Raw genomic sequence first — 56,929 nt, 5'->3', positions numbered from 1 at the left:
TCTCCGACGCGGTTCGACGCAGCCGGGCCGGGGTCGCCGACCCCAACCGGCCGACCGGATCGTTCCTGTTCCTCGGCCCCACCGGCGTGGGCAAGACCGAGCTGGCCAAGGCCCTGGCGGACTTCCTGTTCGACGACGAACGGGCGATGGTGCGCATCGACATGAGCGAATACGGCGAGAAGCACTCGGTCGCGCGGCTGGTCGGAGCGCCCCCCGGCTACATCGGCTACGACCAGGGCGGTCAGCTGACCGAGGCGGTGCGCCGCCGGCCCTACACCGTGGTGCTCTTCGACGAGGTGGAGAAGGCGCACCCGGACGTGTTCGACGTGCTGCTGCAGGTGCTCGACGAGGGCCGGCTCACCGACGGCCAGGGCCGCACCGTCGACTTCCGCAACACCATCCTGATCCTGACCTCCAACCTGGGATCGGGGGGCAGCGACGAGCAGGTGATGGCCGCGGTGCGTGCCGCGTTCAAGCCCGAGTTCATCAACCGGCTCGACGACGTGCTGATCTTCGAGGGCCTCAACCCCGAGGAACTGGTGTCGATCGTCGACATCCAGCTCGAGCAGCTGTCCAAGCGGCTGGCGCAGCGCCGGCTGCAACTGGAGGTCTCCCTGGAGGCCAAGAAGTGGCTAGCGCACCGTGGGTTCGACCCGATCTATGGAGCGCGTCCGCTGCGCCGGCTGATCCAGCAGGCCATCGGCGACCAGCTGGCCAAGATGCTGCTGGCCGGGGAGGTGCACGACGGCGACGTCGTACCGGTCAATGTCGGCGTGGATGGCGAGTCGCTGATCCTGGGCTGACGTTCCCCCGAGAGTGAGAGGTCCCCCGCTGCCCGGCGGGGGACCTCTTCCTTGCCCCTCTGCTGGCGGATGCGATGACGAAGCTGATCGGTTAATCTAACGATGCTGAGAAAGTCCGGGGTTTTACAATTTCGTCGTTAATTCGGAGGGGCACGCTATGTCAGGTCGTCGTCATCGCCTGGTCGGCGCCGTCAGTGCGGCAGGGGCCTTCCTGGCACTGAGCGCGCCCGCGCCGGCGGCCCACGCCGACTGGGACGACCTGTTCCAGCCCATCCTCGACGCCTTCAGCAGCGTCGACCCCGGCATCGCGGCCGACACCGACCCGGGCTCCGCTCTGGCGTCGTTGGACGCGCTGTTCGAGGGCTGGTACCAGGACCTCGTCTACACCCCGCTGCACGGCGTCGCGCCGTGGCTGTTCGGTGCGGATCTGCCCGGCAGTGCGGTCGCGTACGACGAGGACAGCACCAACCTCCCGGACAGCTTCACGGTTCCGATGGACGTCAACCTCGGGACGCAGCCGGTGGTCAACGTTTCGATCGGCGGCGGCGCGCAGACCGAGGTGCTGGTCGACACCGGCGCGGCCGGGCTGGTCGTGCCGATCTGGAACATCAACCCGTTCGGCATCACCGGACTGCCCACCGGCTTCAACATCGGCCAGTTCGGCGGGGCGCTGAACTACTTCTATATGGAGCTGCCCACCACGGTCACCTTCGCCGACGCCGGCGGCAACACCGTCACCGCCGACACCACGGTGGACGCGGTGCTCTTCGCGTTCCCGGCAGACCTCAATCCCTTTGGCTCCTGGTCCATCTACGACTACCTGGCCGGTTCCTCCACCGGGGTCTTGGGGATCGGTCCCAACGCGCTCGGGCCCACTCCCGACCACATTCCGACCGCCGATCTGCCCGGCAACCTCGGCAACGGCGTGCTGATCGACCAGGCGAACAAGCAGTTGATCTTCGGGGATAACCCGTACGAGGGCGGCACCGTGATTGCCGGGTCGCCCTGGGCCGACTTGAAGGTCCAGCTCAATGACGGGCCGATGACCGACGTCAAGGCGGTGATCGACTCCGGCGGTGTCTACGGCACCATGCCGTCCTCGGTGTTGACGGGCGCGGGCGTTACCCCGACCGCCAATGGAGCCCTGCCCGACGGGACGGACATCTCGGTCTACGCCAAGGACGGCACGCTGCTGTACTCCTACACGGTGGGCTCCCAGGCGGGTGAGGTGCGCAGCCCGGTCGTGGTTGGCGCCAACAGTGGCATGAACACCGGGAACTGGCTGTTCGGCCACGAGCCGGTCTACATCAACTACACCGTGCCCGGCGGGCAGACCATCGTCGGGGGCACCCTCATCCAGGCGGGATGACATCACCGGCCTCGCTGACGTCCCCGGCGATTTTTGGCTGTTTCTTGGGTAAATCCCCTGGTGTTCTACGCCCCTGCGGGGGTTAACGTAACCGCTGTTGGTTGCGGCTCTCCGTGACCGGGGGAGGTTGCGGGTATGTCAGCAGCTCATCGACGCCAGGTGATCGGTGCGACCGCGACGGCCGGGGCGTTCCTGGCGTTCGGGGCCGCGCCGGCGGCCAATGCCGACGTCGATGATCTGTTCCAGCCGATCATCGATGCGCTCAGTGCGGTTGATCCCGGTATCGCCGCCGATACCGATCCCGGCTCGGCGCTGGCCTCGTTGGACTCCCTGTTCGAGGGCTGGTATCAGAACCTGGTCGCTACCCCGATCAACGACCTTGAGCAGTGGCTGTTCGGCGGGGCCGCCGATGCGAGCACGGCCGGCAGCGCCGTCGCGTCCAGCCCGGACGTCGTCACCCCGGACACCTTCACCGTCCCGCTGACGGTCAACGCCACCACCGAACCGGTGGTGAACGTTTCGGTGGGCGGCGGCGCGGCGGAACCCCTGCTGGTCGACACCGGCGCGGCCGGCCTGGTCATGCCGATCTGGGACGTTCCGTGGACCGGCATCACCGGCCTGCCCACCGGTTTCAACGTCGGTCAGTTCGGCGGTTCGCTGGACTACTTCTATGTGGAGCTGCCCACCACGGTCACCTTCACCGACGCTGCCGGCGAGACCGTCACCGCCGACAGCAGCGTCGATGCCGTGCTGTTCGCGTTCCCGGCGAACTTCAACCTGTTCGGCCCGTGGTCCATCCAGGACTATCTGGGCCCGGCCAACGTCGTCGGCGTGCTGGGGGTCGGACCCAATGCGCTCGGGCCGACACAAGACAGCATTCCGACCGCCGACCTTCCGGGGGACCTCGGTAAGGGCTTGCTGATCGACCAGGCCAACCACGAATTGGTCTTCGGCGCCAATCCGTTGACCGACGGGACCTCGGTCGCCGGGGCGCCCTGGACGACCTTGGATCTCAGCATCAACGGCGGTACACACCAGGCAGTCAGCGCGGTCGTCGACTCCGGCGGGGTGTACGGCACCATGCCGTCCTCGGCGCTCAACGGCATCACGCCGGAGAGCAACGGCGGCCTACCCGACGGGACGACCATCGCGGTCTACCAGCACGGCACCAACAACCTGCTGTACGAGTACACGGTGCACAACTCGAACACGGCCTTCAACTCCCCGACCGTGACCTCCGGCGACAGCATGAACACCGGCAACTTCCCGTTCGCCCAGCAGCCGATCTACATCTCCTACAGCCCGAGCGGCACCGGGACCACCATCTTCGGCGGCTCCAGCGCCCTCGAGCTGTGACGTTGACCTCTTGGAATCGTGCTGATACGCGGTTGTGACCGGCAAGCGTTCTCGCTTCCGGGCCGACAACAGATACGCTAGGCCTAATGGTCCCGCTCTGGTTCACGCTGTCCGCGCTGTGTTTCGTCGGCGCGGGCGTCTTGCTGTACGTGGACCTCGACCAGCGCCGCGGCCGCAGCCGGCGCCGCAAGTCCTGGGCCCGCTCGCACGGCTTCGACTTCGAACCGGAGTCCACCGAGATCCTGCGACGCTGGAAACGCGGCGTGATCTCGACCGTCGGCGACGCGCCGGTCCGCAACGTGGTGCTCGGCCAGATCCGCGGTGAGGCGGTCTACATCTTCGACCTGGACGAGGTCGCCACGGTGATCGCCTTGCACCGCAAGGTCAGCACCAACGTCGTCGTCGACGTGCGGCTCAAGGGTCTCAAAGAGCCACGCGAGAACGACATTTGGCTGCTCGGGGCGATCGGCCCGCGGATGGTCTACTCCACCAACCTCGACGCAGCGCGCCGCGCCTGCGACCGGCGGATGGTCACCTTCGCCCACACCGCGCCGGACTGCGCGGAGATCATGTGGAACGAGGCGAACTGGACCCTGGTCAGCATGCCGGTCACCAGCACCCGCGCCCAGTGGGACGAGGGCCTGCGCAGCGTTCGCCAGTTCAACGACCTGCTGCGGGTGCTGCCGCCGACGCCACGGCGTCAGCCGGTCGAAGCCGTGGCCGGATCGGCCAAGCCGGCGGCTCGCCGCAACGGGCAGCCCAGCCGCCCGCTGGGTTCTGGCGGTGCGACGGAATCCGCGGAGGACGGCGCAGCCGAGCAGGCGCCGGCTCCGTCGCGGGCGGCCACTCCGCCGTTGGGCAACGCCGCCGCTGCCGTCGAACGGCCACGGCGCCGGACGGCCCGCGATGAGGGCATGCTGCACGCCCCGGCTCCGGGCCGCAACGGCCGGCAGACCGCGCACTATCAGCGCTGACCGCCGCCGCCGGTCCACCGGCTCGGGCTGATGGCGGCGACCCGCGGCGCCCGACTTCGTCGTGCTGGCGATCGCCGCTACGCTGTCCGTCATGTCACGACCCACGGCCCTGGTCACCGGGCCTACCTCCGGGTTGGGCGCCGGCTACGCGCGCCGCTACGCCGCCGACGGCTATGACCTGGTTCTGGTCGCCCGCGACGCCGAACGGCTCGAGGCGCTGGCGGCCGAACTGCGGGGCAGTCACGGTTGCGATGTCGAAGTGCTGCCCGCCGACCTGGCCGACGCCGACGGCCGCGCCACGGTGGCCGAGCGGCTGCGCGCCGGCGTGCGGGTGCTGGTCAACAACGCCGGCTTCGGTACCTCCGGAGAATTCTGGACCGCTGACCCCGCGCTGCTGCAATCGCAGCTGGACGTCAACGTCACCGCGGTGATGCAGCTGACCCGGGCCGCACTACCGGCGATGATCGATGCGGGCGCCGGCACCGTCGTCAATGTGGCCAGCGTGGCCGGCCTGCTGTCCGGGCGCGGCTCGACGTACTCGGCGTCCAAAGCCTGGGTGGTGTCGTTCACCGAGGGCCTGGCCGGTGGGCTCGCCGGCACCGGCGTCGGCATCCACGTGGTCTGCCCGGGCTACGTGCACACCGAATTCCACGAACGCGCCGGGATCGACATGGCCACCCTGCCGTCGTTTCTGTGGATGGAAGTCGACGACGTCGTCGCGGCCAGCCTCGCCGACATCGCCCGCGGCGACGTCATCAGCGTCCCGGGCCTGCAGTACAAGGCCTTGACCACCGCCAGCCGGCTGATTCCGCGGGGGCTGTCGAGGACGCTGACCAACACCTTCGGGCGGGGCCGTGGGCGCACTTAACGGCGACGAGCGCGACGAACTGGCCGCGCTGGTGCGCGACCTGTCGGTCGTGCACGGCCGCGTGACACTGTCCTCGGGCGCCGAGGCCGACTACTACGTCGACCTGCGCCGCTCCACCCTGCACCACCGGGCCGGCGCCCTGATCGGCCGGCTGGTCCGCCAGCTCACCGATGATTGGGACTACGTCGCGGTGGGCGGTCTGACCCTGGGCGCGGATCCGGTGGCGACCGCCGTCATGCACGCCCCGGGCCGGCCGATCGACGCCTTCGTAGTCCGCAAATCGGTGAAAGCCCATGGCATGCAACGCCTTATCGAAGGCGCCGACGTGAGCGGGCGGCCGGTCCTGGTGGTCGAGGACACCAGCACCACCGGCGGGTCGGCGCTGACCGCGGTGCGTGCGGTGCGCGACGCCGGCGGGCAGGTCGTCGGCGTGGCCACCGTGGTGGACCGCGCCACCGGAGCAGCCGAGGCCATCGAGGCCGAAGGCGTGCCCTATCGCAGCGTGCTCGGCCTGGCCGAGCTCGGACTGGGCTGAGCCCGGTTGTGCGGACACTGATCGCGGCGTGGCTGGCGCTGGCCGTCGCGTGCGTGGCGGGCTGCTCCAGCCCGGGCCCGACCGGCCCGTACGGCGCCCAGGGCGCCCGGCTCGGTGAGGCGCTGACCCTGCTCGGCTGGGAGATGACGCTGACCAACCTGCGCTGGGAAGTCGACCATGTGCTGATCGACGTCAAGGGGCACCTGGCCGACTCCGATGCGCCGCACGCCGCGGCCAACGAGCTGCGATTCGGGGTGTACGGCACCCCGGCGCGCACGGTCGAGGCCACCGGGCTGGGCAGCTGCGATGCGCTGGGGGAGCTGACGCCGACGCCGCTGTCGAACCGCGAACCGGATCGGCTGGACGGCACCGTGTGCCTGGGCCCATTGAAGGAACGCAGCGCGGTGCGCGGGATCTACGCCTACTCCCCGGCCGACCGGATCAAGGACACCACGGTGGCCTACGGCGCGGCGTTCCCGGTGGGGCTGCCACCGATCAACCCCTACGACACCGGGCTGGTGCTCACCGCCCAAGGCGTGACGGCATACCGGGCCGACGGTGTACCGCTGGCACCGGCCGCCCTCGGTGACCCGAAAGCCTTCTCCGGCAACGGATATATGGTGATCACCCTGACCGCCGATGCGCTCGCCGGTCAGTACCGGGACGACGCGCAGGCGCGCGGTGGGCCGTTGATGCTGATCGCCGGCCCGTCGACGCCGATCCGCGGGCTGGGACCGGACTGCCTGGCCTCCGGGTCGGCTGTGCTGATCCTGCCGGAGGCGTCGCTGAACTCGGTGCACGTGCCGACGTCGCTGTGCACACACGGAGAGATCAACGCTGCGCTGCTCTACGCCTCGGTGTCGGTGGTGGGCACCCACGCCGCGGTATGGACCACGACGTGACCGACGCACAGGGCCCGGACCCATGCGGCGGTCCCAGCTTCGCCTCTCCTTCGTCGAGCCTCGCTGAACCGCCGGGCCCGACCGAGTGGTTCCCGCCGGCCAACGGCGTCGGGCCGTGGCCGGGCGAGCCGCCGGCCGACCCGCGCTACGACCCGGAACTGCTGCGCGAAGGCGACCACCGCAACGTCGTCGACGCCTACCGCTACTGGAGCCGCGAGGCGATCATCGCCGACATCGACCGGCGGCGGCACCGGCTGCATGTGGCGATCGAGAACTTCGGGCATGACGCCAACATCGGCTCAGTGGTGCGCACCGCCAACGCGTTCGCCGTGCACACCGTGCACATCGTCGGGCGGCGGCGCTGGAACCGGCGCGGCGCCATGGTCACCGACCGCTACCAGCGGCTGCGCCACCACGACGACGTCGCCGGACTGCTGGATTTCGCCGCGCAGCACGGCCTGACCGTCGTCGCGGCCGACAACGTCGCCGGGGCGGTGCGCCTGGAGCAGACCGCGCTGCCGGCCGACTGCCTGCTGGTGTTCGGCCGGGAAGGCCCCGGTATCAGCGACGAGATGCGCGCGGGCGCCGATGTGCTGGTGTCGATCGCCCAGTTCGGCTCGACCCGCAGCATCAACGTCGGGGTGGCCGCCGGTATCGTCATGCACGCCTGGATCGCCCGGCATGGCAACCTGGAAAACGCCTGGTAGCAGCGAGCATTGGAGACGTGGTGCGGGACAACCAGCTGACCACCCGGCGCATCCGCTTCCAGTTTCACGCCCCCGACGGCCGCTATTTCGCCGACGACAACATGGTGCTCAGCCATTTCGTCGCCGAGCTGTCGGGCAGCTTCCCGCCCGGTGAGGAGTCGTTCATCCGTTCGGTGCGTCGGGTCACCGACCAGATCACCGATCCGATGCTCAAGCGCCGGGCCGCCGGCTTCATCGGCCAGGAATCCACCCACGGGCGGGAACATCGCCGGCTCAACGCCGCACTCATCGACCGCGGCTACCGGATCGCATGGCGCGACTCGAAATCCATGCGGGACAAGCTGTGTCGACGCGAGCAACGAATGTCACCGCGGGTGCACCTGGCGATGACCGCCGGTGCCGAGCACTACACCGCGGTACTGGCCGAACGGATCCTGTCCAGCGCGGAGATCCAGGCCATTCCGGGTACACCGGAGGTGTGGAATCTGCTGAATTGGCATGCGCTGGAAGAACTGGAGCACAAGTCGGTGGCGTTCGACGTCTACCGCGCCGTCGGCGGCACCGAGCCCATCCGGATCGCGGCGATGACGTTCCTGATCGCCACCACGGTTCCGGCCACCTTGCTGGCGGTGGCGATCTCGATCGCCCGCGACCCGGTGGCGCGCCGCCATCCGGTTCGGCTGCTGCGAGAAAGCCGCGCGCTGCTGCGTGGCCCGTTCTTCAAAGGGCTGTTGCGCGACCTACTGCGCTATCTCAAACCCGGCTTCCACCCCGACGACGTGGACACCACAGCGCTGCTGGAACTGTGGCAGCGCAAGCTCTTCGGCGACGGCGGCACATTGGTCGAGCACCTGCGCTGACGGTGAATCAAACAGGTAGCCGGGCATGGCCAGAAGCACATTCAGGTCACTGAAGGTCTTCAACTATCGGCTCTGGGCGGGCGGGGCGCTGGTCTCCAATATCGGAATCTGGATGCAGCGCACCGCCCAGGACTGGCTGGTGCTGACCGAGCTCACCGCCCGCAGCGGAACCGCGGTCGGGGTCGTCATGGGCCTGCAATTCGGGCCGCAGCTGCTCTTGCTGCCCTGGACCGGCTACGCGGCCGACCGTTTCGACCGGCGCAGACTCCTGATCGCCACCCAGGCGGCGTTGGGAATCCTGGCGCTCGTCCTCGGCATCCTGACCGTCACCGGCCTGGTCGAGCTGTGGCACGTCTACGTCCTGGCGTTGCTGTCCGGCTGCGTCAGCGCGGTCGACATGCCGGCGCGCCAAACGTTCGTCTCGGATCTGGTGGAAGACGACGATCTCTCCAATGCGGTGGCGCTGAATTCGGCGTCCATCAATGCCGCCCGGATGATCGGTCCCGCCGTCGCCGGCGTGCTGATCGCCGCTGTCGGCACCGGATGGGCGTTTCTGATCAATGCGGCGTCCTTCGGTGCCGTGCTCGCCTCGCTGGGGCTACTACGGGTGCGCGAGCTCCATCCCAACCCTCGTGCGGTCGGGCCGGCCCGGGGCAACCTCATGGAGGGTTTGCGTTACGTCTGGGCGCGTCCGGATCTCAAGGCGATCCTGTGGATGCTGTTTCTGATTGGTACCTTCGGACTCAATTTTCCGATCTTCATCTCGACCATGTCGGTCACGGTCTTCCACGGCGGCGCAAACCAATACGGGCTGCTGTCCTCGGTAATGGCGGTCGGCACGCTCGCCGGGGCACTGCTCGCCGCGGGCTGGGAACGGCCCCGCTTCCAGTCACTGCTCATCAGCGCGGCGGTCTTGGGCGTCGGTTTCGCCTTCGCCGCCGTCGCGCCCGGCGTCTGGCTGTTCGGCGTCGCGCTCGCGGTGATCGGGGTCTGCACGCTGACGTTCACCAATGCCACGAACAGTCTGATGCAACTGACCACCGACCCGGTGATGCGCGGGCGGGTGATGGCGCTGCGGTTGGCCATCGCGGTGGGCACCACACCGATCGGTGCGCCCCTGATCGGTTGGATCGCCGACGCTTTCAGCCCGCGCTGGGCGCTGGGTGTCGCCGCGCTGTCCGGGCTCGCCGCGACGGTCGTCGCGCTGGCCTACCTGTTGAGGCGTCCGGGGCGGGCAGCCCGGGGCGGTTGTGACGGTGCGACGTGAGCTGGTAGGGCAGGATCTGGGGCTATGGATCTGCGATGGGCGAATCGGGCCGAGAGTGCCGAGGCCGCTGTCACCGCGAGGCACCTCAAACCGCTCTGGCATCTGCCGGGCACCCAGCTGGGCGTGGTGGCCTGGCCGCCGATCCGGCGTGCCCCGCATTGGCACTACTGGTGGCAGGCGCACCTGCTGGACTGCCTCGTCGACGCCCAACTGCGGGACCCGCAGGCCGAACGGGCGACCCGGATCAAACGGCAGATCCGCAGCCACCGGCTGCGCAACGTGTTCCGCTGGACCAACGCCTACTACGACGACATGGCGTGGCTGGCGCTGGCGATCCAGCGGGCCTGCGCCGTCACCGGCATCGACCGGCACCGTGCGCTGGGCACCCTGACCCGCCAGCTGACCGACTCCTGGATGCCCGAGGCCGGCGGCGGCATCCCCTGGCGCAAAGACGAACAGTTCACCGAGCCGTTCTTTAACGCCCCCGCCAACGGGCCGGCCGGGATCTTCCTGGCCCGCGAACCCGAGTGGCTTCAGCGTGCCCAGCAAATGGGCGACTGGATCGACGACACCCTGATCGACCCCGAGACTCACCTGGTGTTCGACGGCATCAGGGGCGGGTCGCTGGTGCGGGCCCAGTACACCTACTGCCAGGGCGTGGTGCTGGGGCTCGAGACCGAGCTGGCGGTGCGCACCGGAGCTGAGCGGCACGCCGCCCGAGTGCACCGGCTGGTGGCCGCGGTGCACAAGCAGATGGCCCCCGGCGGGGTGCTCAAAGGCGCCGGCGGGGGCGACGGCGGGCTATTCGCCGGGATCACCGCCCGGTACCTGGCATTGGTGGCCACCGACCTTCCGGGTGATTCCGCCGCCGACACCGAGGCCCGCGACACCGCCGCCGAGCTGGTGCTGACGTCGGCGAAATCGGCGTGGGACTACCGGCAGTCGGTGGACGGGCTGCCGTTGTTCGGGGCGTTCTGGGACCGCACCGCCGACCTGCCGCGGGCCGAGGGCGCGGTGGCCACCTCCGTCGGCGGTGCCGTCAACGAGTCCGAGGTGCCCGAACGCGACCTGTCGGTACAGCTGTCAGGCTGGATGCTGATGGAGGCCGCCCACACCGTGGCAGCGGCCCGCCCGAGCGGGCTTAGTCGGGATTCCGCAGGCTGAGCGCGGACTCGTCGTCCGGCGCCTCGGCGGCGCGATTGCGCCGGCGCGACAGGTAGGCCTTGGCCGCCGAGAAGATCGCCGGCAGCAGCGAGACGAACAGGATCCCGATGATGATCAATTCCAGGTGGTCGGTGATGCCCGGCACCTTGGTCCCCAGCAGATAGCCCGTCAGCGTCATCCCGGCTCCCCACAGGATTCCGCCGACGATGTCGAAGGCCAAGTAGACCGGGTACCGCATGTAGGACACGCCCGCGATTGCCGGGACGAAGGTTCGTGCGAACGGCACGAAGCGCGCCAGGATGATCGCCACCGGGCCGTATTTCTCGAAGAAGGCATGCGAGTCGGTCACATAGTGCTTCTTGAAGAAACGGGAATCCTCTTTCTTGAACAGCGCCGGCCCGAGCCGCCGGCCGATGAAGTAGCCGGTCTGGTCGCCGAGGATCGCCACGACCGTCACCGCCGGCGCCAGCACCCAGATGTCGGGGTTGCCGGCCGCGGCCAGCAGGCCGCCGGTGACCAACAGCGATTCGCCCGGCAACAGCGGAAACAGCAGACCCGTTTCGATGAAGACGATCACCAGGATCGCCGGCAATACGGCGTGCTCGAAGACCCCGCCCTGCCCGATCCAGTACATCGGGTCCAAGATGTGGGGCATCGCCGCCACCGTCGTGCTCATGACGCACCAACATACCCGGGGCTCCGTGGGAAACCGTTGCTGAGATACTCGAGGGCAGGTTCGGTCAGCCAAGAGGAGAGTGTTCCATGCCCATCGCCACCCCCGAGGTCTACGCCGAGATGCTGGGCCGCGCCAAGGAGAATGCGTACGCATTCCCGGCGATCAACTGCACGTCATCGGAGACCATCAACGCCGCAATCAAGGGCTTCGCCGACGCCGGCAGTGACGGCATCATCCAGTTCTCCACCGGCGGCGCCGAGTTCGGCTCCGGTCTGGGCGTCAAGGACATGGTGACCGGCGCGGTGGCGTTGGCCGAGTTCACCCATGTGATCGCCGCCAAGTACCCGATCAACGTGGCCCTGCACACCGACCACTGTCCGAAGGACAAGCTGGACGGTTTCGTGCGTCCCCTGCTGGCGATCTCTGATGAAAGGGTCAAGGCCGGCCAGAACCCGCTGTTCCAGTCGCACATGTGGGACGGCTCGGCGGTGCCGATCGACGAGAACCTGGAAATCGCCAAGGAGCTGCTGGCCAAGGCGGCGGCCGCCAACATCATCCTGGAGATCGAGATCGGCGTCGTCGGCGGCGAAGAGGACGGTGTGGAAGCCGAGATCAACGAGAAGCTCTACACCACCCCGGACGATTTCGAGAAGACCATCGAAGCCCTCGGTGTCGGTGACCACGGCGAGTACCTGCTGGCCGCCACCTTCGGCAACGTGCACGGCGTCTACAAGCCCGGCAACGTCAAGCTGCGCCCCGACATCCTCGGCGAGGGCCAGAAGGTGGCGGCGGCCAAGCTGGGTCTGGCGGCCGGCTCCAAGCCGTTCAACTTCGTCTTCCACGGTGGCTCCGGATCGCTGAAGTCCGAGATCGAGGAGGCGTTGCAGCACGGGGTGGTGAAGATGAACGTCGACACCGACACCCAGTACGCCTTCACCCGCCCGGTCGCCGGGCACATGTTCACCAACTACGACGGGGTGTTCAAGATCGACGGCGAGGTCGGCAACAAGAAGGTCTACGACCCGCGCAGCTACCTCAAGAAGGCCGAGGCCGCCATGACCGAGCGGGTCATCGAGGCGTGCAACGACCTGCACAGCGCCGGCAAGACCCTCAGCAGCTGACCGGCCTTACGCCGAGCAGTCGCGAAAGCCCCCAAATCCACCGCGATTTGGGGGCTTTGGCGACTGTTCGCGGGGTTGCTACCCGCCGTGGGACTGGCAGATCTTCCACTGGTCGTCGCGGAACTGCAGGTCGAAGCTGCGGGTGGAGCGGACCCGCGGCTCATAGGCCATGAACGCGGTGACGTTGGCTTCGGCGTGCCCCTCGTTGACCACGACCTCGTCGATGCTGGCGACCACCGGATACTGCTTGGCCGCCGCGATCCGGCGGTAGGTGTCGTCCCAGGCCTTCTGGTCGTAGTTGACGTAGCGGTCGCGGATGTCGCCACAGGTCAGGCTGCGCAGCGCAGCCAGGTCGCCGTTCTGCATGGCGACGTCGAAGTTCGAGATCGTGCCGCGCACCTTCTCCTCCTGCGAGGCGGCTTGCCGCTCGTCGCGGGTCAGCCATAACGTGCCGAGCACCGCGACGACGGCCAGCGCCAGGATGATCAGGATCAGCGCCATCACCCAGCCCCAGCTGCGGGAGACGGTGACGGGCAGTTTGCCGCCCAGCCGCGGCGGAATCTGTTGCGGGGTGGCCTTTCCGGCCTTCCCGCCGCGCCGGGCGAACAATTCCGTGTCGGCGTCGCCCACCGACGGAATGACCTCGGTCTGTCCGGCGTCGAACCCCGGCGCGGTGAATCGGCGCTCCGGCGGCCCGGTGGGGCCGGCGGCCGAAGGGCCGGAGGGGGCTTCGGTGGTGATCACCTCGGTGACGGCCTCGGCGTCGTCGTCGGATTGCGGGCCGGTTTCGGTAATCACCGTGGTGGAGGTGTCGTCGTCGGCCGAGACGACGGGGTGGACTTCGGTGGCTTGGTCGTCGCCGTCGGGCTGCTCGATGGCGGCTTCGCCGGTCTGGGGACCGTGACCGGATGCTGGTGAGGCAGGAACGTCGTCGCGGTCGGGGCCGGATGGGTTCGGCATGGGCTAGTGCTGTCCTCCCGCTAGCGAATCTGCTGGGCGCCAGCTTACTGAGCGAGCAGGCGGGTTGCCGGAGTGGCTGGCCGTGGATGGCGCGGCAGAATGAACGATGTGACTCACACCGGTAATCTCCTCGGCCCCGATCCGGTCTTGCTGCCCGGCGACCCCGACGCCGAGGCCGGCCTGCGGGCCAACCAGAACCCCGAGATTATCGCGGCCGCGCATCCGGCAGCCTCGGTGGCGTGGGCGGCGCTGGCCGAAGCGGCATTGACCGAGGACAAGGCGGTCACCGCCTACGCCTACGCGCGCACCGGTTACCACCGGGGCCTGGACCAGCTGCGCCGCAACGGGTGGAAGGGCCACGGCCCGGTGCCGTACGCGCATGAACCCAACCGGGGCTTCTTGCGGTGTGTGGCCGCGCTGGCGCGTGCCGCCGCCACCATTGGGGAGACCGAGGAGCAGGCGCGCTGCCTGGCTCTGCTCGACGACTGCGACCCCGACGCCCGCTCGGCGCTGGGGCTGAGCTGACCCTCGTCAGCATCCGATGGGGCAGTCGCCGCCCTGCCCGGGCGGCTCCACCTGCACGGTGGCATGGGTCAGGCCGCGGGCGGCCAGCACCGCGCGCGCCTGGCCGAGCACCCGGCCGGGGTCGGTATCGGCGCACAGGTGGGCGGTGGCCATGTCCTGGCCCGGCACCAGCGTCCAGACGTGCAGGTCGTGGACGTCGGTGACGCCGTCGACGCCGGCCAGCGCCGCGCGCAGTTCGTTGACGTCGATGTGGCTCGGCGAGGCCTCCGACAGGATTCGCAGCGCGGCCCCGGCCAGCGCGAACGCCCGCGGCAGCACCCACAGCGCGACGAAGACGGCGACCACCACGTCGGCGTAGGGCCAGCTGGTGGTCAGCGTGACGACACCGGCGATCAGCACGCCCACGCTGCCGACGGTGTCGGCGACCACCTCCATGTAGGCGCCGCGCACCGCGAGGCTGTGCGCCGAATGCGAGCGCAACAGCAGGGCCACCCCGACGTTGACGGCCAGTCCGGCGATCGCGACGACGATCATCGGCCCGCCGGGCACATCCGGTGCGGTGCCGATGCGGCGGATCGCCTCGGTGAGGATGAACGTCGCCATTCCGATCAGCAGCACCGCGTTGGCGACCGCGGTGAACACCTCGGCGCGGTGCCAGCCGTAGGTGCGCGACGGCGAGGTGCTGCCGCGCCGGGCCAGCATCACCGCCGCCACGCCCATGAACAGGGCGGCCAGATCGGTGAGCAGGTGCCCGGCGTCGGCGAGCAGGGCGATCGAGTTGATCACCACCGCCGTGGTCAGCTCGATGGCGAAGAACGCGGTCAGGATCACCGCCCCGATGACCATCCGCGACAACCGGGAGTCGGAGTGGCTGTGATCGTGACCGGTGGCCATGGCTAGCCAATATATGTCGCGCGTCCCACGTGGGCGCTGCGCTCGTCAGAACCAGCCGTTCCAAAACTGGGTCAGCGACAACCCCCACGACACCAGCAGGCGCGGCACCCCGAACAGGTCGAAGAACCACAGCACCATCCCGAAGAACTTTGCGTTCAAGGCGGGCGACGAGATCAGCAGGACCAGCAGCACCAGCAGGCCCCACTGCTGGAACGGCGCCAGGGCGCGGCGGGTCTGGGGGCTCAGGTGCGGCTCCAGCGCGCCGTAGCCGTCCAGTCCGGGTACCGGCAGCAGGTTCAGCACCACCGCGGTGACCTGCAGGAAACCCAGGAACGCCACCCCGGAGAAGAACACCGGATGCGCGGGGTCGTAGAACGCCCGGGTGGCGCCCAGCAGCAGCACCGCCAGCACCAGGTTGGCCATCGGCCCGGCGAGGCTGACCAGGGTGCGCCGCAGCGGGGTCATGAACGACGTCTGCAGGTACACCGCTCCTCCCGGCAGGCCGATGCCGCCCAGCGCGATGAACAGCATCGGCAGCACCAGCGACAGCCCCGGGTGGGTGTAGCGCAGCGGGTTGAGGGTCAGATAGCCGCGCATCGCCACGTCGCGGTCGCCGAACCGCCAGGCGGTGACGGCGTGGCCGAACTCGTGCAGGCACAGCGAGACCAGCCAGCCGGCGATCACCATCACGAACACCCCGGCGTAGGCCAGCGGCCGGATGTCGGCGGCCGCCCGCCAGGCCAGCACGCCGCCGAGGCCGGTCACGGCCAGCAGCGCCAGGAAGACCGGGCTGGGCCGTATCGCCTGGCCGCGCAGCGGGCTGACATTCACGCCCGTGAACCTATCGGACCAACAACCAGTCCTCGATGTGCCGATAAAAGGTGGACCGCTTCACCGTCCGGGTGCCGTACACCCCGTCGCGCACCACCAGCGCCCCGGTGGTGCCCAGCTGTGCCGCCCGGCCCGTGGCCCAGCGGCGCACCCGGCCGCGCCGCGACGGGATCCCGGCCCGCAGCCCCGGTGCGGTGCCGATCGGTTCGATCAGCACCCCGGCCACCTCGCCGTCGAAGAGCGCGGTGTCGTCGACGATGCCCTCACCGCGCAGCACGGCCGCGCCGTCCACCGGCGCCCACCGGCCGGCCCCGGCCAGCGCGGTGCCGGCGTCGTCGCGGATCAGCGGAACCGGGCCGGCAGCACCGCGCCGCGCAGCCCGCGCCGCCCGCCAACCGGCCGGCAGCCGGTAGGCCCGGGTGGCGGCGGTACGCCGTGGCGGTGCATACCCGACCTCGACATCCAGGCGGCCAGCGCGGAGCAGCCGGGTCAGCACCCGCGCCAGCTCAGCGTCGCCGCCGACCACCACCACCCGGCGGAATCGCTCGATCGCGGAGTCCACCGCGGCCGCATCGTCGGCGACCGGCAGCGCCGCAAGCCCCCGCAACGGGCGGGGCAGCGGCCGCCCGGCAAACAGCAGGACGACGGTTTCCGGGGCGGTAATGGCGTTCAACACGCTCCTTGGGAATCGCTTCAGATAAGCTCAGTCACCGGCTGGACCACAGTAAGCCAAGACAGTTAGCGAGGATCCATGCCGGCAATCGTCGTCATCGGCGCCCAGTGGGGTGACGAGGGCAAAGGGAAAGCCACCGACCTACTCGGCGAACGAGTGCAGTGGGTGGTGCGCTACCAGGGCGGCAACAACGCCGGCCACACCGTGGTGTTGCCCACCGGGGAGAACTTCGCGTTGCACCTGATCCCCTCGGGGGTGCTGACGCCGCACGTCACCAACATCATCGGCAACGGTGTGGTGGTCGACCCCGGGGTGCTGCTCGACGAGCTGGCCGGCCTGGAGAACCGCGGCGTGGACACCTCGCGACTGCTGATCTCCGCCGACGCACACCTGCTGATGCCCTACCACGTCGCCATCGACAAGGTGACCGAGCGCTACATGGGCAGCAAGAAGATCGGCACCACTGGCCGCGGCATCGGGCCCTGCTACCAGGACAAGATCGCCCGGATCGGGATCCGGGTCGCTGACGTGCTCGACGAGGCGTCGCTCGCGCAGAAGATCGAGGCGGCCCTGGAATTCAAGAACCAGGTGCTGGTCAAGATCTACAACCGCAAGGCGCTGGAACCGCAGCAGGTGCTCGAGGACCTGCTGACCCAGGCCGAGGGCTTCAAGCACCGCATCGCCGACACCGCGCTGGTACTCGGTGCTGCGCTGGACCGCGGCGAGAACGTCCTGCTGGAAGGTTCGCAGGGCACCCTGCTCGACGTCGACCACGGCACCTACCCGTACGTGACGTCGTCCAACCCGACCGCGGGTGGTGCGTCCGTCGGCTCCGGTGTCGGACCGACCCGCATCACCACGGTGCTGGGCATCCTGAAGGCCTACACCACCCGGGTGGGCTCGGGACCGTTCCCCACCGAATTGTTCGACGCCCACGGCGAATACCTGTCCAAGACCGGCGGTGAGGTCGGGGTGACCACCGGCCGCCAGCGGCGCTGCGGCTGGTTCGACGCGGTGATCGCGCGCTACGCCACCCGGGTCAACGGGATCACCGACTACTTCCTGACCAAGCTCGACGTGCTCTCCAGCCTGCAGACCGTGCCGGTCTGCGTCGGCTACACCGTCGACGGCAAACGCACCGACGAGCTGCCGATGACCCAGGAGGAATTCGCCCGCGCCGTACCGGTTTACGAAGAACTGCCGGGCTGGTGGGAGGACATCTCCGGCGCCCGCACCTTCGAGGAGCTGCCCGCCAACGCGCGCGACTACGTGTCGCGGCTGGAAGAGATTGCCGGAGCGCAGGTTTCGTGCATCGGGGTCGGGCCCGGCCGGGAACAGACCATCGTGCGCCGCGACGTTGTGCGGAACCACACGTGAGCGACGGTGGGCCCGAGCAGCTCGATCCCGACTACGCCAGCCACGGCGGGTTCCCCGACTTCGCGGTCGTCGAGCCGAGCCCGGGGTTTGCCCGGTTCGTCACCACGATGCGGCGCCTGCAGGACCTGTCGGTGTCCACCGCCCCCGACGACGCCACCTGGGACGATGCCGCCGACCGCGTCGAGGAGCTGGTCGGGCTGCTGGAGAAGTTCCCGGCGTCGCAGGCGGTCGCCCCGGCCGGGCGGGCGCCGTCGCTGCCGGGCATGGGCAGCCTGATGCTGCCGCCGTGGCGCATCACCCGCTTCGAGCCCGACGGTGTCTCGATGAAGGGGTGGTTCAGCCGGTTTCACGTGGGCGGCAACTCCGCGGTGCACGGCGGGGTGTTGCCGCTGCTGTTCGACTGGATGTTCGGAATGGTGGTGCACGCCGCGAACCGCCCGATCAGCCGGACGGCGTTCCTGCACGTCGACTACCGCAAGGTCACCCCGATCGACACCAAGCTGCTGGTGCACGGCCGGATCGAGAAGGCCGAGGGGCGTAAGGCGTTCATCGGCGCCGAGCTCACCGACACCGACGGGACCGTGCTGGCCGAAGCGCAGGGTCTGATGGTGCGGCTACTGCCGGGGCAGCCCTAACTGGGGCCCTTAACGGTCATCGCCGCGAACAGGGCCAGAAACGTCGCGGCGGGGATGGTGTTGGTGACCGCGTCGCGGACCCGGATGTGGGCGCCCACCGCCAGGACGAAGTACAGCGTCAACGCCGCGGTGGTGACGCGGGCCAGCACCGGGAAGCGGTGCACCGACAGCAGACCGACCGCCGAGGCCACCTTGACGATCGGCAGCACCTTGCGGACCTCGGGTGAACAGCCCAGCTGGTCAAGCGCCGTGGCGATGTAGGGCACCGGGATGGCGCAGGCCACCGCGTCGGCGACTTGGAAGGCCGCCAGCCCCGTGTAGGTCTTCGGCGATGTCAGCGCGCTCATGGATCCGACTGTAGCCGCGGGCGCCGTAGACCGCGAGCAGACGTGAAAGCCCCCTCTGGAACCCGGTTTTGGGGGCTTTCATGTCTGCTCGCGGAAGGAGAAGGGGGAACTAGTCCAGATTCAGTGTCGCCTCTTCGAGATCCAGCCCGTGCAGGAGACTGCGCAGCACTTGGTCGTCGATGCGGCCGAGGTCGCGTTCGGCGACCAGCGCCGCACGCTCGGCGCCCAGCATCTCCAGCCGCAGCCGGCGAAAGGCCGCGGCGGCGGTCTCGTCGCTGTCGTCGTTATCCGGGTCCAAGCGGCGCAGCCGTTCCCGGGCTGCGTTACGCCGCCGCGTGTTCCAGGTACGCAGGGCGTCGGCGGCGCGCTCGCTGGCCGGCGACGGCTCGCTGGAGGCGAGCACCTCGTCGAGCCGGTTGGCGGCAGAGAGGGCCGCCTTGTCCTGTGCGGCCGCCGCGGCGATCGCATCGTTGCGGTCCTGATCGGTGCGAACATCCAGCCGCCGGATCAGCCACGGCAGCGTCATCCCGTGCAGCAGCAGCGTGCCGACGACCACCACGAAAGTCAGAAACACCAGCTGCGGGCGGCCCGGGAACGGTTCCCCGGCCAGCGTCGTCATCGGAACACCGAAGGCAGCCGCCAGCGACACCACGCCGCGCATCCCGGCCCAGGCGAGGATGAACACCTGCCCGGGCGTGGGGGCGGCCTCGCGTTGCCGGATCCCGGCCGAGAGCCTCCGCGGCAGGTAGGAGAACGTCAGCACCCACACCCCGCGCACCGCCAGCACCGTCGCGAACACCAGCAGCGACGCGACGGTCAGAGTGGAAAAGCGTACGCCCTGCATGTTCTTCACCACGGTCGGCAGTTGCAGGCCGATCAGCAGAAACGCCAACGACTCCAACACCAGCTGCACCGCGCGCCAGACCGCCTGGTCCTGCAGCCGGGTGGCGTAGTGGGCCCGGGTGAAGCGCTGTCCGAGGATCAAGGCGGCGACCACCACCGCGAGCACCCCCGAGCCGTGCACCTCCTCGGCGACCAGGTAGATGACGAACGGGGCAACCAGCCCGACAGCGCTCTCCACCAGGGGGTCGGTCAATTTGGACCGGATGACCACGATGAGTGCCCCGAAGGCCATCCCGACCGCCACGCCGCCGACGGCGGACAGCACGAATGTCGCCAGACCGGTGCCCCAGCCGGTCGCGGCGCCGATCGCCGCGGCCAGCGCCATCTTGTAGACGGTCAGCGCGGTGGCGTCGTTGAGCAGGCTTTCCCCGCCGAGCAGCGTCATGATCCGGCGTGGCAGCCCGACCCGGCGGCCGACCGCGGTCGCCGACACCGCATCCGGCGGCGCCACGATCGCGCCCAAGGTCAGCGCGGCCGCCACGGTGAACTCCGGCACGGTGTAGTAGGCGACCACGCCGACGGCGACGGTGGTGGCCAGCGGCAGGCCGACCGCCAGCAGCATGATCGAGCGCCGGTTGCGGCGCATGTTGATGTAGGAGCTCTCCAGCCCCGCCGACCACAGCAGCGGCGGCAGGATCACGAACAGCACCAGGTCGGGCCGCAGCGCGATGTCGGGCACCGCCGGGATCAGTCCGACCAGCAGGCCGGCGATCACCAAGACCAGCGGCGCGGACAACTTGTGGTGCCGGGCGATGGCCGCCACCAGCACTGCGGCCACCAGCGAGCCCAACAGTGCGGGGTTCACCGTCGTTCGCACCTCCGTCCGCGTTCACCTTTATCCTTGAGCACCATGCAACATTGCCTTGGCGCGGGAGGGTAGGGCGGTTGAACGGGGAGTCCGAGGAAGGGCGGGAGGTCGCGACCGAGCGGTTGTCCGCCGACGGTCCCAGTCGGACCAGGGTGGCACTGCTCGGCTCCGGGGAGCTCAGCCGGGAGCTCGTGACGGCGCTGCAGCGCCTGGGCGCCGAGGTGATCGCTATCGACCGCTACGCCGACGCCGCGTTGCACGGGATCGCCGACCGCTCGGTGGTGGTGGATCTGAGCGACAACGACGAGCTGGCCGCGGCGATCCGGTGGTTGCAGCCGAAAGTCGTGGTGGTCGCCTCCGACGTGGTGGCTACAGAGGCGCTGACCGCCGTCGTCGACACCGGTTTCACCGAACTGGTGCCCGGCCTGCGCGGTGCCCGGCTGGCCGGCGACCCGGAGGGTTTGCGGCGGCTGGCCGCCGACGAGCTCGGATTGCCGACCGCGCCGTTCTGGTTCGCCGGTTCGGTCGAGGAACTGCAGGCGGTGGCCAAGCACGCCGGATTCCCGATGGTGGTCAAACCGGTGGCAGGGGCGCTGGGCGAGGGCCGCTCGGTAATGGTGCGCGAGAGCGACATCGAACCGGCCTGGCAACGCGCGATTTCAGCCGCCGGTCCGGGCGCACCGGCCCGGGTGCTGGCCGAGACCGTGGTCGAGTTCGACAGCGAGGTCACCTTGCTGGCCGTGCATCGCGACGGCGCGGACGGTCCGGCGTTGGATTTCTGCGCGCCGATCGGGCACCGCACCGAAGAGAACCCGAACGGGCAACTGACAGTGGAGCTGTGGCAGCCCTACCCGATGAGCAAGGTGGCGCTGGATGCGGCCAAATCGGTTGCTGCGCGCATCGCGCGGGCACTCGGCGGTCGCGGCCTGTTCGAGGTGCAGTTGCTGGTGCACGGCGACGAGGTGTACTTCACCGGCGTCAACGTGCGGCCCTACGATGCCGCGCTGTTGACGTTGCGCACCCAGCGGCTCTCCGGTTTCGAATTGCAGGCACGCGCGATCCTCGGGCTGGCGATCGACGCCATCATGGTCTCGCCCGGCGCCGCCCGGTTGATCTACTCGCGGCGGGTGCCGGGCGGGGCGGCCACCGAGGCCACCGCCGACAGCGTGGCCGTGGTCGCCGATGCGCTCAGTGTGACCGAAAGTGATGTGGTGGTGTTCGGACACCACGAGGGTCACCCGCGCCGGCGGCTGGGATTGGCGCTGGCGACCGGTCCGGACGTGGCAGTCGCCCGCGACCGGGCCGAGCAGGTCGCGGCCGTTCTCGGCAAGCTGTGGCCGTGACCCGCCGTGGCGTGAACCCGCCGCGGGTGCGAGACTTCCGCAGGTGAGCTACGCAGGAGACATCACCCCCGAGCAGGCCTGGGCGATACTGCGCGACGACCCGACGGCGACGCTCATCGACGTGCGCACCGACGCCGAATGGCGCTTCGTGGGACTGCCGGACCTGTCCGGTCTAGACCGCGCGGTGGTCTGCATCGAGTGGGTCCACTCCGACGGCAGCCCCAATGTGAATTTCGCGGATGAACTGGCCGCCCGGGTGCCGGCCGGGCCGGCGGTGTTCCTGTGCCGCTCGGGAAACCGCTCCATTCCGGCCGCCGCGACCGCCACCGCAGCCGGCATCACGCCGTCCTACAACGTGCTGGACGGGTTCGAAGGCCAACTCGACGAGCACGGGCACCGCGGCGCCGGCGGTTGGCGTGCAGTCGGATTGCCCTGGCAGCAGTCGTGAGCGAGCGCTCGGTCCGCGTTCCCAAACCGCTGCCCGACGGGGTCAGTCAGGCCACTTTGGGGGTGCGCGGCGGTCTGCTGCGCTCGCAGTTCGACGAGACCGCCGAGGCGCTGTTCCTCAGTTCGGGTTATGTCTATGAGTCCGCGGCCGCCGCGGAGCAGGCGTTCACCGGGGAGGTCGACCGGTTCGTCTACTCGCGCTACGGCAATCCGACCGTGTCGATGTTCGAGGAGCGGCTGCGACTGATCGAGGGCGCCCCGGCGGCGTTCGCCACCGCCAGCGGCATGGCGGCGGTGTTCGTCTCGCTCGGTGCATTGCTGGGTGCCGGTGACCGGTTGGTGGCCGCGCGCAGTCTGTTCGGGTCGTGCTTCGTGGTCTGCAACGAGATCCTGCCCCGCTGGGGGGTCGAGACGGTGTTCGTCGACGGCGACGACCTGCAGCAGTGGGAGCAGGCGCTGTCGGTACCCACTCAAGCGGTGTTCTTCGAGACGCCGTCGAACCCGATGCAGTCACTAGTCGACATCGCCGCGGTCACCGAGCTGGCCCATGCCGCCGGCGCGAAAGTGGTGCTGGACAACGTATTCGCCACTCCGCTGCTGCAGCAAGGCTTCCCGCTCGGGGTGGACGTCGTGGTGTACTCGGGCACCAAGCACCTCGACGGCCAGGGCCGGGTACTCGGTGGAGCGATCCTGGGCGACCAGGACTACATCGACGGCCCGGTCCAGACGCTGATGCGGCACACCGGCCCGGCACTCAGCGCCTTCAACGCCTGGCTGCTGCTGAAAGGCCTTGAAACACTGGCTGTTCGGGTCGACTACGCCAACGCCGCGGCGCTGCGGATCGCGGAGTTCCTCGAACAGCATCCCGCGGTGCGCCGGGTGCGCTATCCGTTTCTGGCGTCGCATCCGCAGCACGACCTGGCGCGCAAGCAGATGTCCGGTGGCGGAACCGTCATCACCTTCGAGCTCGACGCCCCGGCGAGCACCGCCAAGCAGCGGGCGTTCGAGTTGCTGGACAAGCTGAGCTTGATCGACATCTCCAACAACCTCGGCGACGCCAAGTCGCTGATCACCCACCCGGCGACCACCACCCACCGGGCGATGGGGCCCGACGGGCGCGCCGCGATCGGTCTGGGCGACGGGGTGGTGCGGATCTCGGTCGGGCTGGAAGGCACCGACGACCTGATCGCCGACCTGGCTCAGGCGCTGGGTTAGCCCACCGAGCGGCCCCGGATCAGTCGTTCTCGATGACCCCGGTGGCGTGCTGGGCGCGGTCTTCGTAGGCCTTGCGGGCCGCGGTGTCCAATTGCAGGAACACCGTGTCGTTGTGCGTCTTCTTGTTGAGCCAACGGCGCGCCCGATCGGGCAGCAGGGTCGCCAGGATCGCGGTGCGACGCCCGAAACTCGGCACCGACACCAGCGTCTTCGGCTTGTCGAGCACCTTGACCACCGCGGCAGCGATGTCCTCGGGCTGCACCGGCTTCTGTGCCGCCGACGGCGTCGTGCCCGAGATCAGTTCGGTGTTGGTGAAGGTCGGCAGCACCGCGCTGATCGCCACACCCTGCGGCGCGAACTCGTCGGCCATCGCGGTGCTCAGACCGACGACCGCGAATTTGGTTCCGGCGTAGAGCACTTGGCCTGGAACGGCGACGATCCCGGCCATCGAGGCGATGTTGATGATGTGGCCGGCGCGGCGTCTCACCATCTCGGGCAGCACCAGCTGGCAGCCGTTGAGCACGCCGTAGAAGTTGACCTCGGTCGCCGACCGGATGGTTTCCTGGCTCTGGCCGAGGAACGGCCCGACCGGCATCACCCCGGCATTGTTGATCAGCACATCGATGTGGCCGTCACCGTCGGTGCGGGCCTTGTCCAGGAACGTCGAGAAGGACTCACGGTCGGTGACGTCGAGAGGGTAGCCGCTGACCGGGTTTCCGGGGCCGAGCTGCTGTACCGCCTTGTCGAGCACACTCACGTCGCGGTCGCCGATGACGACCCGGGCGCCGCGAGCGAGCAGGGCGGCGGCCGTCGCGAGCCCGATCCCGCGGGCGGCACCTGTGATGGCAATGGTCTTGCCACGAATGTTGTCCACGCGACGAACTTAACAGGTGTCAAGTTCGTGGGAAAGCCTCAGGACCAGCGGGCGAGGATCTCCCCGGCGTGCTTGCCCAGCGCGGCCTGCAACAGCGGCCCGAAGCTGACCCGGCCGATCCCGAGCTCGCCGAACGAGGCCGGGTCGTCCTGGTCGGGGGCGGCCAGCGCGTTGACCGGCTTGGGCAGCCCGGCGGCCAGGGCGCGCAGTGTCTCCGCATCGTGGCGCCCGACCGGGTAGAGCACGTCCGCGCCGGCTTCGGCGCACTCGGTCAGCCGCGCGATGGCGCGGTCGATGCGGTCCGCGTCGTCGCCGTCTTTGCGCAGGAACAAATCGGTGCGGGCGTTGATCACCAGGTGCGTGCCCGCGGCGTCGGCGGCTGCGCGCAGTGCGCCCACGAACTCGGCATGCTCCGACGCCGAGCGCAGCCGCTTGTCTTCGCTGTGCACCGAGTCCTCGATGTTGCAGCCGACCACGCCGGCCGCCAGCAGGCCTTCGACCAGCCGCTCGGCGGATTCGGCATAGCCCGACTCGATGTCGAGGGAGACCGGCACGTCGACGGCCTCGGTGATCTGGCGGACCCGGCCCAGCACCTCGGCGAACGACATCCCTTCGCCGTCGCTCAGGCCCATCGATTCGGCCACCGGCTTGCTGCCGATCGTCAGCGCCGCGAATCCGGCACCTACTGCCAGCTTGGCTGACCACACATCCCACACGGTCGGCAGGATCACCGGATTGCCCGGCTGGTGCATTGCCAGGAATGCCGCCGCCCGCTGCCCAAGAACCTCGTGACTCGTCATTTTTACAACTCTTCCATGTGGTATTTGCCAGCCGCTCAGCGGGGCCGGGCTTGTGGCGAATGGTCGAGGAATGCGGACGAAGTGTCTCCATCTCCCCTCGGTCGGCTTCGCGAGCGGGTAAGGACTGCAACGGTCTTCGACTGAAGTCCGAAAACATAGAGTGAACTGCGTTGGGATTCTTGGGTTATCGCGGGTTTTGCTGGCATCGGCGGTGGGTATAGCCCCGCTGAATTCCGGGTGGGGGATGAGACGGCCCCGTGATTCACCATAAGGCTTGCAGTGCCGTAGGCCGTTTATGAAAGCAACCGACTTTGATTCGCACGTAAGGGAAGTGGCACAGATGACCGGTCAATGGATTACTCGGAGTCTGGGCGCGGGGGCGGCAGCGGCTGCGTTCATGGTGTTCACCGTCTCGCCGATGGGCGCGGCGCACAAAGCTCAGGCCGACGAGCTGGACTGGCTTCTGGACCTGTTCAGCCCCACCGACTGGGCGGCTCCGGCCGCGGACGCCAGCGCGACCACCTTCAGTTGGGATGCGCTGTTCGACCCGTCGAGCGCGGGAGCGGCTGACGGCAGCGAGGGTGACTGGTTCGGCGGCCTGCTTGGGAGCCTGTTCGGCGACTTGTCGGTCGACGCGAACACCTACGCCATGATCCACACCTGGGAGCAGGATTGGATCACCAGCGACTTCGGTCAGTTCGTCGACAACTCGATCAATACGCTTTCTGGCCAGTTCCTGATCGGCAACGGTGCCGACGGTATGGACGGCGGCACGCTGGCCGACGCGGCCGGCGGCAACGGCGGGCTGTGGTTCGGTGACGGCGGCGCCGGTGGCACCGACGCCGACGGCGTGGGCGGCGTCGGCGGTGACGCCGGCTTGATCGGTAACGGCGGCATGGGCGGTGAAGGAGCCGACGGCGGTGCCGGCGGTATGGGCGGCACCGGCGGGACGCTGATGGGCGTCGGCGGTGCCGGCGGCACCGGCGGTACCGGTGTGGACGGCGGCGTCGGCGGCATCGGCGGCGACGGTGGCGCCGGGTTGGGCACGATCTTCGGTGCGGGCGGTGTCGGCGGGGCCGGCGGCGCCGGATATGAGGGCGTCGCGAATGGCCAAGGCGGCGACGTGACCGCCGGGAACGGCGGGGCCGGCGGCAACGGCGGCCAGGGCTCGACCATCGGTGGTAACGGCGGGGTCGGTGGCGCCGGTGGCGAGGCCACCTCCAACGGGTCGGATGGCACCGCGTTCGGCGGGGACGGCGGTGACGGGGGTGACGGCGGTGTCGGCGGTCAGGTGATGGGCGACGGCGGGGCCGGCGGGGCCGGCGGCGCGGCCACGGCCAACGGCTCGGGTGGCAACACCGTCGGCGGCGACGGCGGCGACGGCGGTGACGGCGCCGGTGTGGCCACGCCGGCGACCCCGGGGCCGGTCGGCGGTGACGGCGGTGCCGGTGGGGCCGGCGGCGACGCGCTCTCACACGGCATGGGTGGCACCGCCACCGGTGGTGACGCCGGTGACGGCGGCAACGGTGGTCAGGGTGGTGCCGGCAACGACGGTGGGGCCGGCGGCAACGGCGGCAATGGCGGCAGCGCCCGGGCCACCGGCTCCGACGGTCTTGCGACCGGTGGTGACGGCGGCGACGGCGGCAACGGCGGACCCGGTGGCGTGGGCGCCGCCGGCGGTCCGGGTGGTGAGCCCGGTGCGCCCGGGTCGCCCGTCGTCAACGGCAACGGCAGCACCGGCACGCCCGGCGCACCCGGTCAGGCCGGTCAGCCCGGTGCGGACGGCCCGCCCGCGGCTTCCGGCAGCGGTACCTGATCACGCGACTGAACGCACGACGGCGTCGCCGGTGACGCCGTCGTCGTCAGAGCCCCAGATCCTTGGCGATGATCGTCTTCATGATCTCGTTGGTGCCGCCGTAGATGCTCTGAATGCGGGCGTCGACGAAGGCCCGCGACACCGGGTACTCGCGCATGTAGCCGTATCCGCCATAGAGCTGCAGGCAGCGGTGCGCGGTGCGGAACTGCACGTCGGTACTCCACCACTTGAGCTTGGCGGCCCGCGCCGCGGTCAGCTTGCCGTCCAAGTGCGCTGCGATGCAGTCGTCGAGATAGGTTCGGGCGACGTCCAATTCGGTGGTCACCTCGGCCAGCACGAACTGGGTGTTCTGGAATCCGGCGATCTCGGTGCCGAATGCCCGGCGTTGCTTGACGTACTCCAGGGTCTCGGCCAGCACCCCTTCGGCGGCGGCGACGGCACCGACCCCCAGCGAGAGCCGTTCCTGGGGCAGGTTGCGCACCAGCTGATAAAAGCCTTGCCCCTCTTCGCCGAGCAGATTGTCGATCGGCACGCGCATGTCGGTGAACGCCAGCTCGGAGGTGTCCTGAGCGTGCAAGCCGATCTTGGCCAGGTTGCGGCCCCGGTGAAACCCGGGTGTGTCGGGCTCGACCACCAGCAGCGACAGGCCCTTGTATCGGTCGTCGCCGGTGCGGACCGCGACCACGAACAGATCGCCGGTCTGCCCGTTGGAGATGAAGGTCTTGGCGCCGTTGACCACATAGTGCTCGCCGTCGCGGTGTGCGGTGGTGGCGATGCCGGCCAGGTCGCTGCCGGTGCCGGGCTCGGTCATCGCGATGGCGAGCACCGTCTCGCCGGTCACCACGCCGGGCAGCCAACGCTTCTTCTGCTCCGCGTTGGTCAGATCGGTCAGATACGGCAGCACCACGTCGTTCTGCAACGAGAACGCGATCGCCTCGGCGGCGGCCCCGGCCCGCTGCAGCTCGTCGACGACGATCGCGTGGTAGCGGAAGTCGTTGACACCCGGCCCGCCGAACTCCTCCGGGACCGGAAACCCGAGCAGGCCCAGCCGGCCGGCCTCGAGGAACATCGAACGATCCCAACTGCCGCTGTGCTCGGCGTCCTCATGGGTGGGCAGGACGGTGGTTCGCGCGAAATCTCTAACCAGTTCCCGGAATTGGTGATGCTCGGAGTTGTAGCTCAGCATCAGCGGAAGGCGCCCAACCCGGTGAACGCCTGGCCCAGCACCAGCTGATGCATCTCCGGGGTGCCCTCATACGTCAGCACCGACTCCAGGTTGACCATGTGCCGGATCACCGGGTATTCCAGCGAGATCCCGTTGCCGCCCAAGATGGTTCGCGCGGTGCGGCAGATCTCCAGGGCGCTGCGGGTGTTGTTGAGCTTGCCGAAGCTGACCTGCTCGGGGCGCAGACCGATGCCGTCCTTGAGCCGGCCCAGGTGCAGCGAGAGCAACTGACCCTTGTGCAGTTCGACGGCCATGTCGACGAGCTTGGCCTGGGTCAGCTGGAAACCGGCGATCGGCTTGCCGAACTGGGTGCGCGCCATCGCATAGTCGCGGGCCGATTGCCACGCCGAACGCGCGGCACCCATTGATCCCCAGATGATTCCGTAACGCGCCTCGGACAGGCTGGCCAGAGCGCCCTTGACGCCGCGGGCGTGCGGCAGCATCGCCTCGGCGGGAAGTCTCACGTCGTCGAGCACCAGTTCGCTGGTGATGGAGGCGCGCAGCGAAAGCTTATGGTGGACGGTGTTGGCGGAGAACCCGGGCGTGTCGGTGGGCACGATGAAGCCGCGGATGCCGTCGTCGGTGGCGGCCCAGACCACCGCGACGTCGGCGATCGTTCCGTTGGTGATCCACATCTTGCGGCCGTTGAGGATCCAGTCCGATCCGTCGCGTTTGGCCCGGGTGGTCATGGCGGCCGGATCGGAGCCGACGTCGGGCTCGGTCAGCCCGAAGCAGCCGATCACCTCCCCGGTGGCCATACCCGGCAGCCACTGCTGCTTCTGCTCTTCGGAGCCGTTGTTGTAGATCGAGAACATCGCCAGCGAGCCCTGCACGCTCACCAGTGAGCGCAGGCCGGAATCGGCGGCCTCCAACTCCACGCAGGCCAGGCCGTAGTGCACCGCCGACGCCCCGCCGCACCCGTACCCGTGCAGGTGCATGCCCAGCAGTCCGAGCTTGCCGAATTCTTTCGCGAGCTCGCGGGCGGGTAGGTCGCCGATCTCGAACCATTCGGCGATGTGTGGCATGACGTGTTCGGCGCAGAACTTCGCGACGGTGTCCCGCAGCGCGATCTCGTCGTCGGACAACAGACTGTCCAGGCTCAACGGGTCGAGTGGGTCGAATTCCGGGGTATTACCGTGTGCCATCAGCTCATCCTGCCACCGTTGACGGCGCACAGCTTGCCCGGCCGAACTCAACCTTTCGGTTCGTCCGACATCGCCTCGCGCAGCTGATATTTCACGACCTTCCCGGACTGGGTGCGGGGCAGGGCGTCGACGAACTCCAGCCGGATCGGCAGCTTGAACGCCGCCAATTTGCCCCGGGCGAACTCGCGCAACTCGTCCAGCGTCAAGGTGGTACCCGCCTTCAGCGCTACCACCGCCGTCACCGCTTCGCCCCACTTGTCGTGCGGGGTGCCCAACACGGCGACTTCGGCGACGGCGGGATGCCCGTAGAGCACGTCTTCGACTTCGGCGGGGTAGACGTTCTCGCCACCGGAGATGACCATGTCCTTGACCCGGTCGATCACCCAGACGTAGCCCTCGTCGTCGGCCTGGCCGATATCGCCGGTGTGAAACCACCCCTCGGCGTCGATCACCGCGGCGGTGGCCTCGGGGTTACGCCAGTAACCGGCCATCACCTGCGGCCCGCGGACGCAGATCTCGCCGCGCGCACCGGCGGGCACCGGGTCGTTGTTGGCGTCGACCAATCGCACATCCGACAGCGGCAGTACCTGATTGCCGGCGGCGCCGATCTTCGCGCCGACCTCGTCGGTGCGCAGCACCAACGCCAGCGGCGCGGTTTCGGTGAGCCCGTATCCCTGCGCGAACGGGATACCGCGCTGCCCGTAGCGCTGGATCAGCGACTCGGGTACCGGCGCGCCGCCGCAGACGAAGTGGCGCACGCTGGACAGATCGGAGTCGGCGAATTCCGGGTGCTGGCTCATGAACAAGAACATCGCCGGTACCCCGAACATGGTGGTCACCCGGTGCTCGGTGATGAGCCGGAGCGCTTCGCCCGGATCGAAGGCGGGCATCAGTACGATCTGGCCACCCTTCTGCAGGGTCAGCAGGGTGGTGACATTGAGTCCGCCGATGTGAAACAGCGGTGCGCAGACCAACGACACGTCGTGCTGGCAGGTGTCGAACGCCAAGAGGGCATTGAAGTTGTTCCAGAACAGGTTTGCGTGAGTGAGCATCGCCCCCTTGGGCCGCCCGGTGGTCCCCGAGGTGTACATGATCACCGCGACCTCGTCGGCGTCGGCGAAGACCGGGTCAGCCAGCGGGGCGCGCTGGGTGAGCAGGTCGTCGACCACCTCCCAACCGGGAACCGGCGCCAGGGCGATCGCGCGGTGTAAGCCGGCCTGGGCGCGCACCGGGTCGATCACCGCGGCGCGCTCGGCGTCGGCCACCAGCGTGTGCACTCCCGCGTTGCCCAGGATGTAGCAGAGTTCGTCGGCGGTGAGCCGCCAATTCAGCGGTACGAATGCCGCGCCGATTCGGGCGGCGGCGAACAGCGTGACCAGAAAGTCGGGGTGGTTGAGGCCGACATAGCCGACCCGGTCGCCGCGGCGTGTCCCGCCGGCGCCGAGTTCGGCCGCCAGCCGGTCGATACGATCCGCGAAATCCCGATACGTCCAGGTGTTTTCGCCGAAGGTGATCGCCGGCAGCTTCGGCGTCGCCGCCGCCCGCCGGGCGATCCAGGAGCCGAGGTCGATAGGAGCGGTGCTCACCCGGTGAACGCTAACGCCAGAGCCTTGCGTCGGGGCGTGATTCGCCCCCTTTAACGCGCGGCCTGATTTTTTATGTCTTTCGACACTGATCTTCTTTCACCGGATGTGGGCGGCGGGGCACTTTTATGTGAGAAATGAAATTACGCGCGGTGATTTTAACTGTGAACCATTGTGACCGAGGTCTCAATACCGAGCGCCACCTGGGGAAATGCCGGATGGTGTGCCCGTGGTGGCGGGACGGATGACGCTAGATGAACGGCCCTTGAACATTGTCATTCTTCCGACTTTTCGGCTCGCGTAATCGGACAGGAAGCGGCTAGGTTCATGCTCGCCGAGCCGATCAATGCTCGGCGCAATCCAAGTGAAGGGTTTCGCAGATGAGCGGTCGCCGGCGGGGCGGTTCGGGAGCAGGGGTAGTCGCGGCGTTTCTGGCGCTGGCCTGCTGCCTGCTGGCCGCACCGACTGCGCACGCCGACTTCGACGACCTGCTCGACGGCATCTTCGGCGCAGCGACCGCCGGTGCCGACGTAGACCTGGGCGCGATCCCGGCCGACCCGGGTGACCTCGGCGATCTCGGCGGCGTCCTTCAGGATCCGCTGGGCCAGCTCGACCAGTTGTTCCACCAAGGGGCCGGCGACGACACGACTCCCGACACCGCCGGCTCCGGTGCGTCCTCCGATGGCACCCCCGATACCCATACCGGTGCCGAAAACGAGGGCGGCAGTTCCCACAACAGCCTGCCCAGCATGCCCAAATTCAGCCTCCCCAGCAGCGGCTCCGGCGGCAGCGGTGGCGGCTCGGGCGGCAGCGGTGGCGGCTCGGGCGGTGGCGGTGGTGGTGCGCCGCGGACCAAGTCCAACACCAGCGCCACTAACGCTGCACCGACGCCCCGGCCGGCGGCCCTGCCGTAGGTGGCAGTCTGAACCGGTGCCCGGTTCGATCTGCGACATCCTGCCGTCCGCGGCCGCAGCGCTCGGGGTTGTCGGCGCAACCGACGCCCTTGGCCTGATAGAGCAGGTCGGCGAGGTGCGGCGGCTGGCGGTGGTGCTGGTCGACGGACTGGGCTATCACCTGCTGCCGCAGTTGACGGCCGACGCGCCGCTGCTGGCCGCGGTGCTGGCCGGCGCGACGGGGCGGCTGACCGAGCTGGACTGCACCTTCCCGTCGACCACGCCGACCAGCCTGGTCTCGCTGGGCACCGGCGCGTCGCCGGGAGAGCACGGCGTGCTGGGTTTCACCGTCAACGTGCCCGGAACCGCTTCCGTGCTGACCCACATCTTCTGGGCTGACGAGCCGTCGCCGGCGTCCTGGCAGCCGGTGCCGACCTGGTTCGAACGACTCCGCGACGCTCGGATCAGCGCCCGGGCGGTGCTGCCGCAGATGTTCATCGGCAGCGGCCTGACCGAGGCCGCCTACCGGGGCGCGGAGTTTCGCCCGGTCGCCAAGGGTGAGCACTACGCCGCTCGGGTCGCCGCGGAACTGGCGGCGGCACCGGGCCTGGTCTACGGCTACACCGCGGCGCTGGACCACGCGGCGCACGTCTCGGGCATCGGCTCAGACCACTGGCACGCCGCGGCGGCCAAAGTCGATGCGCTGCTGCGTCATCTGCTCGACCACCTGCCCGGCGATGCCGCGCTGGTGGTCACCGCCGACCACGGCGGGCTGAACGTGCCCGAGCAGGCGCGCATCGACCTCGATGCCGACCCGCGGCTGCGCTCCGGGATTCGGGTGGTGGCCGGCGAGCCGCGGGTGCGCTACTTGCACACCGAGCCCGGTGCGACGGCCGAGGTGCTGGCCACCTGGACCGAACTGCTCGCCGGCCGGGCACTGGTCCAAACCCGCGAACAGGCCGTGGCCGCAGGCGTTTTCGGGCCGGTGCGCGAGCAGCACCTGGCCCGCATCGGTGACATCGTGGTGACTTGTAGCGGCGATACCGCGATCCTGGCGACCGAGCACGAGCCGCCGCAGACCGCGCAGCTGGTGGGCTTCCACGGCGGGCCCACCCCGGCCGAGACCGTGATCCCGCTGATCACCCTGCGTTGACTCTGCGGCCACCAGGCAGGTCACTCGCACTTTTGCCTGGTACGCGCAGAGTCAACGCCAGGGGTTCACTCCGAGTCGCCGTACTCGTCGAACCAGTGGGCCAGCTTGCCGCGCCGGCTGACCGCCCGCAGCCGGCGTTCTGCTGACGCGCGGGTTTTGCTGGTGGTGACGATCAGCAGTTCGTCGCCGGCGGTGATCCGGGTGTCGGGCTGCGGGACGAAGGTGTCGCCCTTGCGGATGATCAAGGTGATGACGCTCGGGTCGGGTAGCCGCAGCTCGAGCACCGAGACGTTGTGCAGCTTCGATTCGGGCTGCACCGTCATCGTCAACAGTTCGGCCTCCAAGACGTCCAGCGGGGCCGCCTCGACCTGGATCTCGCGGGTGGTGTCGCGCGATATCAACCCGAGCCAATGGGCAAACAGACCCAGGCTCGGGCCCTGCACCACCGTGTAGACCACCACCAGGATGAACACGATGTTGAGCAGCCGGTAGCTGTCCGGAACACCCTCGACGATCGGAAACGTGGCCAGCACGATCGGGACCGCGCCGCGCAGGCCGGCCCAGGACAAGAAGATCTGCTCACGCCACGGCACCCGGAACCAGATCAGCGAGGCCACCACCGACAGCGGCCGGCTGAGCAGCAGCAGCACCGCCCCGATCACCAGCGCCGGGATCAGCTCGCCAGACAGCTGGCTCGGGCTCACCAACAGGCCCAGCAGTACGAACAGCCCGATCTGCGCCAGCCAGCCCAGCCCCTCGGCGAACGACCGGATCGCCGCGCGGTGCGGCAGGCCGGAGTTGGCCAACACCACGCCCGACAGGTAGGCGGCGATGAAGCCGCTGGCGTGCGCGGACGCGGCGGCCGCGAAGGCCACCATGGCCAGCCCGAACGTGGCCAGCGGGTACAGCCCGGACGCCGGTAGCGCGGCGCGACGCAGCATCATCGCCCCGAGCAGCCCGGCGACCAAACCGATGGCCGACCCGACCACCAGCTCGTAGACGACGCTGCCCACGGCGTGCAGCGGCGCGATCGTCAGTGGCGTGGTGCTCAGCATCAGCACCACGATCGCCGCGGGCGCATCGTTGAAACCGGACTCCGCTTCCAGCAGACCGGCCACCCGCCGCGGCAGCGGCAGCACCCGCAGAATGGAGAACACCGCGGCGGCGTCGGTGGGCGAGACGATCGCCCCCAGCAGCAGCGCCAGCTGCCAGCTGACGCCCAGCAGCAGGTGGGCGGCCACCGCGATCACCGCCATGCTGACCACCACGCCGACGGTGGCCAGCACCGCCGCCGGTGCCAGTAGCCGGCGGATGTTGCCGAACGTCGTCGTCAAGCCACCTTCGACCAGGATCACCGCCAGCGCAGTCGTGCCCAGGTCACTGGCGAGTTGCACATCGGAGAAGTCCAGCCCGAGTCCGTCGTTACCGATCGCCACCCCGACGAGCAGGAACAGCAGCAGGCTGGGCAGCCCGACCCGATCCGCCGCCCGGGTGGCGATGATGCTCGCCAGCAGCACCAGGCCCCCGATCAGCAGGGCCAGGTAGAGCTGTTCCAGGCTCATCTGATCCCCATTCGGGCCGTCGGTGGTGGTCGAACCCGATCGTGTGATTCGCTCATGGTCAGCGGGTTCGTGTTATCTGTCAGTAAATCAGTACTGCCGCCACCACTGTGGTACACCCGGATCAGGCCAGGGGCGGTGCGCGGAGGAGGGGAGCGATCATGCGCGTCGGGATCGCCGGTGCAGGTGCGGTGGGGCGATCTGTCGCACGAGAACTGATCGGCGACGGCCACCGGGTGCTGCTCATCGAGCGCAACCCGGCGCACTACGAACCGCACTCCGTGCCCGAAGCCGACTGGCTGCTGGCCGACGCCTGCGAGCTGTCCGCGCTGCAGGAATGCGGCATCGAGATCTGCGACGTGGTGATCGCCGCCACCGGTGATGACAAGGCCAACCTGGCCGTCGCGCTGCTGGCCAAGGCCGAGTTCGGGGTCGCCCGGGTGGTGGCCCGGGTCAACAACGCCCGCAACGATCGGTTGTTCACCGCGGAATGGGGTATCGACGTGGCGGTCTCCACACCGCGGGCGATGGTCGCCGCGGTGGAGGGGGCCATCGACGTTGGCCACCTGGTGTCGTTGATGGGGCTGCGGAGCGGTCAGGCCAGCCTGATGAAACTGACACTGCCCGAGGACAATACGCTGATCGGCCAACAAATCTGCGACGTCGCGCTGCCCGAGGGAGCCGCGCTCATCGCGGTGCTGCGCGGCGACGCGGTCATCCTGCCGCGGGCGGCCGACGCGCTGCGGGCCGGCGACGAGATGCTGTTCGCGGTGGCCGCCGGGATCGACGCCCAGGTTCAGGCGGTCGTGCACGGGGTGCCGGCCGGCAGAGAGATGCACTGAACATCGTGCCGCCCCGGTGGACACCCATGAGCACGGCGCCGGCCGCCGATGACGCCGGAAGCCTGGCCACCGGCGCCGGGGTCATCGCGACGGTGCTGGCCGCGGCGCGGGCGGCGGCGACGTCGCGCGGTCTGATCAACGACCCGTTCGCCGCGCCGCTGGTGCACAAGGTGGGCCTGGACTTCTGCATCCGGGTGGCCGATGGCGATCTGGACATCAGCCGGCTCGGCAAGGACGGCGGGTTCCCGCGGCTGGCGGAGTTCTCCGCGGCCCGCACCACGTTCTTCGACGCATTCTTCACCGACGCCGCGCGCGGCGGGATCCGTCAGGCGGTGATCTTGGGCTCGGGACTGGACACCCGCGCCTACCGGTTGTGGTGGCCGGCCGAGACCGTCGTCTACGAGGTGGACCATCCGCCGGTGGTCGACTTCAAAGCCACCACGATGCGAGCCTGGGGCAGTACGCCGAGTGTCAACCGCCGTGCGGTCGGTGTCGACCTGCGCGGCGATTGGCCGGCGGCGCTGCGGCGAGTCGGTTTCGACGCCACCGCGCCCACCGCTTGGGTCATCGAGGGTTTGCTGGTCTGGTATGTGCCGTCGGATGCGCAGAACCGCCTGCTCGACGGTGTGAGCGCGCTCAGCGCCCCGGGCAGCCGGCTCGCCGCCGACCACGCGGTGCCGCCGAGCCGGCCGCAAGCGGTGCATCACGAATCCCTCGTCGAGCGCTGGCGCCGCCGCGGCTTGAGCCTGACCGGTCCGGGACCGTTCTATTCCGGAGAGCACACCGATGTGGTGCGGCACCTGACCGAAAGCGACTGGATGACGGTCGATTCCGGGATCGGCGAGCTGTTCGCCGCCGCCCGGCTGCCCCGGTTGACGGACCGTGAGCTGGACGGGGCCCCGGCCGCGATCCGCTATGTCGCCGCTACCCGGAGCTAGCCATCACCATTGTTTCTCACTTCGGGAAGCATTGCGGGACCATTTATCTCGTACAACGTCATATTAAGTGCGACTGTCGTCACTGACCGGAGCGATTGCCAGACACCGCAGTGAACTTATACAACCTGTGACGGTGAAAGGGGTTGGCGACCGAATGGGGTTGCTGCTCAACATGTTTGATTTGACCCAACCGTCGAGTAACGCCTCCTCGGAGAGCGGTCTTCCTGCGGAGCTTCTCCGTCATTCAATTTGTCCAAGAGGGACTTTCGGTAATTACTTCGCAGCTCGTACACAGCGAATCCCCGGCAAGTGGGCCTAGCTTGATGATTCGTCAACAGGCGGACAGCGCGACGATGCGTGAATGACCGGTATTTCCAGGAGGTTACGTGGTTCTCACACGCTGCATCGCGCGGGTACAGCCCCAGCGTCGGCCATATCGAAGCGCTCGATGACCGCAGTGCAGAGCATCGGGTGACTCGCATCTCCTGGGGCAGTTGTAAAGGGGTTGGGTGGAAATGGATTTCGGGGCGTTACCGCCGGAGGTGAATTCCGGCCGGATGTACTTGGGGGCCGGCCCAGGCCCGTTGCTGTCCGCGGCATCCGCTTGGGGCGAGCTGGCGGCGGAGTTGCACTCGGCGGCCGCGGGCTACGGTGCGGTCATATCGGACCTGTCCGCCGATTGGCATGGGTCGTCCGCCAACGCCATGTCGTTGGCGGCTGCGCCATATGCCGAGTGGATGAGCGGACTTGCGGCCCAGGCCGAAGAGGCGGGAGTGCAGGCGACCGCGGCCGCCGCCGCCTACGAGGCGGCGTTCGCAGCCACCGTTCCGCCACCGGTGATCGCTGCGAACCGCAGCCTGCTGATGACGTTGATCGCGACGAACATTCTCGGGCTCAACGCTCCGGCGATCGCGGCCACTGAGGCGCACTACGCCGAGATGTGGGCCCAGGATGCCGGAACCATGTACGGCTACGCCGGTGCCTCGGCGTCAGCCGCCCAACTGGCGCCGTTCGCCGAGCCGCCGCCGACCACCGACCCGGCTGGCGTTGCCGAGCAGGAAGCCGCGACCGCGAAGGCCACCAGTAGTCCGGCAAGCTCTGTTGCGCAGCAGGTTTCGCAGGCGATGGCAACGTTGCCGAATACGCTGCAATCGCTGTCAGGGAGTCCCGCCGTGGCGGGATCGGCGTTGCCGGGCGGCCTCGGCACCGATCTGGCCAACTGGAACACGATCATGTCAACGCTGAGCGGGGCGTACAGCCCGATGTTGGGATGGACGTCTGTGCCCGGCGGTCCGTTGCTGTCGTTCGGACAGATATTCAGCTGGCCGATCAATGCCATGGGCGCCACCTCATACCTGGCCGGCCCGAAGGCTATCACCGGCGCGTTGACGCCGCTGTCGTCGCTGGCGAGCCAGACCATTCCGGCGGCCGGACTCGGCGGGGGCCCGGTGACGGGCACGCTCGGCCGGGCGGCGCTGGTCGGACAGTTGTCGGTGCCGACGGCGTGGGCCACGTCCGCACCGGCGATCCAACCCCTTGTCTTGTCGCTGCCGACAAGCGCGGCCGCTCCGGCAGCCGCGTTGGCCGGTGAAGACGCACTGTTCAGTGAGATGGCCCTCTCCAGCCTGGCCGGACGTGCCATGGGCGCCACGACCGGCCGCACCGTCGGCGCGACGATGACCGGTACTGCCGGCTGCGGAGTGGGCGCCGATGTGCTCGGCGCCATTGCAGAGGCAGACCCGGCGGCGGCCACGATCGTTGTGATTCCGGAGCTCGGCGATGACTGACGTTTCGAAGCCGGCTTGTGGCCCCGCGCCCGCAAGCTGGGCTGCGCTACGGGAGGGGGGATAGGCGAATGTATTTCTCTCTGTTACCGCCGGAGACCAACTCGGGAAACCTCTACACCGGTCCAGGGTCCGGTCCGTTGCTGTCGGCGGCAGCGGCATGGGACCGTTTGGCCGGTGAAATGCAGTCCGCGGCAGCGGATTACAACACGGTAGTGGCGGGATTGACCGCTGGGTCATGGGCCGGCCCGTCGGCCGAGTCGATGGCCGCCGCGGCCGGACCCTATGCGGCTTGGATGTCGGCCACCGCGGCGCTGGCCGCCGAGGCAGGCGCGCAGGCGCAGGCCGCCGCAGCCGCCTACGAAGCCGCCTACGCGGCCGTCGTACCACCGGAAGCGGTGGCGGCCAACCGTACCCAGTTGACGTCGTTACTCGCGACGAACGTGGTCGGCCAGAACACCGCGGCGATCGCAGCTACCGAAGCCCAGTACCTGGAGATGTGGGCCCAGGATGCCGCGGCCATGCACGGTTATGCGGCGGCGTCGGCAGCCGCCACCAAGATCAGCGCTTTCACCCAACCGCCGCAGACCACCAACGCGAACGCGCCGGTCGCTCCGTCAACCGCTGCCGTGTCATCGGCTTCGAACCCGATGCTGCAGGCAGGCGCCGATATGGCGACCCGGTACACCGCGTTTTTCAACAACATGTTGAACACCCTGACCGGCTCGCCCGACGCCGGTTCGACGTTTGCGGCGATGTATTCAGCTCTCAAGGTCCCCCTCGGCTTCACCACTCAGTTCAATGACGTCTCCATGCTCACCAACTTCCCGATCCAGAACTTTCTGAAGTTCGCGCCCCCGCTCGGACGTGCTCTCGTCGAGATCCCGGGCACCCGCATGGGTGCAGGACTCGCGCTGCCGCCGTCCGGTGCACTGATGTCCAGCGTGTCGGCCGGGATGGGCGAGGCCAATATGGTGGGGTCGCTGTCCGTCCCACCCGCCTGGGCCGGCCAAAGCCCGGCGATCAGGTTGGCGGCCAGCGCGCTGCCGACGGCCGGAACGCCCGCCGCCGTTCCCGGGAGCCTGCTGAGTCAGATGGCACTGGGTGGCATGACCGGTGGCGCTGTCGGCAGTGCGGCACCCCGGGTCGCCGCCGCAGGGCGGACCAGCGTCACCACCGGCCGGAGGGCCAAGACGCCCGCCAAGCTCGACCAAGTCCTCGCCAAGCTGCGCCATCAACCCGACTCGGTGCAGCACTGGAATACCGACCAAGCCGGATTGGAGGACTTGCTCGACGAGCTGTCGAGGAAGCCGGGAATCCACGCTGTGCATCTCAAGGGCAGGAGAACGAAGGCGCCCAAGACATCCGGGGTCTGACGCCCCGCATCCCATCGTGACCCGCTTCGGAATCGGAGAAATCATGCAAATGCTTTTGGAGTTCTGGCAGAACTTCAGCCACAACCTGTTCAAGCCGCTGCTGCTGTTCTTCTACCTAGGCTTCCTCTTGCCGATCTTGAAGGTGCCGTTTGAGTTTCCGCCGGCGATCTACCACGGGCTCACCATGTACCTGCTGCTGGCAATCGGCTGGCACGGCGGCGAAGAGCTCGCTGGGATCAGCATGTCCAGCATCGGAGGAGTGCTCGGTTTCATGGTGACCGGGTTCCTCGTGAACTTTGTCATCGGCGCGTTGGCCTACTTCATCTTGAAGCACACCACGAGAATGCGAGAAGTGGACCGGGCCACGGTCGCCGGCTATTACGGTTCGGACTCGGCGGGCACGTTTGCCACCTGCGTGGGCGTGCTGGCCACCGCGGACATTGTCTTCGACTCTTATATGCCGGTCATGCTGGCAATCATGGAGATTCCCGGCTGTCTGGTCGCGCTGCTCCTGGTGGCTCGGCTGCGGCGCAGAGGAATGGACTCCACCGGTCTGCTGCCCGGTGAGATCGGCTACACGGGGTCGGCCGCAAGCGTGGTTCGGGCTGCTCAGGGGAGCAGTACGGAGACCGTCTCTTTCGTTGCACTCGATGATCTCCCGGAAAATCTCGAAGCGGAATCCGGGAAGACTGCCGCGCCTAACGCGGAGACCTCCTTCATCTCCGGCGCGATCCTTCGCGAGGTCTTTCTCAATCCCGGCCTATGCCTGCTCATGGGCGGTATTGCGATCGGATTCATCAGCGGACTGCAGGGACAGAAGGTCACTGCCGTCGATGATCCGGTCTTCCTGACCGCGTTCCAGGGGGCGCTGTGTCTGTTCCTGCTGGAGATGGGGATGACCGCGTCCCGCAAGCTGCGGGATCTGAGAGCGGCGGGCCGAGGCTTCATCCTGTTCGGGCTGCTCGCGCCGAACCTTTTCGCAACGATCGGTATCCTGGTGGCGCACTTGTATTCTCAGCTCACCGGGTTCCAATTGGAGACCGGGACCTACGTGCTCTTCGCGGTACTCTGCGGAGCAGCGTCCTATATCGCCGTTCCAGCGATCCAGCGGTTGGCCATTCCCGAGGCCAGTCCCAGCCTGCCGTTGGCCGCGTCGCTGGGCTTGACCTTCTCCTACAACGTGACGATCGGTATACCGCTCTACATCGAACTGGCCCACCTGCTGGCACGGATGTGAGTATCGGGTGGTGATGAGCGTGAAAGAGATCGTCGCGGTAGCGGGCCTGGCACTCGCGCTCGCCGGGGCCACTCCCGCTCAGGCGGACCCCGACGGCGCGGACAATGACCCTGCCTTCATCGCGTCCCTGAAGCAGTCGGGGATGACGTTTGCCAGTGAAGGGCAAGCGATCGCGGCCGCCCGGGCGGTCTGCGGGTCGATCAGCAACGGCGAATCCGGGCTGCAGGTCGTCAGAGAAGTGCAGAGCGATAACGCCGCGCTCACGCTGGACGGCGCTGCGCAATTCGCCGCCATCGCCGCCAACGCCTATTGCCCTGGGCAACTGAAGAATTGATCGGGCCATTGCGGCCGCTCCTACTGCCCGCAGCAGTGGGTGAAGAGGTTCGCGCGGGCAGTAGGAGCTGTCCCAGGGGCGCTATCCCGCCATGAATTCTGCGTAGGCAGAAGCCAATTCGGGCGGCAGCACCGTCGTCTGGCACTGCTGTTGCTTCTCACCGATCGGCGCCAGGATGCCACGCAACTCGTAGTACTCCTGCGGGTTGGCGGTGAAATAGCTGCGCACCTCGGCCGCGGCCTGCGGCCGTGGTGAGCTGATGGCCCGGTTCATCACGGCATTTGCGCCGGGGTGTGCGCTCAGATACTGGCGAGCCGAACCGGTAACCGAGTCGACGGTGCTGGTCACCGACGCCTGGCTGCAGTCCGGTGCCGCTGATGCCGACGGCGCGGCGATCAGGGTGGCGGCAGTGGCGCCCAGCAGTCCGGCGCCGAGGCCGAATCGCCGAATCATGGTGACGCCGTGGGTTTTCGACATGGATGTTTCCTTCCGGGTGGTTAATACAATTCCCGTCCGGAGCCCAAGGTACGCGCGGCCGGGGGGTGCGACATGTGTCCCGGAGCACAGCCGAATGTGCACTGGGGTAGCAAATTGATCACTCGCCGGTCGATCCGGGCAGGAGTGCCGCAAATGCGGATCCGATTGGTAAGGCTGCTCTTAAATTCCGTGATCAGCACTTATCGGATCGTGACCTTAAGGTTTGCCCGCACGCTCGGTTGCGGCTTCCGCAGCCTCCCGAATAGGGCCCCGCCACACATCGCCATGGCCGGGCGCGAGGATGTCGGTCTCCAGCAGCGCCAGCGCCGCCAGGCTGCGGATGCAGTGGTCCTGACTGTGGCTGAACAGTGCCGGCAGCAGCTGCGGGCCGGTGTGTGACAGCACCGGGTGGCCGGTGATCAGGGCGTCGCCGCTGGCCAGTATCCCGTCCACCAGATACGAGCAGTGGCCGCGAGTGTGGCCCGGCGTGGGGATGGCCACCGGCTGGCCGGGCAGCCCGGCGGCGATGTCGCCGGTCAGCGGCTGGGCTGAGGGGATGCCCTCGCGGTTCAGACCGCCGTTGCGCAGGACGTGCACGCTCCACCGGACCCAGCTCGGCCGCCACAGCTGCGGAGCCACCGCCAGCGGCGAGGCCTGCTCCAGATACTCCCGTTTGGCGTGGCCCACCTCGTCGGCGTGGCAGTAAACCGGTGTGCCATAGGTCTTGGCGAGCCAGATCGCCGCACCGAAGTGGTCGACGTGGGCGTGGGTGAGCAGCACCGCCTGCACATCGCCGGCGTCGTATCCCAGGGCGCCCAGCGACGCCAGCACGTCGGTGCGGTCTCCGGGGTAGCCGGCGTCGATCAGCAGCACGCCGGTGTCATCGGTGACCAGCAGCCAGTTGACCGCCTCACCGCGGGCCAGGTGGACCCGTTCGGTCACGGGAACGACCTCGACCAGCCTTTCACCCATGCCCGTGAGTCTAGGAAGAGCGCGGGAGGGTAGAAAAGGTGGAATGGCGGAACTCAAACTCGGATACAAGGCGTCGGCGGAGCAGTTCGGGCCGCGGGAACTGGTGGAGCTCGGTGTGGCCGCCGAGGCACACGGCATGGACAGCGCCACCGTCAGTGACCACTTTCAGCCCTGGCGCCACGAAGGCGGGCATGCCCCGTTCTCGCTGGCCTGGATGACCGCGGTCGGGGAGCGCACCGAGAAGATCCTGCTGGGTACCTCGGTGCTGACCCCGACGTTCCGGTACAACCCGGCCGTCATCGCGCAGGCCTTCGCCACCATGAGCTGTCTGTACCCGCAGCGGGTCTTTCTGGGTGTGGGCACCGGCGAGGCGCTGAACGAGATCGCCACCGGTTTCACCGGCCAGTGGCCCGAGTTCAAGGAGCGGTTCGCCCGGCTGCGCGAATCGGTGCGGCTGATGCGCGAGCTGTGGCGCGGCGATCGGGTGGATTTCGACGGCGACTACTACCGGCTCAAGGGCGCCTCGATCTACGACGTGCCCGAGGGCGGCGTCCCGGTCTACATCGCGGCCGGCGGGCCGGCGGTGGCAAAGTACGCCGGGCGGGCCGGTGACGGTTTCATCTGCACCTCCGGCAAGGGCGAAGAGCTCTACACCGAGAAGCTGATGCCCGCGGTGCTGGCCGGCGCCGAGGCCGCCGAGCGGGACGCCGACGGCATCGACAAGATGATCGAGATCAAGATCTCCTACGATCCCGATCCAGAGCTGGCGCTGAACAACACCCGGTTCTGGGCGCCACTGAGCCTGACCGCCGAGCAGAAGCACTCCATCGACGACCCGATCGAGATGGAGAAGGCCGCCGATGCGCTGCCGATCGAGCAGATCGCCAAGCGCTGGATCGTCGCCTCCGATCCCGACGAGGCGGTGGAGAAGGTCGGCCAGTACGTGCAGTGGGGCCTGAACCACCTGGTGTTCCACGCCCCCGGTCACGACCAGCGGCGTTTCCTGGAGCTGTTCAAGACCGACCTGGAGCCGCGGCTGCGCCGGCTGGGCTGAGGTCCGGCGACTTTATGCCGAGTGTGCGGTTTGGTCCGCGACACGCCGAGACCGGCGTACCAAACCGCACATTCGACGGCTGCACCGCGTTGGCCCAAATCGCCCGCCGCAGAGGTGGTTTGGCGAGGCGAAGGCGACTCGTCATCCAGCAGGAGTCTGCTTAGTGCTCTCGTCGGTCTCGCGGCGGACGCTTGCGATCAGCAAGCCGAGGACGAGGATGACCGGGACGCTGATGAACCAGACCGTGAGCACAAGAATTGGCCCCCAAAACGTTAGGCACAAGACAACCAGCCGAACGTATTCGCCCCCGTCGGGAACTGGCGACGTATCCCGTGGCGTAACAATCAAGCCGATCGACTCTGCAAGCCCCACAATCACACAGCACGCGACTGCGACCACGGCTACCGACCAGAGCGCCCGTCGCAGCGATGGTTTGGCGAAGTGAAGACGCGTCATTGCCCGGTAGAAGTCTGTTCGGTGCTCGCGCCCGTCTCGCCGCGGCGGACGCTTGCGATGAATATGCCGAGCGCGATGATGACGGGAATCGTGATGAACCAGGGGATCAGCAAGTAAGCCTGACCCCATAGCAAGACGGACCAGATGTAGATCCGGATGTATTCGCCGACCGAATACGGGTATTCGTCGGTGAGCGCCGAGACCGATAGTGCCGTGCCAGACGCCACGCTGGCCACGGCGTAGACAGCAGCGACTGAAAGAGCCACCCGCCCCAGCGATGGTCTAGTGAAATGGAACCTCATCGGCCGGTGCCTACCGTAGGCGCGCTGCTCTTGAAGGGATCCGTGAGCCGCGTCGTATGACTAACGAACGGATCGTCAAAAAATGGCAGGGCGTTATGCGGCAGGGCGTTTTCCAGCTCCCATTTCCAGTTCGGCATATCGGGGCGTACCGCGTGGATCGACGTATCGCCGATCCAGTGGTGGCGTTCAAGGCTGGTGCCCGGCCCCCATGGGCTGCCCGAGTTCGCCGGCGACCACTGCAATTGAGCGGGCGCGGCGCCGTCGCGGTACTGGTAGGTCTCCATGCTCGGGTAGATAGTAGTGCTCCCTCCGAGGCCAACCGTGCCGTCTGCGTGTGGAGCGAAGGTGATTCGTCCGTTGACCGTCGCTCCAACGGCGGTCGCTACCGGCCACTCGTACGCGTCGTGGGCGTTGTAGTCGATTGTCAACCGCCCGTCTGGCGCTTGTGCCACATGGACGTTCGGCACTGCTGCCGCCGCGCCGCCGCGTTGTCCGTCAACCGCCGATGTGGGGTTCTGGCGGACCACAACCATCCCGTTGTCGTAGTCAACGAACATCGATACCCGCGAGCACTCGACGTCCGCATTTGCGCTCGGACCCCGATTGTCACCGAAGTTATCGGGACGTAGACGTCGGTGTTGAAAGTCGTCCATGTCCTTCGGGATGTTGTACACGTGATCAGCAGGAATGAACATATTGGACCGGACAACCCCCTTGCCCGGTTGCGGTGTGATCCTGCCCGCGACGATCTCCGGTGGCACCCCGTGATATTTGGGATCGTAGCTGTGCGGGTCCAGCGCTGCCGCCATGCGCCAGTCGTTGTCGCTCACGGGGTCGCGGCCGTAAACCTTGTTGAACGCTTCTCGTTGGTTGCCGGCCCGGTCGGCGTCGGTCTTCCAACGGTCATCCAGCGGCACCGCGTGTGGTTGCCCATCGGCAGCCCCCGCCCCTCCGTCGGCCCCTTCGCCGGGGAAGGCGAATTCGTGTAGTCCCGCGGTGGCAGTGGTGAGGTTGCCGGCGATCTGCGCCTCATTGGCGACCAGGTTGGCGGCCCGAGATTTGATGAAGCTGGCGTGGGCTTGGGCGGCCTGTTCGCGGGCCTCCTGCTCTGCCGCCGAGGTGTAGTAGGTCCAGGTGTCGGTGACGGAGTAGTCGTCGCCCACCCGGAAGCCCTCGCGTTCAGCGGCATAGACGGCCGACAGCACCAGTCCTTTGTTTGCCACCTGCGAGTCGTAAGCGAGATCGGCAGTACCGGCGGCGTTGATCAGCATGTCGGCGGGGCTGTGCACCGTCACCACATCGGCGGCGGCGCGGTGCTGGAAGGCTTCGGCGCCGGCGCCGGTCCACGCGGTGCCGCCGGGACGCGCCGAGGCGTCACGGACTTCGGTGAAGGCGGCTTCCCAGGAGTGGGCGAGGCTTCTCCAGGCGGCGGCGCTGGTCTTGAGGTAGTTCCAGTTCGCGTCCTCGATCTCGGCCAGCGTCGGAAGGGTCATCGCGGGCTACTTCGGCGTCCCGAATCCGCCGGCCGCGCCACCGTCGGCGCCAGAGCCGCGCGGGGCCAACGGGGTGAAGCCGGCTGCGCGGCGGGGGACTGCAGCCAGGGCGGCGGCGCCGTCGTTGTCCATCGCCTCGTAATCGTGAGCGGCCGTCGTGAGCTTGTTCGAGGCCGCCGTCATCCGCCCGCGCATCGCCGTCGAGGCCCTACTCCCGCCGGCGTTGGCGGTACTGACCGCCGCCGCGCTGGCCTGCCAGCCCGATGTAGTCACTGCGGGCAGCATCGGCGCGACCTGAGCCGCCAGCGCCTCGCAGCGCTGCGCCAACTCGCGCAAGCTGGCAGGGGTGACCTGCAGCGGTGCTGGGGAGGTCATGAGAAGAGCGTAGTGGGATTTTCAACGATGTCAGTTCACTGATATTGGGGAGTACCGCTCCCACGGGTCGCGCGGAATCTTCGCCGCGTCAGCTGGGCTGATCGCCGAGCGCCCTCGACCGCCGAGTGTGCGGTTTGGTCCGCGACACGCCGCCCCTGCCGTACCAAACCGCACACTCGACGGCAGGGCGGCCGGGCGGCCGGGCAGCTGACGAAAGGGGCGACGGCTCAGAAGGTGCTCATCGGCCGCACCGCGTTGGCCATGTCGACCAGCGCGTAGCGGTGCGCCTGGGTCGGCGCCAGCCGGGCCAGGGCCCGCAGCGCCATCTCGACGCCGAGCCGCAGCCCGTGTTCGGTGAAGGGGAAGCCCAGGATGTGGTTCGTGCTGGCGTCGTGCTCGGCCAGCCAGTCCATCGCCGCTCCCAGCACCAACGCCCGGATCTGCAACACCCGCGGTTCGGTGTCCGGCAGTGCCTCCACCCGGCGCGCGGCATCGCGAATCTGAGCCTCGGTGATCTCCTTCGTCGACCGACCAGACAGCAATGTCACCGCGCTGGTCAGCCTGGCAGTCGTGAAATGCCTTGAGGTGGCAGGGACTTCGTCAAGTGTGCGAACCGCCGCGTTGCGTTCGCCCTTCACCGACAGCGCGCGCGCCAGACCGAAGGCGGCCGAGATCACGCTGTCATCGGTACGCCACACGGTTTCGTAGAAGGCGCATTCCTCGTCGCTGCCGGCCAGCTCGGCGGTGGCGGCCAGCGCCATCTTGGGTGCCAGTTCGCCCGGGAACATGTCGAGCACCTCGGTGAAATCCTTGCGCGCGGCCTCGTAGTCGCCGGTGAGCAACTCGGCCACGCCCCGAAACCAGACCAGCCGCCAGCGCCACCCGACCTGCTCGGCGAGCTCGTCGAGCTTGGCCATCGCCTTGGTGACGTTGCCCAGGTCCAGCAGCGCGCGCACCTCCATCAACGGCAGCCCGAGGGACTCCGACAGTTCGATGCCTTCGGATTCCGGCGCGCTGTTGCGCACGGCGCGCAGCGAATCCAGCGTCTGCACCGGTTCGCTGAGCTCCATCGACGTCAACAGCGGGGCGGCCACGTCACCCGGGTCGATCAGTGGCACCTGCAGGGCGGTGACGATCTCGCGGGCGGTCAGGTCTTGCGAGTGCACGTGTCCGTCGAGGTAGACGTCGGTGTGGGCGACCAGCAGGTGCTCGCCGAAGGTGGACCGCGACCGGGTGAAGACACTCGACAGCCCCGGCCGTGGCGTCCCGGTGTCCTCGGCGACCACCTCGCGCAGCACTCCGGTCAGCTGTGCGGACATCTCCTCGGCGGAGGTGAACCGGCGGCGCGGATCCGGGTCGATGGCACGGCGCAGCAACCGGCGGTAGGAGTCGTACTTCTTCAGAACCGGGTCGTCGTCAGGCAGGCCCTCGACGTAGCGGCCCTCGCGGGTGCGCAGTTTCAGCGTCAGCGCGGCCAGGGTGCGGCCCACCGTGTAGATGTCGGTGGCCACGGTCGGTCCGGTTCGGACGATGTCGGGCGCCTGGTAACCCGGTGTGCCGTAGAGGTAGCCGAACGAGTTGATGCGCGACACCGCGCCGAGGTCGATCAGCTTCAGCTGCTCCTCGGTCAGCACGATGTTCTCCGGCTTGAGGTCGTTGTAGACCAGGCCCAAGGAGTGCAGGTAACCCAGTGCCGGCAGGATCTCCAGCATGTAGGCGATGGCCTGAGCCACCGGCAGCCGGCTGCCGCGGCGCTGCTTGAGCGACTGCCCGCCGACGTACTCCATCACGATGTAGCCGACCGGATCCCCGTGCGAATCCGGGTGCTGGACGAAGTTGAAGATCTTCACGATCGACGGGTGGGTCACCTCGGCGAGGAACTGGCGCTCGGCCATCGCGATGGCCTGCGCCTCGGCGTCGCCGGAATGCACCAGGCCCTTGAGGACCACCGGGCGCTCATTGACGTTGTGGTCGACCGCCAGGTAGACCCAGCCCAGCCCACCGTGTGCCACGCAGCCCTTGATCTCGTATTGGCCGGCCACCATGTCGCCGGGTTTGAGTTGCGGCAGAAAGGAATACGGGCTTCCGCAGTGCGGGCACCAGCCTTCCGAGGCGCCCTTGGCCTCGCCGGTCGATCGGCCCACCGGTTGACCGCAGTTCCAGCAGAAGCGCTTGGATTCGGCGACGACCGGGTCGGCCATCAGGGCCTCGAGCGGGTTGATCTCGGGAACCCGCGGGATCTCCACCAGTCCGCCGCCCAGGCGCCGCCGCGGAGCAATCGTGCGCACCATCGCCGCGTCATCGGGTTCGTCGTGGCCCGATGCTGCGGGGTTCGTACCCTCGCGGGGACGGAAGATCGCCTGGGTCGACATCGGCCGTCGCACCGACGACGATTCGGCCAGCACGTCCGCGCGCTGGGTGGCCGGGCCATCAACGTCGAAGTCGTCGAACTCGGAATCGTCGCCGGCCATCAGCCCGAATACCTCGGTGTAGGGGGCGCCGGCGCCGGTCCCAGCACCGTCAACCACTTGCGGTACAAGGTGTTCCAGGTCCCGTCGCGGCGAATGCGCTCCAAGGTGCCGTTGACGAAGCGGACCAGGCCGGTGTTGTCCAGGTTGATCCCGATCCCGTAGGGCTCCTCGTCCATGCTGGGTCCGACGATGTGCAGGTACGGATCCTGGGCCATCAACCCGGCCAGGATCGAGTCGTCGGTGCTGACCGCGTCGACCTGACGCTGCTGCATGGCCACCAGGCAGTCGGCCCAGTTCACCACCGAGACGATGATCGGCGCCGGGGAGATGTCCCGGATGCGGCGCAGCGAGGTGGTGCCCTGCGCGACGCAGACCCGCTTGCCCGACAGATCGCCGGCCCGGCGGATCGAGGAGTCGCGCGGCACCAGCAGCCGCTGATTGGCGACCAGATACACCGTCGAGAAGTTCACCAGCTTTCGCCGTCCGCAGGTGATGCTCATGGTCTTCACCACAATATCGACTTCGGATTTCTGCAGCGCCGCAATGCGTTCGGCTGACGCCAGAATTCGGTACTCGACCTGCGTGGGGGTGCCGAAGATGTCCCGGGCCACCTCGCCGGCGATGTCGACGTCGAAACCGGTGATCTCACCGGTGATCGGATCCCGGAAGCTGAACAGGTTGCTGCCGATGTCCAGTCCGACGATGAGCCGGCCCCGGTGGCGGATCTTGGCCACCGCCGCGTCGGCCTCGGCCTTGCTGCGGAACGGCCGCAGGCTGGCGGTGGCGTCACAGTTTTCGGTGCCCGACTCCGGCGGCCGCGGCGCCTCGGGCGCCAGCTCCTGCATCCCGGCCGGGGTCGGCGGGGGCAGCGTGGGCACCGCGGTGGGCGTCACGAACTCGGAGTGGCCGCACCCGGTCAACCCCGACAGCACAAGCACCGCGCTGAGTGCGCCCACGAACAGTCGGCGATTCATCATTTGTACTCGTTCAGTCGTGGCCACAAGCCGAGCGCGACCGCGATCGCGGCCCCCATGCTGAGCACCGCGCCCCCGACGGGGGCCACCGACAGTACCCGCCGGGCGTTGAGGACATCGCTGCGCAGTTGATTGCGGCTGTGCTGCAGCGCCTTGTCCAAGGCCGCGTCGAGCTGGTCGAACGCCGGAGTGGAGTCCTCGCCGCTGCCGCCCAGGGCCACCATGGTGGCGGCTCGGTAGTTGCCGACGGAGATGTAGGAGTTCATCCGGTCGTTGGCCTGCCGCCACCGGGTCAGCAGCTGCCCGGCGTTGGCCAGGTCGGCCTTGTCGACGGCGTCGCCGCGGTCCAGGTAGCCCTGCAGCTGCTCCTGCATGGTGTCGATGCGCTGGTAGAAGGTCTGCTTGCGGGCCTCCTCGTCCCCGCGCCGGATCAGCGACAGGGTCTCGTCGGCACGCGCCTGCTGCGCGGTGATCGCCAGGTTGGTGATCGCCTTCAACGATTCGGCGGCGGTGTCCTTGGCGGTGCGACTGCCCGCGGTGGAGATCACCAGCACGGTGCCGACCCAGATCACCATCAGCAGGATCGCCAAAGCACCGGCCACCAGCCCGGGGTTGATCCGGCGCCGGGTGTGCCGGGCCAGCCAGCGGTGCGCGAACGCACCGAACAACACCGTGGTCGCCACCACCAGGATCACCGGGGCCGGCACCCGGGTCGACGCCGTGGTCTGGACGTCCACCGTCGCCGAAGTGGCCTGGTAGAGCCGCTGGGCGTCGGGCAGGATCGTGTGCTGCATCAGCTCGGAGGCTTCCGACAGATACGACGAACCCACCGGATCACCCGATCGGTTGTTGGTCCGGGCGGTCTCGATCAGGCCGGTGTAGACGGCCAGTTCCGCGTTGATCCGCCCCAGCAGCGCCAGCAGCGGCTCGTCGTTCAGGCCGCCGGAGGCCCGCGTCACCGCCACCGCGGCGGCGGTGATGGCCTGCTCGTAGCGTTCCCGCACCGCTCGCGGCTCGCCCTGCGCGATGAAGGCGGTGGCCGCCGCGGCGTCGGCCACCGACAGCGTGGTGTAGAGCTGGCCGGCGGCGTAGGCCAGCGGCTCGGTGTGATCGAGCACCGTGGTCAGGGTGTTCTGCCGGTCGTTGATCGTGGTGGCGGTGGCAAACGCGCTGAAGCCGCCGAGTACGGCCAGGATGAGGCCGATGGCCAGGATCCGACCGGGGGTGGTGGTGAAAAACCACCAGCGGGGTCGGGCCGATTCGGTCGGCGACCGTAACCCCGCCGGCTCGGTTGACGGATGCGCCAACTCAACGGTCACGTCTGTTCGTCACTCCATCCCTGCGCGTCACCAACGAGCATAAAGGGATTCTAAGAGCGCAGGTGTCGTCTGCGCCGACCTGCGGGGTGTTGTTGCCGAAATAGTCGCGCGATCTCACCACAACCGAGACATACCGCTGCCGATACGCTTCCAGGCGTGCGAGGTGACGGCGATGGCTGGGCGTTTTCCGACACCGGGGACCGCTTCTGGGGCCGGCACGGCGCGGCGGGTCTGCTGCTGCGGGCGCCCCGCCCCGACGGCACGCGCACCGTGTTGCTGCAGCACCGTGCTTGGTGGAGCCACCAGGGCGGTACCTGGGCGCTGCCCGGCGGTGCCCGCGACAGTCATGAAAGCGCCGAGCAGGCCGCGATCCGCGAGGCGCAGGAGGAGGCCGGCCTGCCCGCCGACCGCATCGTGGTGCGCGCGGCGCTCGTCACCGCCTCGGCCAGCGGCACTACGTGGACCTACACCACCGTGGTCGCCGACGCCGACGAGCTGCTGCCGGTGGTGCCCAACCGGGAGAGCACCGAGCTGCGCTGGGTGCCCGAGCAGGACGTGTCCGCGCTGCCGTTGCACCCCGGTTTCGCCGCCAGCTGGGACGGGCTGCGCGGACTTTGAATTGCCCCGCTAAGCCCCGGTAAGCGCGGCAAGCAGTTCCGCTGCCGCCGCCTGCGGATCCTGCGCGGCGGTGATCGCCCGCACCACCACCACCCGGCCGGCGCCGGCACCCAGTACCTGCGGCAGCCGCTCGGCATCGATCCCGCCGATGGCGAACCACGGCTTGTCGGAGCGCTGGTCCGCGGCGAATTGGAGCAGCTCCAGACCCGGAGCTTCCCGGCCGGGCTTGGTGGGGGTGGGCCAGCACGGCCCGACGCAGAAGTAGTCGACCGGCTCGGTCAGCGCCGCGGTGACCTGCTGGCCGTCGTGGGTGGACCGGCCGATCAGCACGTCGGGCCCGACGATCTCACGCGCGATCGGCAGCGGCAGATCGTGCTGGCCCAGGTGCAGCACGTCGGCGCCGGCGGCCCGGGCGATGTCGGCGCGGTCGTTGACCGCCAGCAGAGCCCCGTGCCGGCGGGCGGCGGCGCCCAGGATTTCCAGCGCCGCCAACTCGTCGCGGGCCTCTAGCGGACCGAACTGCTGCTCGCCGGGCGAACCCTTGTCGCGCAGCTGGATGACGTCCACCCCGCCGGCCAGTGCGGCCTCGGCGAATTCGGCCAGGTCCCCTTTCTCCCGGCGGGCGTCGGTGCACAGGTAGAGCCGGGCGTCGAGGAGGCGGGTCAGACGGTCTGAGCGTTCGTGCATCCCTCGACGCTAGCGGCTAGCTTGGTGTGTTGACACCGAGGCGGAAGGGAGCAGTACATGCCCGGACCCTCGCTCGGTTCGTTGGCCGTGATCGGCGGCGGTGTCATCGGTCTGTCGGTGGCCATGCAGGCCGCCCGGGCCGGCTGGTCGGTGCGGGTGCATCGCACCGCCGACCCCGGCGCCTCCTGGGTGGCCGGCGGAATGTTGGCCCCGCACAGCGAGGGCTGGCCCGGTGAGGAGCAGCAACTGCGGCTGGGCCTGCGCTCGCTGGAGTTGTGGCACGACTTCCTCGTTCGGCTGCCCACCGACGTCGTCACCGCGCGCGAATCGCTGGTGGTGGCCGCCGACCGCGCCGACGTCGCCGACCTGCGCACCGTCGCCGACTGGCTGACCGCACAGGGGCACCCGGTGATCTGGGAATCGGCCGCGCGCGAGGTCGAACCGCTGCTGGCCGCCGGGATCCGGCACGGTTTTCGGGCCCCCACCGAGTTGGCGGTCGACAATCGCGCGGTGGTCACCGCTTTGATCACCGCCTGCGAGGAACTCGAGGTGGAGTGGGCCGGGCCGGTCGTGGCGCTCGATCAGGTTGCCGCCGATGCGGTGGTGATCGCCAACGGCATCGACGCCCCGGCGCTGTGGCCCGGCTTGCCGATCCGGCCGGTCAAGGGCGAGGTGCTGCGGCTGCGTTGGCGCAAGGGCTGTTTGCCGGTTCCGCAGCGGGTGATTCGGGCCCGGGTGCACGGCCGGCAGGTCTATCTGGTCCCGCGCCGCGATGGCGTGGTGGTGGGAGCCACCCAGTACGAGCACGGCCGCGATACCGCCCCGGTGGTCTCCGGGGTGCGCGACCTGCTCGACGACGCCTGCGCCCTGGTGCCGGCGCTGGGGGAGTACGAGCTGGCCGAATGCGGGGCCGGTCTGCGGCCGATGACACCGGATAACCTGCCGCTGGTGCGCCGGCTCGACGAGCGGACGGTCATCGCCGCCGGCCACGGCCGCAATGGTTTTCTGTTGGCCCCATGGACCGCCGAACAGGTTGTGTCCGAACTACTTCCGGTTGGAGTGCAATGATCATCAACGTCAACGAGAAACAGGTTGAAGTGGCCGACGCGACGACGGTCGCGGCGCTGCTGGTGTCGATGGGCTACCCGGAACGCGGTATCGCGGTGGCGATGGATCAGGCGGTGCTGCCCAGATCACGGTGGGCCACTACGCTTTCCGACGGCGCTCGACTCGAGGTGGTGACGGCGGTGCAAGGTGGTTGATGACGCGAAGCTGACCATCGCCGGACGGGAGTTCAGCTCCCGGCTCATCATGGGAACCGGTGGGGCGCATAGCCTGGCCGTGCTCGAAGAGGCACTGGTGGCCTCGGGCACCGAGCTGACCACGGTCGCGATGCGCCGCGTCGACGCCGAGGGCGGCACCGGCATGCTGGACCTGCTGAGCCGGCTGGGCATCACCCCGCTGCCCAACACCGCCGGTTGCCGCAGCGCCGCCGAGGCGGTGCTGACCGCGCAGTTGGCGCGCGAGGCGCTGGGTACCGAATGGGTCAAGCTGGAGGTGATCGGCGATGAGCGCACCCTGCTGCCCGATGCCGTCGAATTGGTCCGCGCCGCAGAACAATTGGTCGACGACGGGTTCGTGGTGCTGCCGTACACCAATGACGACCCGGTGCTGGCCCGCCGGCTGGAGGACACCGGCTGCGCTGCCGTGATGCCGCTGGGCTCGCCGATCGGCACCGGGCTGGGCATCGCCAACCCGCACAGCATCGAGATGATCGTGGAAGCAGCCGGGGTGCCGGTGGTGCTGGACGCCGGGATCGGCACCGCCAGCGATGCCGCGCTGGCCATGGAGTTGGGCTGTGATGCGGTGCTGCTGGCTACCGCGGTCACCCGGGCGGCGGACCCGCCCGCGATGGCGGCGGCGATGGCCGGCGCCGTCACCGCCGGCTACCTGGCGCGCCGAGCCGGGCGGATTCCGAAGCGCTTCTGGGCGCAGGCGTCCAGCCCAGCGCTGTGACACTCGCTTTCAGCGCGAGCGGCCGGCCATGAATCGCTATGTCGCCCTGGGCAGTTCTATGGCGGCCGGGCCCGGCATCCGGCCCACTGTCCCCGGCGCACCCCGGGCGGCGGGACGCTCGGTCCGCAACTACCCCCACCTGGTGGCGCATGCACGCAACCTCGACCTCGTCGACGTCACGTTCTCGGGTGCCACGACAGCGCATCTGCTGACCGAACGCCAGCTCGGTGCACCGCCGCAGGTTGAGACGCTCGACGGCTCGGAAACCCTGGTGACGATCACGATCGGCGGCAACGACGTCGGCTACGTGCCGCTGCTGATGGCGGCGGCGTTGTTGCCCCGGCCCGCCCGGCTGCTGCCGCGGGTCGGTGCCCTCTTCGACCGTCGCCAGCGCCAGCAGGCCCTCGACCAAGTCGAAGCGGCGCTGCAGGCGGTCGGTGCAGCGGTGCGACACCGGGCGCCGGGTGCGCGGGTGCTCTTCGTCGACTACCTGACCTTGCTGCCACCGGCCGGATCGCGGGCGGGCCGGCTACCCGAGCCCGTCGTCGAGCTGGCCCGCCACATCGCCGGCGAACTGGAGCGGCACACCGCCACCGCCGCGGCCGCCGCCGGCTGTGAGATCGTGCGCGCCGGACAGGCCAGTCGCGATCACCATCCGTGGTCAGCGCAGCCCTGGACGGTGGGCGCGGGCCTGCCGCTGCCGTGGCGGCCGTGGCCGTTTCACCCCAATGCCGCTGGCATGGCCGCGGTCGCGCAGCTGGTGACCGCGCACCTTGACGGGCCGGGGATCCAGCCCGCCGATTAAGAGGTAACGCCGGCTGCGCCCGGTTTCCCGGCCGGGCCGGTGCTGCCATGGACGGTGCCGGGGCCGCCCTTGCCGGACGGGCCGCCGAGCCCGCCAACGGCGCCCTCGCTACCGGCGCCGCCGTTGCCGCCGTTGCCGCCGGCCCCGCCGTCACCACCGAAGCCCGCGCCGCCGCCGCCGTTGCCGCCGTGGCCGCCGGTCCCGCCGAACCCGCCTACGCCGCTGGCTGCGCCGCCCAGGCCGCCGGCGCCGCCGTCGCCGCCATTGGCTCCCAGGATGCCCAAAATGATGGGCGTGCCGCCGCCGCCGTTGCCGCCGTCGCCACCGGCGCCGCCGGTGCTTCCGGCCCCGGTCGCCGCGCCGCCGTCGCCCCCGGTACCGCCGTGCCCGGCGCCGGCCGGGTCGCCACTGCCGCCGACGCGACCGCCGTTGCCGCCGTCGCCGCCCGCGCCGCCGGTGCTTCCGGCCCCGGTGGCCGTACCTCCGGTGCCGCCGTGCCCACCGGCCCCGCCGGCACCGAACTGCTGGCCGCCGTCGCCGCCGATCCCGCCGTGACCACCGGCGCCGGCGATGCCGGATTCGGTGCCAGAGCCGTGGCCGCCGTCGCCGCCGGCACCCCCGTTGCCGAACATCGTCCCGCCGGCGCCTCCGGCGCCGCCGTTACCGCCCGCACCGCCATCGGCGCCGGCCGCGCCGTCGCCGCCGTCGCCGCCGTTGCCGAACAGACCGGCGTGCCCGCCGTCGCCGCCGGCCATGCCGGCCCCGGTCGCGTTCCAGCCGTCGCCGCCGTCGCCGAACCACACCCCGCCGTTGCCGCCGTCAGGATCGGTCTCGGTCCCATCCGCGCCGTTGCAGATCACGCCGCACGCGTCGGGGTACAGCGGGGCGAAGAGCTGGTTGAGCGGGGCGGTGAGCTGCTCACCGAACGGCGAGTCGAGCCAGTCCTGCAAGGCCGCGTGCAGCGGTGTGTAGAAGTCGAACGCGGCAGCACCAGCGGCCGATCCGGCCAGCGCATCGCTGGACAGATCCGACGCGACGAACAGACCGTTGAAGTCATCGCTCAGGTTGCCCCAGGCGCTCGGGTCAAACAGGTCGGAAAGGAAGTCATCGAAGTCGGCATTGGCCGCCGGCGCCGCCGCCAACGGCGCCATTCCAAAGGCCAGGAACGCGCCGACTGTCGACGCTGCGCCCACGATCCGCCGGCTCGAACCGCCCCTGCCTGAACTCCTGCTGACCGTGGCACCGCGCCGAACAACCATCATTGCCCCCGTTCCCCGTATAAGCCCTTAGCGCTGTAACGCCTTGTTAACATGCGCATTAGGAACAGCACAGTAGTTGCGCTAGCGTCAATTGTCTACCGGAAGCCTACAAACTGCGACTATCTCATTCGTTTGGTACGGTTTTTCGCACTAGCGGTTCCGCTAGAGTCGCCCAATATGCACCGAAGTCGCTAGTCAGCGCAGGGAGGTCGGTCCGATGTCTTATCTTCTGGGAAAGCCAGGGAAGCGCCGTGCGCGCGGGCGCCGCGGCGAACTGAGGACAGCACCTGCAGCGCTGGGGATCCTCACAGCCGTCGGCCTCGCAACGCTGACGTCGGTCCCGGCCGCCCGGGCCGACTTCGACGATCTGTGGGCCGACCTGTTTGACCCGAGCGCCTGGGGCAACCTGAGCGATGACTTCAACGGTCTGTTCGTCGCGTCGGATCTGTCCAGCGATGCGCTGGCCGGATCGGCCGCTGGTGCTGCCGCGTTCGACTTCTACACACCGCTGCACGCGGCCTTGCAGGACTGG

56 protein-coding genes and 1 pseudogene (1 of these 57 cut by a window edge) are annotated in these 56,929 nt (G+C 68.8%); 34 read left to right on the top strand and 23 right to left on the bottom strand.

Features of this window, described 5'->3' with window-relative positions:
* The 11 genes from clpB to A5648_RS09665 form a co-directional block, all read left to right on the top strand.
* Window positions 1-803: the end of an ATP-dependent chaperone ClpB gene (gene clpB, locus A5648_RS09715; protein ID WP_065024341.1), read on the top strand. It extends 1,744 nt beyond the left edge of the window; only the last 803 of its 2,547 coding nucleotides appear in the window; its start codon lies beyond the left edge, outside the window; it ends in the stop codon at window positions 801-803.
* Window positions 804-960: 157 nt separating this feature from the next.
* Window positions 961-2,172 (top strand): PecA family PE domain-processing aspartic protease, encoded by a 1,212-nt coding sequence (locus A5648_RS09710; RefSeq protein WP_065024340.1) that lies wholly within the window; start codon window positions 961-963, stop codon window positions 2,170-2,172.
* A gap of 135 nt (window positions 2,173-2,307) precedes the next feature.
* Window positions 2,308-3,528: a PecA family PE domain-processing aspartic protease gene (locus tag A5648_RS09705; RefSeq protein ID WP_234787382.1), complete on the top strand. Its 1,221-nt coding sequence runs from the start codon at window positions 2,308-2,310 to the stop codon at window positions 3,526-3,528.
* 86 nt (window positions 3,529-3,614) lie between these two features.
* Window positions 3,615-4,502 carry a trehalose monomycolate transport factor TtfA gene (gene ttfA, locus A5648_RS09700; RefSeq protein WP_065024338.1) on the top strand — a complete coding sequence of 296 codons (888 nt, stop codon included), beginning with the start codon at window positions 3,615-3,617 and terminating at the stop codon, window positions 4,500-4,502.
* Window positions 4,503-4,593: 91 nt separating this feature from the next.
* On the top strand, window positions 4,594-5,370 hold the full coding sequence (locus tag A5648_RS09695; RefSeq protein ID WP_065024362.1) for an SDR family NAD(P)-dependent oxidoreductase: 777 nt from the start codon (window positions 4,594-4,596) through the stop codon (window positions 5,368-5,370).
* Window positions 5,357-5,905, top strand: a complete 549-nt coding sequence (gene pyrE / locus A5648_RS09690) for an orotate phosphoribosyltransferase (protein WP_065024337.1) — start codon at window positions 5,357-5,359, stop codon at window positions 5,903-5,905. Before A5648_RS09695 ends, pyrE begins: the two co-directional genes overlap by 14 nt.
* An 8-nt stretch (window positions 5,906-5,913) precedes the next feature.
* Complete coding sequence (locus tag A5648_RS09685) at window positions 5,914-6,807, top strand: hypothetical protein (protein WP_065024336.1); 894 nt, start codon at window positions 5,914-5,916, stop codon at window positions 6,805-6,807.
* Window positions 6,804-7,514 (top strand): TrmH family RNA methyltransferase, encoded by a 711-nt coding sequence (locus A5648_RS09680; RefSeq protein ID WP_234787381.1) that lies wholly within the window; start codon window positions 6,804-6,806, stop codon window positions 7,512-7,514. The genes A5648_RS09685 and A5648_RS09680 overlap by 4 nt, the downstream gene beginning before the upstream one ends.
* Before the next feature lie 17 nt (window positions 7,515-7,531).
* The gene (locus tag A5648_RS09675) at window positions 7,532-8,374 is read left to right on the top strand and encodes a metal-dependent hydrolase (protein ID WP_082966409.1); all 843 of its coding nucleotides are present in this window, start codon (window positions 7,532-7,534) and stop codon (window positions 8,372-8,374) included.
* Window positions 8,375-8,399: 25 nt separating this feature from the next.
* Complete coding sequence (locus A5648_RS09670; RefSeq protein WP_065024334.1) at window positions 8,400-9,641, top strand: MFS transporter; 1,242 nt, start codon at window positions 8,400-8,402, stop codon at window positions 9,639-9,641.
* Window positions 9,642-9,671: 30 nt separating this feature from the next.
* The gene (locus tag A5648_RS09665; RefSeq protein ID WP_109470742.1) at window positions 9,672-10,805 is read left to right on the top strand and encodes a glycoside hydrolase family 76 protein; all 1,134 of its coding nucleotides are present in this window, start codon (window positions 9,672-9,674) and stop codon (window positions 10,803-10,805) included.
* Here the strand turns inward: A5648_RS09665 and A5648_RS09660 are convergent.
* Window positions 10,783-11,481: a DedA family protein gene (locus A5648_RS09660; protein WP_065024332.1), complete on the bottom strand. Its 699-nt coding sequence runs from the start codon at window positions 11,479-11,481 to the stop codon at window positions 10,783-10,785. The two genes, A5648_RS09665 and A5648_RS09660, sit on opposite strands and share 23 nt — an antisense overlap.
* An 86-nt stretch (window positions 11,482-11,567) precedes the next feature.
* Between A5648_RS09660 and fbaA the strand changes: the two genes are divergently transcribed.
* Complete coding sequence (fbaA, locus tag A5648_RS09655) at window positions 11,568-12,602, top strand: class II fructose-bisphosphate aldolase (protein ID WP_065024331.1); 1,035 nt, start codon at window positions 11,568-11,570, stop codon at window positions 12,600-12,602.
* Between the two features lie 78 nt (window positions 12,603-12,680).
* Here the strand turns inward: fbaA and A5648_RS09650 are convergent, their stop codons facing one another.
* Window positions 12,681-13,562, bottom strand: a complete 882-nt coding sequence (locus A5648_RS09650) for a hypothetical protein (RefSeq protein ID WP_065024330.1) — start codon at window positions 13,560-13,562, stop codon at window positions 12,681-12,683.
* A 108-nt stretch (window positions 13,563-13,670) separates the two neighbouring features.
* Between A5648_RS09650 and A5648_RS09645 the strand changes: the two genes are divergently transcribed.
* Window positions 13,671-14,087 carry a DUF3151 domain-containing protein gene (locus A5648_RS09645; protein WP_207511640.1) on the top strand — a complete coding sequence of 139 codons (417 nt, stop codon included), beginning with the start codon at window positions 13,671-13,673 and terminating at the stop codon, window positions 14,085-14,087.
* 6 nt (window positions 14,088-14,093) lie between these two features.
* On the opposite strand, the gene A5648_RS09640 is transcribed toward A5648_RS09645, so the two are convergent.
* The 3 genes from A5648_RS09640 to A5648_RS09630 are packed head-to-tail and all read right to left on the bottom strand — an operon-like array spanning window position 14,094 to window position 16,488.
* Window positions 14,094-14,981 (bottom strand): cation diffusion facilitator family transporter, encoded by an 888-nt coding sequence (locus A5648_RS09640; protein ID WP_065024328.1) that lies wholly within the window; start codon window positions 14,979-14,981, stop codon window positions 14,094-14,096.
* A 45-nt stretch (window positions 14,982-15,026) separates the two neighbouring features.
* The gene (locus A5648_RS09635) at window positions 15,027-15,812 is read right to left on the bottom strand and encodes a site-2 protease family protein (protein ID WP_065024327.1); all 786 of its coding nucleotides are present in this window, start codon (window positions 15,810-15,812) and stop codon (window positions 15,027-15,029) included.
* 10 nt (window positions 15,813-15,822) lie between these two features.
* Entirely contained in the window at window positions 15,823-16,488 is a 666-nt protein-coding gene (locus A5648_RS09630; RefSeq protein WP_428844326.1) for a peptidase M50, read from the bottom strand.
* A 75-nt stretch (window positions 16,489-16,563) separates the two neighbouring features.
* Here A5648_RS09630 and A5648_RS09625 point away from each other — a divergent pair, with 75 nt between their 5' ends.
* Window positions 16,564-17,862, top strand: coding sequence for an adenylosuccinate synthase (locus tag A5648_RS09625; RefSeq protein ID WP_065024326.1), 1,299 nt, complete (start codon window positions 16,564-16,566; stop codon window positions 17,860-17,862).
* Window positions 17,859-18,497 carry a PaaI family thioesterase gene (locus A5648_RS09620; RefSeq protein ID WP_065024325.1) on the top strand — a complete coding sequence of 213 codons (639 nt, stop codon included), beginning with the start codon at window positions 17,859-17,861 and terminating at the stop codon, window positions 18,495-18,497. Before A5648_RS09625 ends, A5648_RS09620 begins: the two co-directional genes overlap by 4 nt.
* On the opposite strand, the gene A5648_RS09615 is transcribed toward A5648_RS09620, so the two are convergent.
* Both A5648_RS09615 and A5648_RS09610 read right to left on the bottom strand, forming a co-directional pair.
* Window positions 18,494-18,844, bottom strand: coding sequence for a DoxX family protein (locus tag A5648_RS09615; RefSeq protein WP_065024324.1), 351 nt, complete (start codon window positions 18,842-18,844; stop codon window positions 18,494-18,496). The two genes, A5648_RS09620 and A5648_RS09615, sit on opposite strands and share 4 nt — an antisense overlap.
* A 109-nt stretch (window positions 18,845-18,953) precedes the next feature.
* On the bottom strand, window positions 18,954-20,552 hold the full coding sequence (locus tag A5648_RS09610) for a Na+/H+ antiporter (RefSeq protein ID WP_065024323.1): 1,599 nt from the start codon (window positions 20,550-20,552) through the stop codon (window positions 18,954-18,956).
* An 80-nt stretch (window positions 20,553-20,632) separates the two neighbouring features.
* On the opposite strand from A5648_RS09610, the gene purT reads away from it, so the two are divergent.
* From purT to A5648_RS09595, 3 genes are read left to right on the top strand one after another with little or no spacing between them, the layout of a single operon-like run.
* Entirely contained in the window at window positions 20,633-21,898 is a 1,266-nt protein-coding gene (gene purT / locus A5648_RS09605; protein WP_065024322.1) for a formate-dependent phosphoribosylglycinamide formyltransferase, read from the top strand.
* Between the two features lie 43 nt (window positions 21,899-21,941).
* Entirely contained in the window at window positions 21,942-22,346 is a 405-nt protein-coding gene (locus A5648_RS09600) for a rhodanese-like domain-containing protein (RefSeq protein ID WP_065024321.1), read from the top strand.
* Window positions 22,331-23,560, top strand: a complete 1,230-nt coding sequence (locus tag A5648_RS09595; RefSeq protein WP_109470740.1) for an O-succinylhomoserine sulfhydrylase — start codon at window positions 22,331-22,333, stop codon at window positions 23,558-23,560. Before A5648_RS09600 ends, A5648_RS09595 begins: the two co-directional genes overlap by 16 nt.
* 19 nt (window positions 23,561-23,579) lie before the next feature.
* Here the strand turns inward: A5648_RS09595 and A5648_RS09590 are convergent, their stop codons facing one another.
* Together A5648_RS09590 and A5648_RS09585 are read right to left on the bottom strand one after the other, a co-directional pair.
* Complete coding sequence (locus A5648_RS09590) at window positions 23,580-24,434, bottom strand: SDR family oxidoreductase (protein ID WP_065024319.1); 855 nt, start codon at window positions 24,432-24,434, stop codon at window positions 23,580-23,582.
* A 38-nt stretch (window positions 24,435-24,472) separates the two neighbouring features.
* Entirely contained in the window at window positions 24,473-25,234 is a 762-nt protein-coding gene (locus tag A5648_RS09585; protein WP_065024318.1) for an isocitrate lyase/PEP mutase family protein, read from the bottom strand.
* A gap of 340 nt (window positions 25,235-25,574) precedes the next feature.
* Between A5648_RS09585 and A5648_RS24895 the strand changes: the two genes are divergently transcribed.
* Window positions 25,575-27,050 carry a PGRS repeat-containing protein gene (locus A5648_RS24895; RefSeq protein ID WP_165607325.1) on the top strand — a complete coding sequence of 492 codons (1,476 nt, stop codon included), beginning with the start codon at window positions 25,575-25,577 and terminating at the stop codon, window positions 27,048-27,050.
* 46 nt (window positions 27,051-27,096) lie between these two features.
* On the opposite strand, the gene A5648_RS09575 is transcribed toward A5648_RS24895, so the two are convergent.
* The 3 genes from A5648_RS09575 to A5648_RS09565 are packed head-to-tail and all read right to left on the bottom strand — an operon-like array spanning window position 27,097 to window position 31,006.
* Entirely contained in the window at window positions 27,097-28,236 is a 1,140-nt protein-coding gene (locus A5648_RS09575) for an acyl-CoA dehydrogenase family protein (RefSeq protein ID WP_065024316.1), read from the bottom strand.
* Entirely contained in the window at window positions 28,236-29,420 is a 1,185-nt protein-coding gene (locus A5648_RS09570) for an acyl-CoA dehydrogenase family protein (protein ID WP_065024360.1), read from the bottom strand. The genes A5648_RS09575 and A5648_RS09570 overlap by 1 nt, the downstream gene beginning before the upstream one ends.
* 47 nt (window positions 29,421-29,467) lie before the next feature.
* On the bottom strand, window positions 29,468-31,006 hold the full coding sequence (locus A5648_RS09565; RefSeq protein ID WP_065024315.1) for an acyl-CoA synthetase: 1,539 nt from the start codon (window positions 31,004-31,006) through the stop codon (window positions 29,468-29,470).
* Between the two features lie 377 nt (window positions 31,007-31,383).
* Between A5648_RS09565 and A5648_RS09560 the strand changes: the two genes are divergently transcribed.
* Together A5648_RS09560 and A5648_RS09555 are read left to right on the top strand one after the other, a co-directional pair.
* Window positions 31,384-31,917 carry a hypothetical protein gene (locus A5648_RS09560; RefSeq protein ID WP_234787380.1) on the top strand — a complete coding sequence of 178 codons (534 nt, stop codon included), beginning with the start codon at window positions 31,384-31,386 and terminating at the stop codon, window positions 31,915-31,917.
* Between the two features lie 16 nt (window positions 31,918-31,933).
* A complete protein-coding gene (locus A5648_RS09555; protein WP_065024314.1) occupies window positions 31,934-33,049 on the top strand; it encodes an alkaline phosphatase family protein in 1,116 nt (371 codons plus the stop codon).
* A 65-nt stretch (window positions 33,050-33,114) separates the two neighbouring features.
* Here A5648_RS09555 and A5648_RS09550 read toward each other — a convergent pair whose 3' ends face one another.
* Complete coding sequence (locus A5648_RS09550) at window positions 33,115-34,611, bottom strand: potassium/proton antiporter (RefSeq protein ID WP_065024313.1); 1,497 nt, start codon at window positions 34,609-34,611, stop codon at window positions 33,115-33,117.
* A gap of 158 nt (window positions 34,612-34,769) precedes the next feature.
* On the opposite strand from A5648_RS09550, the gene A5648_RS09545 reads away from it, so the two are divergent.
* The 6 genes from A5648_RS09545 to A5648_RS09520 all read left to right on the top strand — a co-directional run bounded on the left by A5648_RS09545 (window position 34,770) and on the right by A5648_RS09520 (window position 41,119).
* Window positions 34,770-35,450, top strand: coding sequence for a potassium channel family protein (locus A5648_RS09545; protein WP_065024312.1), 681 nt, complete (start codon window positions 34,770-34,772; stop codon window positions 35,448-35,450).
* Between the two features lie 26 nt (window positions 35,451-35,476).
* Window positions 35,477-36,388, top strand: coding sequence for an SAM-dependent methyltransferase (locus A5648_RS09540; RefSeq protein WP_065024311.1), 912 nt, complete (start codon window positions 35,477-35,479; stop codon window positions 36,386-36,388).
* 515 nt (window positions 36,389-36,903) lie between these two features.
* Window positions 36,904-38,175: a PPE family protein gene (locus tag A5648_RS09535; protein WP_065024310.1), complete on the top strand. Its 1,272-nt coding sequence runs from the start codon at window positions 36,904-36,906 to the stop codon at window positions 38,173-38,175.
* 68 nt (window positions 38,176-38,243) lie between these two features.
* A complete protein-coding gene (locus tag A5648_RS09530) occupies window positions 38,244-39,548 on the top strand; it encodes a PPE family protein (RefSeq protein ID WP_065024309.1) in 1,305 nt (434 codons plus the stop codon).
* A gap of 49 nt (window positions 39,549-39,597) precedes the next feature.
* The gene (locus A5648_RS09525) at window positions 39,598-40,785 is read left to right on the top strand and encodes a sodium-dependent bicarbonate transport family permease (protein ID WP_065024358.1); all 1,188 of its coding nucleotides are present in this window, start codon (window positions 39,598-39,600) and stop codon (window positions 40,783-40,785) included.
* A gap of 19 nt (window positions 40,786-40,804) precedes the next feature.
* Window positions 40,805-41,119, top strand: a complete 315-nt coding sequence (locus tag A5648_RS09520; protein WP_065024357.1) for a DUF732 domain-containing protein — start codon at window positions 40,805-40,807, stop codon at window positions 41,117-41,119.
* Window positions 41,120-41,200: 81 nt separating this feature from the next.
* Here the strand turns inward: A5648_RS09520 and A5648_RS09515 are convergent, their stop codons facing one another.
* Window positions 41,201-41,596 (bottom strand): heme-binding protein, encoded by a 396-nt coding sequence (locus A5648_RS09515; RefSeq protein ID WP_065024308.1) that lies wholly within the window; start codon window positions 41,594-41,596, stop codon window positions 41,201-41,203.
* Between the two features lie 216 nt (window positions 41,597-41,812).
* Window positions 41,813-42,556 carry an MBL fold metallo-hydrolase gene (locus A5648_RS09510; protein ID WP_207511642.1) on the bottom strand — a complete coding sequence of 248 codons (744 nt, stop codon included), beginning with the start codon at window positions 42,554-42,556 and terminating at the stop codon, window positions 41,813-41,815.
* A gap of 55 nt (window positions 42,557-42,611) precedes the next feature.
* On the opposite strand from A5648_RS09510, the gene fgd reads away from it, so the two are divergent.
* Window positions 42,612-43,622, top strand: a complete 1,011-nt coding sequence (fgd, locus tag A5648_RS09505; protein WP_065024306.1) for a glucose-6-phosphate dehydrogenase (coenzyme-F420) — start codon at window positions 42,612-42,614, stop codon at window positions 43,620-43,622.
* Window positions 43,623-44,074: 452 nt separating this feature from the next.
* Here the strand turns inward: fgd and A5648_RS09495 are convergent, their stop codons facing one another.
* The 6 genes from A5648_RS09495 to glnX all read right to left on the bottom strand — a co-directional run bounded on the left by A5648_RS09495 (window position 44,075) and on the right by glnX (window position 51,012).
* Window positions 44,075-44,314, bottom strand: a complete 240-nt coding sequence (locus tag A5648_RS09495; protein ID WP_131810544.1) for a hypothetical protein — start codon at window positions 44,312-44,314, stop codon at window positions 44,075-44,077.
* 62 nt (window positions 44,315-44,376) lie between these two features.
* Complete coding sequence (locus A5648_RS09490; RefSeq protein WP_065024303.1) at window positions 44,377-45,873, bottom strand: hypothetical protein; 1,497 nt, start codon at window positions 45,871-45,873, stop codon at window positions 44,377-44,379.
* 6 nt (window positions 45,874-45,879) lie between these two features.
* A complete protein-coding gene (locus A5648_RS09485; RefSeq protein ID WP_065024302.1) occupies window positions 45,880-46,248 on the bottom strand; it encodes a type VII secretion target in 369 nt (122 codons plus the stop codon).
* Between the two features lie 227 nt (window positions 46,249-46,475).
* Window positions 46,476-48,719 (bottom strand): serine/threonine-protein kinase PknG, encoded by a 2,244-nt coding sequence (locus A5648_RS09480; protein WP_065024356.1) that lies wholly within the window; start codon window positions 48,717-48,719, stop codon window positions 46,476-46,478.
* The gene (locus A5648_RS09475) at window positions 48,719-49,696 is read right to left on the bottom strand and encodes a glutamate ABC transporter substrate-binding protein (RefSeq protein WP_082966408.1); all 978 of its coding nucleotides are present in this window, start codon (window positions 49,694-49,696) and stop codon (window positions 48,719-48,721) included. The genes A5648_RS09480 and A5648_RS09475 overlap by 1 nt, the downstream gene beginning before the upstream one ends.
* Complete coding sequence (gene glnX / locus A5648_RS09470; RefSeq protein ID WP_065024300.1) at window positions 49,693-51,012, bottom strand: protein kinase G-activating protein GlnX; 1,320 nt, start codon at window positions 51,010-51,012, stop codon at window positions 49,693-49,695. Before glnX ends, A5648_RS09475 begins: the two co-directional genes overlap by 4 nt.
* Window positions 51,013-51,168: 156 nt before the next feature.
* Here glnX and A5648_RS09465 point away from each other — a divergent pair, with 156 nt between their 5' ends.
* Window positions 51,169-51,630, top strand: a complete 462-nt coding sequence (locus tag A5648_RS09465; protein WP_065024299.1) for an NUDIX hydrolase — start codon at window positions 51,169-51,171, stop codon at window positions 51,628-51,630.
* Window positions 51,631-51,639: 9 nt separating this feature from the next.
* On the opposite strand, the gene thiE is transcribed toward A5648_RS09465, so the two are convergent.
* Window positions 51,640-52,317 (bottom strand): thiamine phosphate synthase, encoded by a 678-nt coding sequence (gene thiE / locus A5648_RS09460; protein ID WP_065024298.1) that lies wholly within the window; start codon window positions 52,315-52,317, stop codon window positions 51,640-51,642.
* Window positions 52,318-52,374: 57 nt separating this feature from the next.
* Between thiE and thiO the strand changes: the two genes are divergently transcribed.
* The 4 genes from thiO to A5648_RS09440 are packed head-to-tail and all read left to right on the top strand — an operon-like array spanning window position 52,375 to window position 55,138.
* Complete coding sequence (thiO, locus tag A5648_RS09455) at window positions 52,375-53,385, top strand: glycine oxidase ThiO (protein ID WP_065024297.1); 1,011 nt, start codon at window positions 52,375-52,377, stop codon at window positions 53,383-53,385.
* A complete protein-coding gene (gene thiS, locus A5648_RS09450; RefSeq protein ID WP_065024296.1) occupies window positions 53,382-53,579 on the top strand; it encodes a sulfur carrier protein ThiS in 198 nt (65 codons plus the stop codon). Before thiO ends, thiS begins: the two co-directional genes overlap by 4 nt.
* The gene (locus A5648_RS09445) at window positions 53,572-54,333 is read left to right on the top strand and encodes a thiazole synthase (protein ID WP_082966407.1); all 762 of its coding nucleotides are present in this window, start codon (window positions 53,572-53,574) and stop codon (window positions 54,331-54,333) included. Before thiS ends, A5648_RS09445 begins: the two co-directional genes overlap by 8 nt.
* 28 nt (window positions 54,334-54,361) lie before the next feature.
* Window positions 54,362-55,138 (top strand): SGNH/GDSL hydrolase family protein, encoded by a 777-nt coding sequence (locus tag A5648_RS09440; protein WP_065024295.1) that lies wholly within the window; start codon window positions 54,362-54,364, stop codon window positions 55,136-55,138.
* 26 nt (window positions 55,139-55,164) lie between these two features.
* Here A5648_RS09440 and A5648_RS24975 read toward each other — a convergent pair.
* Window positions 55,165-55,998: pseudogene (locus A5648_RS24975) on the bottom strand (PGRS repeat-containing protein); the annotation flags it as partial.
* Between the two features lie 616 nt (window positions 55,999-56,614).
* Between A5648_RS24975 and A5648_RS09430 the strand changes: the two are divergent.
* The coding region (locus tag A5648_RS09430; RefSeq protein WP_207511598.1) for a hypothetical protein at window positions 56,615-56,929 on the top strand (315 nt) is incomplete at its 3' end.

Source organism: Mycolicibacter sinensis, from assembly GCF_001673565.1.
GTDB classification, from domain to species: domain Bacteria; phylum Actinomycetota; class Actinomycetes; order Mycobacteriales; family Mycobacteriaceae; genus Mycobacterium; species Mycobacterium sinense_C.
This window is presented reverse-complemented; position numbering and strand designations above follow the sequence as displayed.

Coding starts and splice junctions, on each gene's coding strand:
- A5648_RS09485 (WP_065024302.1), bottom strand. CDS start 46,248: ATGACCTCCCCAGCACCGCTGCAGGTCACCCCTGCCAGCTTGCGCGAG.
- A5648_RS09535 (WP_065024310.1), top strand. CDS start 36,904: ATGGATTTCGGGGCGTTACCGCCGGAGGTGAATTCCGGCCGGATGTAC.
- A5648_RS09545 (WP_065024312.1), top strand. CDS start 34,770: ATGCGCGTCGGGATCGCCGGTGCAGGTGCGGTGGGGCGATCTGTCGCA.
- thiO (WP_065024297.1), top strand. CDS start 52,375: ATGCCCGGACCCTCGCTCGGTTCGTTGGCCGTGATCGGCGGCGGTGTC.
- A5648_RS09615 (WP_065024324.1), bottom strand. CDS start 18,844: ATGAGCGCGCTGACATCGCCGAAGACCTACACGGGGCTGGCGGCCTTC.
- thiS (WP_065024296.1), top strand. CDS start 53,382: ATGATCATCAACGTCAACGAGAAACAGGTTGAAGTGGCCGACGCGACG.
- A5648_RS09660 (WP_065024332.1), bottom strand. CDS start 11,481: ATGAGCACGACGGTGGCGGCGATGCCCCACATCTTGGACCCGATGTAC.
- fgd (WP_065024306.1), top strand. CDS start 42,612: ATGGCGGAACTCAAACTCGGATACAAGGCGTCGGCGGAGCAGTTCGGG.
- ttfA (WP_065024338.1), top strand. CDS start 3,615: ATGGTCCCGCTCTGGTTCACGCTGTCCGCGCTGTGTTTCGTCGGCGCG.
- thiE (WP_065024298.1), bottom strand. CDS start 52,317: ATGCACGAACGCTCAGACCGTCTGACCCGCCTCCTCGACGCCCGGCTC.
- A5648_RS09560 (WP_234787380.1), top strand. CDS start 31,384: ATGAGCGGTCGCCGGCGGGGCGGTTCGGGAGCAGGGGTAGTCGCGGCG.
- A5648_RS09570 (WP_065024360.1), bottom strand. CDS start 29,420: ATGGCACACGGTAATACCCCGGAATTCGACCCACTCGACCCGTTGAGC.
- A5648_RS09640 (WP_065024328.1), bottom strand. CDS start 14,981: ATGGCCACCGGTCACGATCACAGCCACTCCGACTCCCGGTTGTCGCGG.
- A5648_RS09695 (WP_065024362.1), top strand. CDS start 4,594: ATGTCACGACCCACGGCCCTGGTCACCGGGCCTACCTCCGGGTTGGGC.
- A5648_RS09475 (WP_082966408.1), bottom strand. CDS start 49,696: ATGATGAATCGCCGACTGTTCGTGGGCGCACTCAGCGCGGTGCTTGTG.
- A5648_RS24895 (WP_165607325.1), top strand. CDS start 25,575: ATGACCGGTCAATGGATTACTCGGAGTCTGGGCGCGGGGGCGGCAGCG.
- A5648_RS09585 (WP_065024318.1), bottom strand. CDS start 25,234: ATGACGAGTCACGAGGTTCTTGGGCAGCGGGCGGCGGCATTCCTGGCA.
- A5648_RS09490 (WP_065024303.1), bottom strand. CDS start 45,873: ATGACCCTTCCGACGCTGGCCGAGATCGAGGACGCGAACTGGAACTAC.
- A5648_RS09440 (WP_065024295.1), top strand. CDS start 54,362: ATGAATCGCTATGTCGCCCTGGGCAGTTCTATGGCGGCCGGGCCCGGC.
- A5648_RS09575 (WP_065024316.1), bottom strand. CDS start 28,236: ATGCTGAGCTACAACTCCGAGCATCACCAATTCCGGGAACTGGTTAGA.
- A5648_RS09625 (WP_065024326.1), top strand. CDS start 16,564: ATGCCGGCAATCGTCGTCATCGGCGCCCAGTGGGGTGACGAGGGCAAA.
- A5648_RS09515 (WP_065024308.1), bottom strand. CDS start 41,596: ATGTCGAAAACCCACGGCGTCACCATGATTCGGCGATTCGGCCTCGGC.
- A5648_RS09705 (WP_234787382.1), top strand. CDS start 2,308: ATGTCAGCAGCTCATCGACGCCAGGTGATCGGTGCGACCGCGACGGCC.
- A5648_RS09650 (WP_065024330.1), bottom strand. CDS start 13,562: ATGCCGAACCCATCCGGCCCCGACCGCGACGACGTTCCTGCCTCACCA.
- A5648_RS09525 (WP_065024358.1), top strand. CDS start 39,598: ATGCTTTTGGAGTTCTGGCAGAACTTCAGCCACAACCTGTTCAAGCCG.
- A5648_RS09530 (WP_065024309.1), top strand. CDS start 38,244: ATGTATTTCTCTCTGTTACCGCCGGAGACCAACTCGGGAAACCTCTAC.
- A5648_RS09710 (WP_065024340.1), top strand. CDS start 961: ATGTCAGGTCGTCGTCATCGCCTGGTCGGCGCCGTCAGTGCGGCAGGG.
- A5648_RS09540 (WP_065024311.1), top strand. CDS start 35,477: ATGAGCACGGCGCCGGCCGCCGATGACGCCGGAAGCCTGGCCACCGGC.
- fbaA (WP_065024331.1), top strand. CDS start 11,568: ATGCCCATCGCCACCCCCGAGGTCTACGCCGAGATGCTGGGCCGCGCC.
- A5648_RS09670 (WP_065024334.1), top strand. CDS start 8,400: ATGGCCAGAAGCACATTCAGGTCACTGAAGGTCTTCAACTATCGGCTC.
- A5648_RS09480 (WP_065024356.1), bottom strand. CDS start 48,719: ATGGCCGGCGACGATTCCGAGTTCGACGACTTCGACGTTGATGGCCCG.
- A5648_RS09550 (WP_065024313.1), bottom strand. CDS start 34,611: ATGAGCCTGGAACAGCTCTACCTGGCCCTGCTGATCGGGGGCCTGGTG.